This window comes from Ramlibacter agri (genome assembly GCF_012927085.1).
Lineage (GTDB): Bacteria > Pseudomonadota > Gammaproteobacteria > Burkholderiales > Burkholderiaceae_C > Ramlibacter > Ramlibacter agri.
In genome coordinates this window covers 677025-729147 of sequence record NZ_JABBFX010000002.1, presented here as the reverse complement: position 1 = coordinate 729147, position 52123 = coordinate 677025, and the positions used below count along the sequence as shown (strand labels likewise).

64 protein-coding genes and 1 tRNA gene (1 of these 65 running past the window's edge) are annotated in these 52123 nt (G+C 68.4%); 42 read left to right on the top strand and 23 right to left on the bottom strand.

Features of this window, described 5'->3' with window-relative positions:
• Positions 1-68 precede the first annotated feature (68 nt).
• The 18 genes from HHL11_RS21995 to HHL11_RS21910 all read left to right on the top strand — a co-directional run bounded on the left by HHL11_RS21995 (position 69) and on the right by HHL11_RS21910 (position 16135).
• A tRNA-Leu gene (locus HHL11_RS21995) sits at positions 69-153 on the top strand.
• A gap of 64 nt (positions 154-217) precedes the next feature.
• Complete coding sequence (locus tag HHL11_RS21990; protein WP_169420698.1) at positions 218-589, top strand: NADH-quinone oxidoreductase subunit A; 372 nt, start codon at positions 218-220, stop codon at positions 587-589.
• Positions 590-627: 38 nt separating this feature from the next.
• Positions 628-1107: a NuoB/complex I 20 kDa subunit family protein gene (locus HHL11_RS21985; RefSeq protein ID WP_169420697.1), complete on the top strand. Its 480-nt coding sequence runs from the start codon at positions 628-630 to the stop codon at positions 1105-1107.
• A complete protein-coding gene (locus tag HHL11_RS21980) occupies positions 1104-1712 on the top strand; it encodes an NADH-quinone oxidoreductase subunit C (protein WP_169420696.1) in 609 nt (202 codons plus the stop codon). Before HHL11_RS21985 ends, HHL11_RS21980 begins: the two co-directional genes overlap by 4 nt.
• Positions 1713-1849: 137 nt before the next feature.
• Positions 1850-3103 (top strand): NADH-quinone oxidoreductase subunit D, encoded by a 1254-nt coding sequence (locus tag HHL11_RS21975; protein WP_169420695.1) that lies wholly within the window; start codon positions 1850-1852, stop codon positions 3101-3103.
• Positions 3100-3582 carry an NADH-quinone oxidoreductase subunit NuoE gene (nuoE, locus tag HHL11_RS21970; RefSeq protein ID WP_169420694.1) on the top strand — a complete coding sequence of 161 codons (483 nt, stop codon included), beginning with the start codon at positions 3100-3102 and terminating at the stop codon, positions 3580-3582. The genes HHL11_RS21975 and nuoE overlap by 4 nt, the downstream gene beginning before the upstream one ends.
• A complete protein-coding gene (gene nuoF, locus HHL11_RS21965) occupies positions 3582-4913 on the top strand; it encodes an NADH-quinone oxidoreductase subunit NuoF (RefSeq protein WP_169420693.1) in 1332 nt (443 codons plus the stop codon). Before nuoE ends, nuoF begins: the two co-directional genes overlap by 1 nt.
• The gene (gene nuoG, locus HHL11_RS21960; protein ID WP_169420692.1) at positions 4910-7057 is read left to right on the top strand and encodes an NADH-quinone oxidoreductase subunit NuoG; all 2148 of its coding nucleotides are present in this window, start codon (positions 4910-4912) and stop codon (positions 7055-7057) included. Before nuoF ends, nuoG begins: the two co-directional genes overlap by 4 nt.
• A complete protein-coding gene (nuoH, locus tag HHL11_RS21955; protein WP_169420691.1) occupies positions 7054-8136 on the top strand; it encodes an NADH-quinone oxidoreductase subunit NuoH in 1083 nt (360 codons plus the stop codon). Before nuoG ends, nuoH begins: the two co-directional genes overlap by 4 nt.
• Positions 8137-8140: 4 nt before the next feature.
• Positions 8141-8656, top strand: a complete 516-nt coding sequence (nuoI, locus tag HHL11_RS21950) for an NADH-quinone oxidoreductase subunit NuoI (protein ID WP_169420690.1) — start codon at positions 8141-8143, stop codon at positions 8654-8656.
• Between the two features lie 14 nt (positions 8657-8670).
• A complete protein-coding gene (locus tag HHL11_RS21945) occupies positions 8671-9330 on the top strand; it encodes an NADH-quinone oxidoreductase subunit J (protein ID WP_169420689.1) in 660 nt (219 codons plus the stop codon).
• On the top strand, positions 9327-9635 hold the full coding sequence (gene nuoK, locus HHL11_RS21940; protein ID WP_169420688.1) for an NADH-quinone oxidoreductase subunit NuoK: 309 nt from the start codon (positions 9327-9329) through the stop codon (positions 9633-9635). The genes HHL11_RS21945 and nuoK overlap by 4 nt, the downstream gene beginning before the upstream one ends.
• 8 nt (positions 9636-9643) lie before the next feature.
• Positions 9644-11701 carry an NADH-quinone oxidoreductase subunit L gene (gene nuoL, locus HHL11_RS21935; protein ID WP_169420687.1) on the top strand — a complete coding sequence of 686 codons (2058 nt, stop codon included), beginning with the start codon at positions 9644-9646 and terminating at the stop codon, positions 11699-11701.
• Between the two features lie 16 nt (positions 11702-11717).
• The gene (locus HHL11_RS21930; RefSeq protein WP_169421218.1) at positions 11718-13193 is read left to right on the top strand and encodes an NADH-quinone oxidoreductase subunit M; all 1476 of its coding nucleotides are present in this window, start codon (positions 11718-11720) and stop codon (positions 13191-13193) included.
• Between the two features lie 16 nt (positions 13194-13209).
• Positions 13210-14697 carry an NADH-quinone oxidoreductase subunit NuoN gene (gene nuoN / locus HHL11_RS21925; protein WP_169420686.1) on the top strand — a complete coding sequence of 496 codons (1488 nt, stop codon included), beginning with the start codon at positions 13210-13212 and terminating at the stop codon, positions 14695-14697.
• 1 nt (position 14698) lies between these two features.
• The gene (locus tag HHL11_RS21920) at positions 14699-15001 is read left to right on the top strand and encodes a DUF2818 family protein (protein WP_169420685.1); all 303 of its coding nucleotides are present in this window, start codon (positions 14699-14701) and stop codon (positions 14999-15001) included.
• Between the two features lie 112 nt (positions 15002-15113).
• The gene (locus tag HHL11_RS21915) at positions 15114-15698 is read left to right on the top strand and encodes an NUDIX domain-containing protein (protein WP_169420684.1); all 585 of its coding nucleotides are present in this window, start codon (positions 15114-15116) and stop codon (positions 15696-15698) included.
• A complete protein-coding gene (locus HHL11_RS21910) occupies positions 15695-16135 on the top strand; it encodes a DUF1178 family protein (protein ID WP_169420683.1) in 441 nt (146 codons plus the stop codon). The genes HHL11_RS21915 and HHL11_RS21910 overlap by 4 nt, the downstream gene beginning before the upstream one ends.
• A gap of 128 nt (positions 16136-16263) precedes the next feature.
• Here the strand turns inward: HHL11_RS21910 and HHL11_RS21905 are convergent, their stop codons facing one another.
• Positions 16264-18036: an ABC transporter transmembrane domain-containing protein gene (locus tag HHL11_RS21905; RefSeq protein ID WP_169420682.1), complete on the bottom strand. Its 1773-nt coding sequence runs from the start codon at positions 18034-18036 to the stop codon at positions 16264-16266.
• 169 nt (positions 18037-18205) lie between these two features.
• Between HHL11_RS21905 and HHL11_RS21900 the strand changes: the two genes are divergently transcribed.
• From HHL11_RS21900 to HHL11_RS34865, 9 genes are read left to right on the top strand one after another with little or no spacing between them, the layout of a single operon-like run.
• Positions 18206-18775, top strand: a complete 570-nt coding sequence (locus HHL11_RS21900) for a hypothetical protein (protein ID WP_169420681.1) — start codon at positions 18206-18208, stop codon at positions 18773-18775.
• Positions 18776-18792: 17 nt separating this feature from the next.
• Positions 18793-19116, top strand: coding sequence for an Hpt domain-containing protein (locus HHL11_RS21895; protein ID WP_169420680.1), 324 nt, complete (start codon positions 18793-18795; stop codon positions 19114-19116).
• Positions 19117-19120: 4 nt separating this feature from the next.
• Positions 19121-20284, top strand: coding sequence for a LysR family transcriptional regulator (locus tag HHL11_RS21890; RefSeq protein WP_240980361.1), 1164 nt, complete (start codon positions 19121-19123; stop codon positions 20282-20284).
• Positions 20193-21356, top strand: a complete 1164-nt coding sequence (locus HHL11_RS21885) for a CaiB/BaiF CoA transferase family protein (protein ID WP_240980404.1) — start codon at positions 20193-20195, stop codon at positions 21354-21356. The genes HHL11_RS21890 and HHL11_RS21885 overlap by 92 nt, the downstream gene beginning before the upstream one ends.
• Positions 21353-22300: a hydroxymethylglutaryl-CoA lyase gene (locus HHL11_RS21880; protein WP_169420678.1), complete on the top strand. Its 948-nt coding sequence runs from the start codon at positions 21353-21355 to the stop codon at positions 22298-22300. Before HHL11_RS21885 ends, HHL11_RS21880 begins: the two co-directional genes overlap by 4 nt.
• Before the next feature lie 14 nt (positions 22301-22314).
• On the top strand, positions 22315-23274 hold the full coding sequence (locus tag HHL11_RS21875) for a Bug family tripartite tricarboxylate transporter substrate binding protein (RefSeq protein WP_169420677.1): 960 nt from the start codon (positions 22315-22317) through the stop codon (positions 23272-23274).
• 15 nt (positions 23275-23289) lie between these two features.
• A complete protein-coding gene (locus HHL11_RS34935) occupies positions 23290-23451 on the top strand; it encodes a hypothetical protein (protein ID WP_425355218.1) in 162 nt (53 codons plus the stop codon).
• 9 nt (positions 23452-23460) lie between these two features.
• Complete coding sequence (locus tag HHL11_RS34930) at positions 23461-23652, top strand: hypothetical protein (protein WP_425355217.1); 192 nt, start codon at positions 23461-23463, stop codon at positions 23650-23652.
• Between the two features lie 32 nt (positions 23653-23684).
• Complete coding sequence (locus tag HHL11_RS34865) at positions 23685-24035, top strand: hypothetical protein (RefSeq protein ID WP_342593257.1); 351 nt, start codon at positions 23685-23687, stop codon at positions 24033-24035.
• Here HHL11_RS34865 and HHL11_RS21860 read toward each other — a convergent pair.
• Positions 23963-24352, bottom strand: a complete 390-nt coding sequence (locus HHL11_RS21860) for a GNAT family N-acetyltransferase (protein WP_205964513.1) — start codon at positions 24350-24352, stop codon at positions 23963-23965. The genes HHL11_RS34865 and HHL11_RS21860 overlap by 73 nt on opposite strands.
• Positions 24353-24443: 91 nt before the next feature.
• Here HHL11_RS21860 and HHL11_RS21855 point away from each other — a divergent pair, with 91 nt between their 5' ends.
• Positions 24444-25883, top strand: coding sequence for an NAD-dependent succinate-semialdehyde dehydrogenase (locus tag HHL11_RS21855; protein ID WP_169420676.1), 1440 nt, complete (start codon positions 24444-24446; stop codon positions 25881-25883).
• Positions 25884-25998: 115 nt separating this feature from the next.
• On the opposite strand, the gene HHL11_RS21850 is transcribed toward HHL11_RS21855, so the two are convergent.
• Positions 25999-26208 (bottom strand): hypothetical protein, encoded by a 210-nt coding sequence (locus tag HHL11_RS21850; RefSeq protein WP_169420675.1) that lies wholly within the window; start codon positions 26206-26208, stop codon positions 25999-26001.
• A 163-nt stretch (positions 26209-26371) separates the two neighbouring features.
• Between HHL11_RS21850 and HHL11_RS21845 the strand changes: the two genes are divergently transcribed.
• Entirely contained in the window at positions 26372-27082 is a 711-nt protein-coding gene (locus tag HHL11_RS21845) for a Crp/Fnr family transcriptional regulator (RefSeq protein WP_169420674.1), read from the top strand.
• 28 nt (positions 27083-27110) lie between these two features.
• Here the strand turns inward: HHL11_RS21845 and HHL11_RS21840 are convergent, their stop codons facing one another.
• The 3 genes from HHL11_RS21840 to HHL11_RS21830 form a co-directional block, all read right to left on the bottom strand.
• The gene (locus HHL11_RS21840) at positions 27111-27545 is read right to left on the bottom strand and encodes a DUF1810 domain-containing protein (protein ID WP_169420673.1); all 435 of its coding nucleotides are present in this window, start codon (positions 27543-27545) and stop codon (positions 27111-27113) included.
• A gap of 30 nt (positions 27546-27575) precedes the next feature.
• Positions 27576-27779, bottom strand: coding sequence for a hypothetical protein (locus tag HHL11_RS21835; protein ID WP_169420672.1), 204 nt, complete (start codon positions 27777-27779; stop codon positions 27576-27578).
• Between the two features lie 92 nt (positions 27780-27871).
• Positions 27872-28609: an IclR family transcriptional regulator gene (locus tag HHL11_RS21830; RefSeq protein WP_169420671.1), complete on the bottom strand. Its 738-nt coding sequence runs from the start codon at positions 28607-28609 to the stop codon at positions 27872-27874.
• A gap of 97 nt (positions 28610-28706) precedes the next feature.
• Between HHL11_RS21830 and HHL11_RS21825 the strand changes: the two genes are divergently transcribed.
• The 4 genes from HHL11_RS21825 to HHL11_RS21810 are packed head-to-tail and all read left to right on the top strand — an operon-like array spanning position 28707 to position 32021.
• Positions 28707-29696 carry a Bug family tripartite tricarboxylate transporter substrate binding protein gene (locus HHL11_RS21825; protein WP_169420670.1) on the top strand — a complete coding sequence of 330 codons (990 nt, stop codon included), beginning with the start codon at positions 28707-28709 and terminating at the stop codon, positions 29694-29696.
• Positions 29693-30454, top strand: coding sequence for an SDR family NAD(P)-dependent oxidoreductase (locus tag HHL11_RS21820; RefSeq protein ID WP_169420669.1), 762 nt, complete (start codon positions 29693-29695; stop codon positions 30452-30454). Before HHL11_RS21825 ends, HHL11_RS21820 begins: the two co-directional genes overlap by 4 nt.
• 44 nt (positions 30455-30498) lie before the next feature.
• A complete protein-coding gene (locus tag HHL11_RS21815) occupies positions 30499-31284 on the top strand; it encodes a sugar phosphate isomerase/epimerase family protein (RefSeq protein ID WP_169420668.1) in 786 nt (261 codons plus the stop codon).
• Positions 31281-32021 carry an SDR family NAD(P)-dependent oxidoreductase gene (locus HHL11_RS21810; RefSeq protein ID WP_169420667.1) on the top strand — a complete coding sequence of 247 codons (741 nt, stop codon included), beginning with the start codon at positions 31281-31283 and terminating at the stop codon, positions 32019-32021. Before HHL11_RS21815 ends, HHL11_RS21810 begins: the two co-directional genes overlap by 4 nt.
• 58 nt (positions 32022-32079) lie before the next feature.
• Here HHL11_RS21810 and HHL11_RS21805 read toward each other — a convergent pair whose 3' ends face one another.
• The 6 genes from HHL11_RS21805 to HHL11_RS21780 all read right to left on the bottom strand — a co-directional run bounded on the left by HHL11_RS21805 (position 32080) and on the right by HHL11_RS21780 (position 34538).
• Positions 32080-32451 (bottom strand): cupin domain-containing protein, encoded by a 372-nt coding sequence (locus tag HHL11_RS21805; RefSeq protein WP_169420666.1) that lies wholly within the window; start codon positions 32449-32451, stop codon positions 32080-32082.
• 63 nt (positions 32452-32514) lie between these two features.
• Positions 32515-32925, bottom strand: a complete 411-nt coding sequence (locus HHL11_RS21800) for a VOC family protein (RefSeq protein ID WP_169420665.1) — start codon at positions 32923-32925, stop codon at positions 32515-32517.
• Positions 32922-33455: a GNAT family N-acetyltransferase gene (locus HHL11_RS21795; protein ID WP_169420664.1), complete on the bottom strand. Its 534-nt coding sequence runs from the start codon at positions 33453-33455 to the stop codon at positions 32922-32924. The genes HHL11_RS21800 and HHL11_RS21795 overlap by 4 nt, the downstream gene beginning before the upstream one ends.
• A gap of 40 nt (positions 33456-33495) precedes the next feature.
• On the bottom strand, positions 33496-33900 hold the full coding sequence (locus HHL11_RS21790; RefSeq protein ID WP_169420663.1) for a DUF3574 domain-containing protein: 405 nt from the start codon (positions 33898-33900) through the stop codon (positions 33496-33498).
• Positions 33897-34268, bottom strand: a complete 372-nt coding sequence (locus HHL11_RS21785; RefSeq protein WP_169420662.1) for a hypothetical protein — start codon at positions 34266-34268, stop codon at positions 33897-33899. The genes HHL11_RS21790 and HHL11_RS21785 overlap by 4 nt, the downstream gene beginning before the upstream one ends.
• 78 nt (positions 34269-34346) lie before the next feature.
• The gene (locus tag HHL11_RS21780) at positions 34347-34538 is read right to left on the bottom strand and encodes a hypothetical protein (protein WP_169420661.1); all 192 of its coding nucleotides are present in this window, start codon (positions 34536-34538) and stop codon (positions 34347-34349) included.
• Positions 34539-34605: 67 nt separating this feature from the next.
• On the opposite strand from HHL11_RS21780, the gene HHL11_RS21775 reads away from it, so the two are divergent.
• The gene (locus HHL11_RS21775) at positions 34606-35301 is read left to right on the top strand and encodes a DUF899 family protein (protein ID WP_169420660.1); all 696 of its coding nucleotides are present in this window, start codon (positions 34606-34608) and stop codon (positions 35299-35301) included.
• A gap of 3 nt (positions 35302-35304) precedes the next feature.
• Here HHL11_RS21775 and HHL11_RS21770 read toward each other — a convergent pair whose 3' ends face one another.
• Positions 35305-36351 (bottom strand): lipocalin-like domain-containing protein, encoded by a 1047-nt coding sequence (locus tag HHL11_RS21770; RefSeq protein ID WP_169420659.1) that lies wholly within the window; start codon positions 36349-36351, stop codon positions 35305-35307.
• Positions 36351-38867, bottom strand: coding sequence for an ABC transporter permease (locus HHL11_RS21765; RefSeq protein ID WP_169420658.1), 2517 nt, complete (start codon positions 38865-38867; stop codon positions 36351-36353). The genes HHL11_RS21770 and HHL11_RS21765 overlap by 1 nt, the downstream gene beginning before the upstream one ends.
• A gap of 24 nt (positions 38868-38891) precedes the next feature.
• Between HHL11_RS21765 and HHL11_RS21760 the strand changes: the two genes are divergently transcribed.
• Positions 38892-39629, top strand: a complete 738-nt coding sequence (locus HHL11_RS21760; RefSeq protein WP_169420657.1) for a GNAT family N-acetyltransferase — start codon at positions 38892-38894, stop codon at positions 39627-39629.
• On the opposite strand, the gene HHL11_RS21755 is transcribed toward HHL11_RS21760, so the two are convergent.
• Positions 39630-40109 carry a hemerythrin domain-containing protein gene (locus HHL11_RS21755; RefSeq protein ID WP_169420656.1) on the bottom strand — a complete coding sequence of 160 codons (480 nt, stop codon included), beginning with the start codon at positions 40107-40109 and terminating at the stop codon, positions 39630-39632.
• 218 nt (positions 40110-40327) lie between these two features.
• On the opposite strand from HHL11_RS21755, the gene HHL11_RS21750 reads away from it, so the two are divergent.
• Together HHL11_RS21750 and HHL11_RS21745 are read left to right on the top strand one after the other, a co-directional pair.
• Complete coding sequence (locus HHL11_RS21750; protein ID WP_169420655.1) at positions 40328-40588, top strand: hypothetical protein; 261 nt, start codon at positions 40328-40330, stop codon at positions 40586-40588.
• Positions 40589-40633: 45 nt separating this feature from the next.
• Positions 40634-41251 carry a DsbC family protein gene (locus HHL11_RS21745; protein ID WP_240980360.1) on the top strand — a complete coding sequence of 206 codons (618 nt, stop codon included), beginning with the start codon at positions 40634-40636 and terminating at the stop codon, positions 41249-41251.
• A 62-nt stretch (positions 41252-41313) separates the two neighbouring features.
• Here HHL11_RS21745 and HHL11_RS21740 read toward each other — a convergent pair whose 3' ends face one another.
• Positions 41314-41955 carry an ABC transporter ATP-binding protein gene (locus tag HHL11_RS21740; RefSeq protein ID WP_169420654.1) on the bottom strand — a complete coding sequence of 214 codons (642 nt, stop codon included), beginning with the start codon at positions 41953-41955 and terminating at the stop codon, positions 41314-41316.
• Entirely contained in the window at positions 41955-42896 is a 942-nt protein-coding gene (gene miaA / locus HHL11_RS21735; RefSeq protein WP_169420653.1) for a tRNA (adenosine(37)-N6)-dimethylallyltransferase MiaA, read from the bottom strand. Before miaA ends, HHL11_RS21740 begins: the two co-directional genes overlap by 1 nt.
• A 114-nt stretch (positions 42897-43010) precedes the next feature.
• On the opposite strand from miaA, the gene HHL11_RS21730 reads away from it, so the two are divergent.
• Positions 43011-43415, top strand: a complete 405-nt coding sequence (locus HHL11_RS21730; protein WP_169420652.1) for a response regulator — start codon at positions 43011-43013, stop codon at positions 43413-43415.
• A gap of 324 nt (positions 43416-43739) precedes the next feature.
• On the opposite strand, the gene HHL11_RS21725 is transcribed toward HHL11_RS21730, so the two are convergent.
• Together HHL11_RS21725 and mutL are read right to left on the bottom strand one after the other, a co-directional pair.
• Complete coding sequence (locus HHL11_RS21725; protein ID WP_169420651.1) at positions 43740-44582, bottom strand: alpha/beta hydrolase; 843 nt, start codon at positions 44580-44582, stop codon at positions 43740-43742.
• A 31-nt stretch (positions 44583-44613) separates the two neighbouring features.
• Positions 44614-46452 carry a DNA mismatch repair endonuclease MutL gene (gene mutL / locus HHL11_RS21720; protein ID WP_169420650.1) on the bottom strand — a complete coding sequence of 613 codons (1839 nt, stop codon included), beginning with the start codon at positions 46450-46452 and terminating at the stop codon, positions 44614-44616.
• 38 nt (positions 46453-46490) lie between these two features.
• Here mutL and HHL11_RS21715 point away from each other — a divergent pair, with 38 nt between their 5' ends.
• A complete protein-coding gene (locus tag HHL11_RS21715) occupies positions 46491-47801 on the top strand; it encodes an Hsp70 family protein (protein ID WP_169420649.1) in 1311 nt (436 codons plus the stop codon).
• A 9-nt stretch (positions 47802-47810) separates the two neighbouring features.
• Positions 47811-48458 carry a DedA family protein gene (locus tag HHL11_RS21710; RefSeq protein ID WP_169420648.1) on the top strand — a complete coding sequence of 216 codons (648 nt, stop codon included), beginning with the start codon at positions 47811-47813 and terminating at the stop codon, positions 48456-48458.
• 4 nt (positions 48459-48462) lie between these two features.
• Here HHL11_RS21710 and HHL11_RS21705 read toward each other — a convergent pair whose 3' ends face one another.
• Positions 48463-49359, bottom strand: a complete 897-nt coding sequence (locus HHL11_RS21705) for a dienelactone hydrolase family protein (RefSeq protein ID WP_169420647.1) — start codon at positions 49357-49359, stop codon at positions 48463-48465.
• Positions 49360-49448: 89 nt separating this feature from the next.
• Between HHL11_RS21705 and HHL11_RS21700 the strand changes: the two genes are divergently transcribed.
• Positions 49449-50741 (top strand): aromatic ring-hydroxylating dioxygenase subunit alpha, encoded by a 1293-nt coding sequence (locus HHL11_RS21700; RefSeq protein ID WP_169420646.1) that lies wholly within the window; start codon positions 49449-49451, stop codon positions 50739-50741.
• On the top strand, positions 50738-51214 hold the full coding sequence (locus HHL11_RS21695) for an aromatic-ring-hydroxylating dioxygenase subunit beta (RefSeq protein ID WP_169420645.1): 477 nt from the start codon (positions 50738-50740) through the stop codon (positions 51212-51214). Before HHL11_RS21700 ends, HHL11_RS21695 begins: the two co-directional genes overlap by 4 nt.
• On the opposite strand, the gene HHL11_RS21690 is transcribed toward HHL11_RS21695, so the two are convergent.
• The 3 genes from HHL11_RS21690 to HHL11_RS21680 all read right to left on the bottom strand — a co-directional run.
• Positions 51211-51417 (bottom strand): glycine zipper 2TM domain-containing protein, encoded by a 207-nt coding sequence (locus HHL11_RS21690; protein ID WP_169420644.1) that lies wholly within the window; start codon positions 51415-51417, stop codon positions 51211-51213. The two genes, HHL11_RS21695 and HHL11_RS21690, sit on opposite strands and share 4 nt — an antisense overlap.
• A 228-nt stretch (positions 51418-51645) precedes the next feature.
• Positions 51646-51852, bottom strand: coding sequence for a glycine zipper 2TM domain-containing protein (locus HHL11_RS21685; RefSeq protein ID WP_169420643.1), 207 nt, complete (start codon positions 51850-51852; stop codon positions 51646-51648).
• A gap of 131 nt (positions 51853-51983) precedes the next feature.
• Positions 51984-52123 carry the final stretch of an N-acetylmuramoyl-L-alanine amidase gene (locus tag HHL11_RS21680; protein WP_169420642.1) on the bottom strand. The gene runs 1213 nt beyond the window's last position, so only the last 140 of its 1353 coding nucleotides appear in the window; the start codon falls outside the window, past its right edge — the gene reads right to left on this strand; its stop codon occupies positions 51984-51986.

The window sequence follows — 52123 nt, the reverse complement described above, 5'->3', positions numbered from 1 at the left end:
GAATCGCACATGCCTCCAGCTCTTGGCGAGGCAAATTCCTCAAGCGATGAGGGGCGCAGTGCACGATTGCCGTCGTGGTGAAATTGGTAGACACGCTATCTTGAGGGGGTAGTGGCGAAAGCTGTGCGAGTTCGAGTCTCGCCGACGGCACCAAATACAACAGCCTGCCCGGCCAAGGTCAGGGCAGGCCTCCAAGATTCCAAGAGCCTCGCCCCAGATGAACCTCGACCAGTACCTTCCTGTCCTCCTGTTCATCCTCGTAGGGGTCGGAGTAGGCGTCGCGCCCCAAGCCATCGGCTGGACCATCTCGAACGTCATCGGCGTTCACAAGCCCGACGCGCAGAAGAACTCCCCCTACGAATGCGGCTTCGAGGCCTTCGAGGACGCGCGCATGAAGTTCGACGTGCGCTACTACCTCGTCGCCATCCTCTTCATCCTGTTCGACCTCGAGATCGCCTTCCTGTTTCCGTGGGCGGTCGCGCTGAAGGAAATCGGCGCGGTCGGCTTCTGGGCCATGATGATCTTCCTGGCCATCCTGGTGGTGGGCTTCATCTACGAGTGGAAGAAGGGCGCGCTCGACTGGGAGTGATCCCTCCCGGAGCCCTTCACTGATTTCGAAAGTTTCCGATGGCAAACCAAGGCATTCTTGAAAAAGGTGTCGTGACCACGACCGTGGACACGGTCATCAACTGGGCCAAGACCGGCTCGCTGTGGCCCATGACCTTCGGCCTCGCCTGCTGCGCGGTCGAAATGATGCACGCGGGCGCCGCCCGCTACGACATCGACCGCTTCGGCATGTTGTTCCGGCCCAGCCCGCGCCAGTCCGACCTGATGATCGTGGCCGGCACGCTGTGCAACAAGATGGCGCCGGCTCTGCGCAAGGTGTACGACCAGATGGCCGAACCGCGCTGGGTGCTCTCCATGGGCACCTGCGCCAACGGCGGCGGCTACTACCACTACAGCTACTCGGTGGTGCGCGGCTGCGACCGCATCGTGCCGGTGGACGTCTACGTGCCCGGCTGCCCGCCGACGGCCGAGGCGCTGCTGTACGGAATCATCCAGCTGCAGCAGAAGATCCGCCGCACCCAGACGATCGCCCGCGCATGATCATCGCCACCTCCCCCGAAAGCACCCGTGACGCAGTGGTCGCCGCCCTCGGCGACAAGGCCAAGCGCGTGGACCTCGCGCTGGGCGAAGTGACCGTCGTCGTCACGGCGCAGAACTACACGGAAGCCTGCCGCATCCTGCGTGACGGCGAAGGCTGCAAGTTCGAGCAGCTGCAGGACCTGTGCGGCGTCGACTACAGCGAATACCGCATGGGCGACTACGACGGCCTGCGCTACGCAGTCACGTCGCACCTGCTGTCCGTCAGCCTGAACCAGCGCGTGCGCATCCGCGTGTTCGCGCCCGACGACGACCTGCCCGTCGTGGACTCGATCACGCCCGTGTGGAACGCGGCCAGCTGGTTCGAGCGCGAAGCCTTCGACCTGTACGGCATCGTCTTCGAAGGCCACGACGACCTGCGCCGCCTGTTGACCGACTACGGCTTCATCGGCCACCCCTTCCGCAAGGACTTCCCGGTGTCGGGCCACGTCGAAATGCGCTACGACCCCGAGCGCGGCCGCGTGATCTACCAGCCGGTGACGATCGAGCCGCGCGAAATCGTGCCCCGCATCATCCGCGAGGACAAGTACGGGGAGGGGATGCAGTGAAAACGGGATCGGGAACGGACTTCCGGACGCAAAGGGCGCAAAGGAACTCAAAGGACGCAAAAAATCCTTTGATGTCCTTTGGCGTTCTTTGCGCAACTTTTGCGTCCTTTGCGTCCGGAAGTTCCGGCTGCTAGACCATGGCTGAAATCAAGAACTACACCCTCAACTTCGGCCCGCAGCACCCGGCAGCGCATGGCGTGCTGCGCCTGGTGCTGGAGCTGGACGGCGAAGTGATCCAGCGCGCCGACCCCCACATCGGCCTGCTGCACCGCGCCACCGAAAAGCTGGCCGAGACCCGCACCTACATCCAGAACCTGCCCTACATGGACCGCCTCGACTACGTGTCGATGATGTCCAACGAGCACGCGTACTGCCTGGCCGTCGAAAAGCTGCTGGGCGTCGAAGTGCCGATCCGCGCGCAGTACATCCGCGTCCTGTTCTCCGAGCTCACGCGCCTGCTCAACCACCTGATGTGGCTCGGCGCGCACGGCATGGACTGCGGCGCGATGAACATGCTGATCTACTGCTTCCGCGAGCGGGAAGACATCTTCGACATGTACGAAGCGGTCTCCGGCGCGCGCATGCACGCAGCCTACTTCCGTCCGGGCGGCGTCTACCGCGACCTGCCGGACACGATGCCGAAGTACACGGCGAACAAGATCCGCAACCAGCGCGAGATCGAGCGCATGAACGAAGACCGGCACGGTTCGCTGCTGGACTTCATCGACGCCTTCACCAAGCGCTTCCCGAAGTACGTCGACGAATACGAGACGCTGCTGACCGAGAACCGCATCTGGAAGCAGCGCACCGTGGGCATCGGCGTGGTCACGCCCGAGCGCGCGCTGAACCTGGGCTTCTCCGGCCCGATGCTGCGCGGTTCCGGCATCGTGTGGGACCTGCGCAAGCACCAGCCCTACGAGGTCTACGACCAGATGGACTTCGACATCCCCATCGGCAAGACGGGTGACTGCTACGACCGCTACCTGGTCCGCGTGCAGGAATTGCGCGAATCGAACAAGATCGTCCAGCAGTGCGTGGCCTGGCTGCGCGCGAACCCGGGCCCCGTCATCACCGACAACCACAAGGTGGCGCCGCCCTCGCGCGAAAGCATGAAGAGCAACATGGAGGAGCTGATCCACCACTTCAAGCTCTTCTCCGAAGGCATGCGCGTGCCGGAAGGCGAGTCATACGCGGCCGTCGAGCACCCGAAGGGCGAGTTCGGCATCTACATCGTGAGCGACGGCGCCAACAAGCCCTATCGCATGAAGATCCGTCCGCCGGGGTTCGCGCACCTCGCCGCGATGGACGAAATGTCCCGCGGGCACATGATCGCCGACGGCGTCGCGATCATCGGAACCATGGACATCGTGTTCGGAGAGATCGACCGATGATTTCGGAATCCACCAAGAATCGCTTCGCCAGGGAAGTGGCGAAGTACCCGGCGGACCAGAAGCAGTCCGCCGTCATGGCCTGCCTGGCGATCGTCCAGCAGGAGCAGGGCTTCGTCAGCAAGGAGTCCGAGCAGCAGATCGCCGATTACCTCGGCATGCCCGCCATCGCGGTGCACGAGGTGACGACCTTCTACAACATGTACAACCAGAAGCCGGTCGGCAAGTACAAGCTGAACGTCTGCACCAACCTGCCTTGCCAGCTGCGCGACGGCCAGAAGGCGCTGCAGCACCTGGAAAAGAAGCTGGGCATCGCCATGGGCGAGACCACGGCCGACGGCCTGTTCACGCTGCAGCAAAGCGAGTGCCTGGGCGCCTGCGCCGACTCGCCGGTGATGCTGGTGAACGACCGCACGATGTGCAGCTTCATGACCAGCGAAAAGCTCGACCAGCTGGTCGACGGGCTGAAGGGTGCCAAGTGATGAACGCTGAACAAGTTCTCGCGCAGTTCCAGGCGACGGGCGTCCAGACCTGCTTCCATGGCCGCCACATCAACCCGCAGATCTACGCGGGCCTGGACGGCACCAACTGGCGCCTGAAGGACTACGAGGCGCGCGACGGCTACCAGGCGTTGAAGAAAATCATCGCCGACGGCCTGACGCAGGACCAGGTGATCGCCACCGTCAAGGAAAGCGCGCTGCGCGGCCGCGGCGGCGCCGGCTTCCCCACGGGCCTGAAGTGGAGCTTCATGCCCCGCCAGTTCCCCGGCCAGAAGCACCTGGTGTGCAACTCGGACGAGGGCGAGCCGGGCACCTGCAAGGACCGCGACATCCTGCAGTTCAACCCGCACATCGTCATCGAGGGCATGATCATCGCGGCCTACGCGATGGGCATCTCCATCGGCTACAACTACATCCACGGCGAGATCTTCCAGACCTACGACCGCTTCGAGGAAGCGCTGGAAGAAGCCCGCGCGGCCGGCTACCTGGGTGACAAGATCCTGGGCAGCAACTTCAATTTCCAGCTGCACGCGTTCCACGGTTTCGGCGCCTACATCTGCGGCGAAGAAACGGCGCTGCTCGAGTCGCTGGAAGGCAAGAAGGGCCAGCCGCGCTTCAAGCCGCCGTTCCCGGCCAGCTTCGGCCTGTACGGCAAGCCCACCACGATCAACAACACCGAGACCTTCGCGGCGGTGCCCTGGATCATCCGCAACGGCGGCCAGGCCTACCTCGATTGCGGCAAGGCCAACAACGGCGGCACCAAGATCTTCTCGGTGTCCGGCGACGTGGAAATGCCCGGCAACTACGAAGTCCCCCTGGGCACGCCCTTCAGCAAGCTGCTGGAACTGTGCGGCGGCGTCCGCGGCGGCAAGAAGCTCAAGGCGGTGATCCCCGGCGGTTCGTCCGCCCCGGTGCTGCCCGCCGACATCATGATGAACTGCACGATGGACTACGACTCCATCGCCAAGGCCGGCTCCATGCTGGGCTCGGGCGCGGTCATCGTCATGGACGAAACGCGCGACATGGTGGAAAGCCTGCTGCGCCTGTCCTACTTCTACATGCACGAATCGTGCGGCCAGTGCACGCCCTGCCGTGAAGGCACGGGCTGGCTGTGGCGCGTGGTGGACCGCATCCACCACGGCGTCGGCAAGCCGTCCGACATCGACCTGCTGAACTCCGTCGCCGACAACATCCAGGGCCGCACCATCTGCGCGCTGGGCGATGCCGCCGCGATGCCGGTCCGGGCGATGATCAAGCACTTCCGCCACGAATTCGAGGCCAAGATCAAGAAGGCCGAGGCCGTCACACAATGATTGAGATCGAACTCGACGGACAGAAGGTCCAGGTGCCGGAAGGCAGCATGGTGATGCATGCTGCCGACAAGGCCGGTTCCTACATTCCGCACTTCTGCTACCACAAGAAGCTCTCCATCGCCGCCAACTGCCGCATGTGCCTGGTGGACGTGGAGAAGGCGCCCAAGCCGATGCCGGCCTGCGCCACCCCCGTCACCAACGGCATGATCGTCCGCACCAAGAGCGACAAGGCGATCAAGGCGCAGCAGTCGGTGATGGAGTTCCTGCTGATCAACCACCCGCTGGACTGCCCGATCTGCGACCAGGGCGGCGAATGCCAGTTGCAGGACCTGGCCGTGGGCTACGGCGGCTCCGCTTCCCGCTACCAGGAAGAGAAGCGCGTGGTCCTGCACAAGGACGTCGGCCCGCTGATCTCCATGGAGGAGATGAGCCGCTGCATCCATTGCACCCGCTGCGTGCGCTTCGGCCAGGAAGTGGCCGGCGTGATGGAGCTGGGCATGATCCACCGCGGCGAGCACAGCGAGATCACCACGGTGCTGGGCGACACGGTCGATTCCGAAGTGTCCGGCAACATGATCGACCTGTGCCCGGTCGGCGCGCTCACCAGCAAGCCGTTCCGCTACAGCGCGCGGCCCTGGGAACTCTCGCGCCGCAAGAGTGTGAGCCCGCACGATTCCGAAGGCGCCAACCTGATCGTCCAGGTCAAGAACAACAAGGTCCTGCGGGTCCTGCCGTTCGAGAACAACGACGTCAACGAATGCTGGCTGGCCGACCGCGACCGCTTCTCCTACGAAGCGCTGAACGGCAACGAGCGCCTGACCGCCCCCATGCTGAAGCAGGGCGGCGAGTGGAAGACGGTCGACTGGCAGACCGCGCTGGAATACGTGGCCAACGGCCTGAAGCAGGTCAAGCAGCAGCACGGCGCCAAGGCGATCGGCCTGCTGGCCAGCCCGCACAGCACGGTGGAAGAACTGTTCCTCGCCGCGCAGGTGCTGCGTGGCCTGGGCTCCGAGAACATCGACTACCGCCTGCGCAACGCAGAATTCACGACGAACGAAGGCGCGTCACAGGACGCACCTGCGGTGCGGTGGCTCGGTACGACCATCGCCTCGCTGTCGACGCTGCAAGGCGCGCTGGTGGTCGGCTCCAACCTGCGCAAGGACCACCCGCTGTTCGCGCTGCGCATGCGTTACGCCGTGCGCACCGGCGCCAAGCTCTCCGTCATCCACGACCGCGACGACGATTGGGCGATGAACATCGCCGGCAAGTCCATCGTTCCGGCCGGCCAATGGACGCAAGTGCTGGCCGACGTGGCCACCGCCATCGGCAACGAGAAGGGCAGCAAGGCTCCGCTGCAGGGCAACGCCACCGACGCCGCCAAGGCGATCGCCGCGACGCTGCTGTCCGGCGAGCGCAAGGCCATCCTGCTGGGCAACGCCGCCGCGCACCACCCCAGCGCTTCGTCGCTGCTGGCCCTGGCCAGCTGGATCGCCGACCAGATCGGCGCCACCGTGGGCTACCTCACCGAAGCCGCCAACACCGTTGGCGCGCAACTGGTGAAGGCGCTGCCGGGGCAGGGCGGCCTGAACGCCGGCCAGATGCTGGCGGGCGGCCTGAAGGCTGCGATCCTGTTGAACAACGAGCCGGAGTTCGACTCCGCCGCCGGCGCCAAGGGCGCCGCCGCCATCGGCCAGGCCGACATGGTGGTGACGCTCAGCCCGTTCAAGGCCAACATGGACATCAGCGACGTGCTGCTGCCCATCGCGCCGTGGACCGAGACGCCCGGCACCTTCGTCAACGCCGAAGGCCGCGTCCAGGGCTTCCACGCCGTGGTCAAGCCGCTGGCGGAAACCCGCCCGGGCTGGAAGGTGCTGCGCGTGCTGGCCAACCTGCTGGGCCTGCCAGGCTTCGAATACGAGTCTTCGCAGGACGTGCTGGAAGCGGCGCGCGGCAAGGCCGACGCCGGCCAGGACCTGGTGCAGGGCGGCCTGCTGTCCAACAAGACCAGCGCTGCCGCCTGGCTGGGCGACACCAACGCCCGCCCGGTCAGCGCCGCCATCTACCAGCTGGACTCCATCGTGCGCCGCGCGCCTTCGCTGCAGCTCACGGCCGACGCCCGCGTGGCGAACGAGGTGGCTGCATGATCGAAAGCATCTACGGCTTCGGCAACGGCCTGATCGCCGCGCCCTGGTGGACGGGGGCCGGCTGGCCCATCGTCTGGACGCTGATCAAGATCATCTGCGTCGTGCTGCCCCTGATGGGTTGCGTCGCGTACCTCACGCTGTGGGAACGCAAGGCGATCGGCTGGACGCAGATCCGCCCCGGCCCGAACCGCATTGGCCCCTTCGGCCTGCTGACGCCGATCGCGGACGCGCTCAAGCTGATGACCAAGGAGATCATCCTCCCGACGGTCGCCAACAAGGGCTTGTTCCTGCTGGGCCCGGTCATGACCATCATGCCGGCGCTGGCCGCCTGGGTGGTTATCCCCTTCGGTCCTGAAGTCGCGCTGTCCAACATTAACGCCGGCCTGCTGTTCATGATGGCCATCACCTCGCTCGAGGTGTACGGCGTCATCATCGCCGGCTGGGCGTCGAACTCGAAGTACGCCTTCCTGGGCGCGCTGCGCGCCTCGGCCCAGATGGTCAGCTACGAAATCGCCATGGGCTTCTGCTTCGTGGTGGTGCTGATGGTCGCCGGCAGCCTGAACATGACGGACATCGTCATGCAGCAGGGCCGCGGCATGTTCGCGGACAGGGGCATCGGCATCCTGTCCTGGAACTGGCTGCCGCTGCTGCCCATCTTCGTCGTGTACTTCGTCTCCGGCCTGGCCGAGACGAACCGCCACCCCTTCGACGTGGTGGAAGGCGAATCGGAAATCGTGGCCGGCCACATGATCGAGTACTCGGGCATGTCCTTCGCCATGTTCTTCCTGGCGGAGTACGCCAACATGTGGCTCGTCTCCATCCTGGCGGTCATCATGTTCCTGGGCGGCTGGCTGCCTCCCATCGACGCCCCGATCCTGAACCTGATCCCCGGCTGGATCTGGCTGGGCGCCAAGACCTTCGTCATGGTCACCATGTTCCTGTGGGTCCGGTCGACCTTCCCGCGCTACCGCTACGACCAGATCATGCGCCTGGGCTGGAAGATCTTCATTCCGGTCACGCTCGTGTGGCTCGTCGTCATCGGGGCGTGGATGCAAACGCCTTACAACATCTTCAAATAAAGCCATGGCAACCGATACCCTGGCCCGCCCCGGCTTCAACCTCGGGGACTTCCTCCGCAGCTTCATGCTGGTGGAGCTCTTCAAGGGACTGCGCGTCACGGGCAAGTACTTCTTTGCCCGCAAGATCACCGTGCAGTTCCCGGAAGAAAAGACGCCGCTCAGCCCGCGCTTCCGCGGCCTGCACGCGCTGCGCCGCTACGAGAACGGCGAAGAACGCTGCATCGCCTGCAAGCTGTGCGAGGCCGTGTGCCCCGCGCTGGCGATCACGATCGAGAGCGAGCAGCGCGCCGACGGCACCCGCCGCACGAACCGCTACGACATCGACCTGACCAAGTGCATCTTCTGCGGCTTCTGCGAAGAGAGCTGCCCGGTGGACTCGATCGTCGAGACGCACATCCTGGAATACCACGGCGAAAAGCGCGGCGACCTGTACTTCACCAAGGACATGCTGCTGGCCGTGGGCGACCGCTACGAAGCCGAGATCGCGGCCACCAAGGCGGCCGACGCCAAGTACCGGTAAGCGAGAAAAACAACATGGACGTTCGTACCGGACTCTTCTACCTGTTCTCGGTGGTGCTGCTGTTCGCGGCCTTCCGGGTGATCACGGCCCGCAACCCCGTGTATGCGGCGCTGTTCCTGGTGCTCACCTTCTTCCAGGCCGCCGGCGTGTGGATGCTGCTGAAGGCCGAGTTCCTCGCCATCTCGCTGGTGCTCGTGTACGTGGGCGCGGTGATGGTGCTGTTCCTGTTCGTGGTGATGATGCTGGACATCGACGTCGCCAAGCTGCGGGCCGGCTTCTGGAAGCATTTCCCGCTGGCCGCCACCATCGGCGCGCTGATCGCGCTGGAGATGGCCGCGGTGCTGATGGGCGGCTTCCGCCCCGCCGAAGAGCCGCGAGCGCTGCCCGGCGTCGCCGCCGCCGCGCAAGCCGGCATCCAGTACTCGAACACGCGCGAATTGGGCAAGCTGCTCTATACCGAATACCTGTTCCCGCTGGAAATCGCCGCCGTGCTGCTGCTGGTGGCCATCGTCGCCGCCATCGCGCTGACGCTGCGGGCCCGCAAGGACAGCAAGGCCATCGATCCCTCGCTGGCCGTGCGCGTGAAGGCGCGCGACCGCCTGCAGGTCGTCAAGGTGCCGCCGGCGGTGCGTCCGGCCCCGCAAGTGGAAGCTGCCCCGGAGGGCAAGGCATGATCATCACCCTCGGCCACTTCCTCACGCTGGGCGCGATCCTGTTCGCGCTGTCCGTGATCGGCATCTTCCTGAACCGCCGCAACCTCATCGTGCTGCTGATGTGCATCGAACTGATGCTGCTGGCGGTGAACACGAACTTCGTGGCGTTCTCCTACTACCTGGGCGACATGCACGGGCAGGTGTTCGTGTTCTTCATCCTGACCGTGGCCGCCGCCGAATCGGCGATCGGCCTGGCCATCCTCGTGCTGCTGTTCCGGAACAAAGAGAACATCAACGTCGAAGAACTGAACGCGCTGAAGGGCTAAGAACAACGATGGCTACCACCCTCAACGCAGCTACGCTGCTCGTCGTTCCGCTTGCGCCCCTCGTTGGCGCCGCGGTGGCGGGCATCTTCGGCACCACCTTCGGCGGCAACGTCGTCGGCCGCCGGGTCGCCCACAGCGCCACCATCCTCGGCGTCTTCATCGCCTTCGTCATCTCCGCGCTCACGCTCAAGAGCGTCGCGGTCGACGGCGCCCGCTTCAACCAGACGATCTACGAATGGATGAACGTCGGCGGCCTGAAGATGGAGATCGGCTTCCTCGTCGACGGCCTGACGGCGATGATGATGTGCGTCGTGACCTTCGTGTCTTTGATGGTGCACATCTACACCATCGGCTACATGGAGGAAGACGAAGGCTACAACCGCTTCTTCGGCTACATCTCGCTCTTCACCTTCTCCATGCTGATGCTGGTGATGAGCAACAACTTCCTGCAGCTGTTCTTCGGCTGGGAAGCGGTGGGCCTGGTCTCCTACCTGCTGATCGGCTTCTGGTACACCAAGCCCACGGCCATCTTCGCCAACCTGAAGGCCTTCCTGGTCAACCGCGTCGGCGACTTCGGCTTCATCCTGGGCATCGGCCTGATCTTCGCCTACGCCGGCACGCTGAACTACGCCGAGACCTTCGGCAAGGCCGAAGAGCTGGGCAAGCTGGCCTTCGGCTACGGCACCGACTGGCAGCTGATCACGGTGCTGTGCATCTGCCTGTTCATCGGCGCCATGGGCAAGAGCGCGCAGTTCCCGCTGCACGTGTGGCTGCCTGACTCGATGGAAGGCCCGACCCCCATCTCCGCGCTGATCCACGCCGCCACCATGGTGACGGCCGGCATCTTCATGGTGGCGCGCATGTCGCCGCTGTTCGAGCTGTCCGACACGGCGCTGAACTTCGTCATGGTGATCGGCGCGATCACGGCGCTGTTCATGGGCTTCCTGGGCATCATCCAGAACGACATCAAGCGCGTCGTCGCGTACTCCACGCTGTCCCAGCTGGGCTACATGACCGTGGCGCTGGGCGCCTCCGCCTACTCGGTGGCGGTGTTCCACCTGATGACGCACGCGTTCTTCAAGGCGCTGCTGTTCCTGGCCGCGGGCTCCGTCATCATCGGCATGCACCACAACCAGGATATCCGCTGGATGGGCGGCCTGCGCAAGTACATGCCGATCACCTGGATCACGTCCCTGATCGGTTCGCTGGCGCTGATCGGCACGCCGTTCTTCGCGGGCTTCTACTCCAAGGACTCGATCATCGAGGCGGTACACGCTTCGCACCTGCCCGGCGCCGGCTTTGCCTACTTCGCCGTGATGGCGGGCGTGTTCGTGACGGCCTTCTATTCGTTCCGCATGTACTTCCTGGTCTTCCACGGCGAGGAGCGCTACGACCAGGCGCCGGCCCACGAACACCACGCGGACGAGGAACCGGATCCGCACCACCACCACGATGACCACGCCAAGCCGCACGAGTCGCCCTGGGTCGTGACCGCGCCGCTGATCCTGCTGGCCTTCCCCTCGGTGGTGATCGGCTTCCTGACCATCGGCGGCATGCTGTACGGCGACTTCTTCAAGGACGCGATCTTCATCAACTTCGAGCACCACCCGGCGCTGGAAGAGATGGCCAAGGAATTCCACGGCCCCGTGGCCATGGCGCTGCACAGCATCACCTCGCCCGTTCTGTGGCTGGCGATTGCCGGCGTGGTGCTGTCCTGGTTCTTCTACATGAAGCGGCCGGACATTCCGGCTGCGATCAAGCAGCGTTGCCAGCCGATCTATACGCTGCTGGAAAACAAGTACTACCTGGACTGGATCAACGAAAACATCATCGCCCGCGCGGCGCGTGCCATCGGCACCGGCCTGTGGAAGGGTGGTGACCAGGGCGTGATCGAAGGCGTGTTCGTCAACGGCAGCGCCCGCGCCGTGGCGTGGTTCGCCGGCGTCGTGCGCTGGGTGCAATCCGGCTACATCTATCACTACGCCTTCGCCATGCTGCTGGGCGTGATCGTGCTGATGTCGTACTTCGTCAGCTGGCCCATGGTCTCCGAGTGGCTGAAGAAGTAAGGAAACAAGAATGAAGATGGGACTCCTCAGCCTCGCCATCTGGATGCCGATCGTGTTCGGCGGCATCCTGCTGGCCCTTGGCCGCGACGACCAGGCGCGCACCGTGCGCTGGATCGCGCTGATCGGCGCGCTCGCCAGTTTCCTGGTGACGCTGCCCCTGTACGGCCAGTTCGACGTGAGCACCGCGTCCATGCAGTTCGTCGAGAACGTGCCGTGGATCGAGCGCTTCAACGTCAACTACCACCTGGGCCTGGACGGCATCTCGTTCTGGTTCGTGCTGCTCACCGCCTTCATCACGCTGGTCGTGGTGATCGCCGGCTGGGAAGTGATCACCGAGCGCGTCAACCAGTACTACGGCGCCTTCCTGATCCTGTCGGGCCTGATGATCGGCGTGTTCTGCGCGCTCGATGGCGTGCTGTTCTACACCTTCTTCGAAGCCACGCTGATCCCGATGTACCTGATCATCGGCATCTGGGGCGGCCCGAACAAGATCTACGCGGCCTTCAAGTTCTTCCTGTACACGCTGCTCGGCTCGCTGCTGATGCTGGTGGCGCTGGTCTACCTGTACACCAAGTCCGGCGGCAGCTTCGACATCCTCACCTGGCACAAGCTGCCGCTGTCCTCGCTGGAGCAGACGCTGCTGTTCTTCGGCTTCTTCGCGGCCTTCGCGGTGAAGGTGCCGATGTGGCCGGTGCACACCTGGCTGCCCGACGTGCACGTGGAAGCGCCCACCGGCGGCTCCGCCGTGCTGGCCGCCATCATGCTGAAGCTGGGCGCCTACGGTTTCCTGCGCTTTTCGATGCCGATCGCCCCGGACGCCTCGCGTGAATGGGCCTGGCTGATCATCGCGCTGTCGCTGATCGCCGTGATCTACGTGGGCCTGGTCGCCATGGTGCAGCAGGACATGAAGAAGCTGGTCGCTTATTCGTCCGTCGCGCACATGGGCTTCGTCACGCTCGGCTTCTTCATCTTCCAGCACGTCGGCATCGCCGGCGGCCTGGTGCAGATGATCGCCCACGGCTTCGTCTCCGGCGCCATGTTCCTGTGCATCGGCGTGCTGTACGACCGCGTGCACTCGCGCAACATCGCCGACTACGGCGGGGTGGTGAACACCATGCCCACCTTCGCGGCCTTCGCCGTGCTGTTCGCCATGGCCAACTGCGGCCTGCCTGCCACCGCCGGCTTCGTCGGCGAGTGGATGGTGATCCTGGCGACCGTCAAGGTGAACTTCTGGCTGGGCCTCGCGGCCGCCACCGCGCTGATCTTCGGCGCCGCCTACACCCTGTGGATGGTCAAGCGCGTTTACTTCGGCCCCGTGGCCAACGAACACGTGAAGGCCCTCACCGACATCAACGCCCGCGAGTTCCTGATGCTGGGCCTGCTGGCCCTGGCGACGCTCTACATGGGCGTCTACCCGAAGCCCTTCACCGACGTCATGGACGCCTCGGTGGGCGCCTTCGTGAAGCAGGTCTCGGCCTCCAAGCTGCAGTGAGCGGGAAGACACGAACATGATCGACTCCTTGAGCTTTAGCGCGGTCGCGCCCGAGATCGTCCTGCTGGTGATGGCTTGCGTCGTCGCCCTGGTGGACCTGGGCGTGACGAGCCGCCTGCGCACCGCCACTTACGCCCTCACCATGCTGTCCCTGGCCGTCGTGGCCTGGCTGACGGCCCAGGCCGGCGCCGCCGGCGACACCGTCTATGCCTTCAACCGCATGGTGGTCGTCGACAGCATGGCCAACTGGCTGAAGTTCTTTGCGACCCTCTCCATGATGGTCTGCATGGTCTACGGCCGCCCGTACGCCGGCGTGCGCGACATGCTGCGCGGCGGCGAGATGTTCACGCTCTCGATGTTCGCGCTGCTGGGCATCTTCGTGATGATCTCGGGCAACAACTTCCTGGTCATCTACCTGGGCCTGGAACTGCTGACGCTCTCCAGCTATGCGCTGGTGGCGCTGCGCCGCGACCACACGGTGGCGACCGAAGCGGCCATGAAGTACTTCGTGCTGGGCGCGATGGCTTCGGGCTTCCTGCTGTACGGCCTGTCCATGATCTACGGCGCCACTGGCTCGCTGGACATCGGCACCGTCTTCAAGGTGGTGAGCACCGGCCAGGTCAAGCACCAGGTGCTGGTGTTCGGCCTCGTGTTCATCGTCGCCGGCCTCGCCTTCAAGCTGGGCGCCGCGCCCTTCCACATGTGGATCCCGGACGTCTACCAGGGCGCCCCGACCGCGATCACGCTGATCATCGGCTCGGCTCCCGAACTGGCGGCCTTCGCCATCGCGATCCGCCTGCTGGTGGAAGGCCTGCTGCCGCTGGCCTTCGACTGGCAGCAGATGCTGGTGGTGCTGGCCGTGTGCTCGCTGTTCATCGGCAACCTGGCAGCCATCGCGCAGACCAACCTGAAGCGGATGCTGGCGTATTCCACGATCGGCCAGATGGGCTTCGTGATCCTGGGCCTGCTCTCGGGCGTGGTGAACGGCAGCCCCGCCGCCGCCGCCAATGCCTACAGCTCGGCGATGTTCTACATCGTCACCTACGTGCTGACCACGCTGGCGAGCTTCGGCGTCATCCTGCTGCTGTCGCGCGAAGGCTTCGAGAGCGAGGAGATCTCCGACCTGGCCGGCCTCAACCAGCGCAGCCCGCTGTACGCCGCGATCATGGCGATCTGCCTGTTCTCGCTGGCCGGAGTGCCGCCGATGGTGGGCTTCTACGCCAAGCTGGCGGTGCTGCAGGCGCTGCTGGTCTCCGGCAGCAGCTTCAACATCGGGCTGGCCGTGTTCGCGGTGATGATGTCGCTGGTGGCCGCCTACTACTACATCCGCGTCGTCAAGGTCATGTACTTCGATGCGCCGATCACGGCCACCACCGTCGCGGCGCCCGCCGACGTGCGCGTGGTGCTGACGATCAATGGCGCGCTGGTGCTGATCCTGGGCATCCTGCCGGGCGGCCTGATGTCGCTGTGCGCGCAGGCCATCCTCAAGGCATTGACGACCTGAAGTGACGCAGACCGCATCCGTCTGGCTCGTGCTGGTGCTGGCGTTCTGCGCCGCCAACCTGCCATTCCTCAGCCAGCGGGTGCTGGGCGTGGTTCCGCTCGCGGGCGGCAAGAACCTCGCCCTGCGCCTGGGCGAGCTGGTGCTGCTGTACTTCGTGGTCGGCGGCATCGGCCTCGCGCTGGAGCAGCACGCCGGCCAGATCTCGCCGCAAGGCTGGGAGTTCTACGCGGTCACGGGCGCGCTATTCCTCACCTTCGCCGCTCCGGGCTTCGTCTGGCGTTACCTGTTCAAACCCAGGCATTGAATTGGCCCACCCCCGATGCGCCTTCGGCGCTTCCCCCTCAAGGGGCGCCACCAGCGGCCCGGCAAAGCCGGTTCCGCGGTGACGCTTGAAGGGCCCGGCACGGAGACTTGACATGAGTGATTCGCACCTGCGGGAAGAAGCGTTGTCGCGCGAGGAACTGCTGAAGGGCCGCTTCCTGCACGTCGTGCGCGACACCGTGCGCCTGCCCGACGGCCATCAGTCCACGCGCGAGTTCGTGCTGCACCCGGGCGCGGTCGCCGTCATCCCGCTGCTGGAAGACGGCCGCATCGTGCTGGAGCGCCAGTACCGGCACCCGACCAGGCAGGTGATCATCGAGATCCCCGCCGGCAAGCTGGACCCGGGCGAGGGCGCGCTGGCCTGCGGGCAGCGCGAGCTGCTGGAGGAAACCGGCTACGTGGCGCGCGAGTGGGCCTACGCCTTCACGCTGTATCCCACGGTGGCCTATTCGGACGAGGCCATCCACATCTGGTTCGCTCGCGGCCTGACCTTGCAGGGCGCGCAGCTGGATCACGGCGAGTTCCTGGACGTCTTCACGGCCACCCCCGAGGAGCTCCTGGGCTGGTGCCGCGACGGCACGGTCAAGGATTCCAAGACGCTGGCAGCGGCGCTGTGGGTTCAGAATGTGCTGGCGGGGACTTGGAAACTCGACTGGCAGACGCCATCTGCAGGGGCATGAAGGTCCTGAATCTCCAATGCAGCCACGGCCATGGCTTCGAAGGCTGGTTCGCCTCGGAAGACGACTTCCAGGACCAGCTGGGGCGCGGCCTGGTCGAATGCCCGATGTGCGGTGACGCGCACGTCGCCAAGCTGCCCAGCGCGCCGCGCCTGAACCTGGGCGCCGCCGAGCCCGCGCCGCCCAAGCAGCCGGTGATGAACACGCCCGACCCCAAGATGCAGGCGGCGTGGCTGCAGATGGTGAAGCACGTCATGGCCAACACCGAGGACGTGGGCGAGAAATTCGCCGAGGAAGCGCGCAAGATCCACTACGGCGAAACCGAGGAGCGCAGCATCCGCGGCCAGGCTTCGCGCGAGGAAACCGAGTCCTTGCTGGAAGAGGGCATCTCGGTGCTGCCGCTGCCGGTTCCGAAGGGCTTGAAAGGTCCGTTGCAGTAGGGGTTCAAGGGCGGACTTCCGGACGCAAAGGACGCAAAGATTTCGCAAAGGACGCAAAAGGAATTCAGGATGTCCTTTTTGCGTCCTTTGCGTGTTTTTGCGTCCTTGGCGCTCGGAAGTCCGCCTTCTCAAGTCATGAACTGCAGCGCCGCCAGCCGCGCGTAGACCCCCTGCGCCGCCAGCAGGGCCTCATGCGTCCCTGCCTCCACGATCTTCCCGTGATCGAGCACGATGATGCGGTGGGCCTTCTGCACCGTCGCCAGGCGGTGCGCGATCACCAGCGTCGTGCGGCCCTGCATCGCGCTTTCCAGCGCGGCCTGCACCATGCGCTCGCTCTCGGCGTCGAGCGCGCTGGTGGCCTCGTCCAGCAGCAGCAGGGGCGGGTTCTTCAGCATCGCCCGCGCGATCGCGATGCGTTGCCGCTGCCCGCCTGACAGGCGCACGCCGCGCTCGCCCAGGAAGGTGTCGTAGCCTTCCGGCAGGGCGGCGATGAAATCGTGCGCGAAGGCGCCGCGTGCGGCCGCTTCCACCTCCGCATCGCTCGCGCCGGGGCGGCCATAGCGGATGTTCTCGCGCGCCGAAGCGGAGAAGATCACCGCCTCCTGCGGCACCAGCGCGATGCGATCCCGCAGGTCCTGCAAGCCGAGGTCGCGGATCGGCGTGCCGTCGACGACGATGCGGCCTTCCTGCGGATCGTAGAAGCGCAGCAGCAACTGGAACACCGTGCTCTTGCCCGCGCCGCTGGGGCCGACCAGGGCCACCGTTTCACCCGGGCGCACGTCCAGGTCGAACCGATCCAGCGCCGGCGTGGCCGGCCGCGAGGGATAGAAGAAGCGGATGCCGTCGAACTCGACCCGGCTGCCGGCGCCCAGCCGCGGAGCGGCCACGGGCACCGCCGGCGAAGCCACCGGCGAGCGGCTTGCCAGCAGCTCCATCAGGCGCTCGGTGGCGCCGGCGGCGCGCAGCAGGTCGCCATAGACCTCGCCGAGGATGGCGATCGCGCCGGCGAAGATGCCGACGTACAGCACGGCCTGCCCCAGCTGGCCGGCGGTGAGCTCGCCGCGCAGCACGGCCTGCGTGCCTTCGTACAGGCCCCACAGCATCAGCGCCGCGTTGGCGATGATGACGAAGGCCACCAGCGCGGCGCGGGCCTTGGTGCGGCGGATGCCGGTGCGGAACGCGTTCTCGGTGGCGCCGGAAAAACGCTGCGCCTCGCGCGTTTCGGCCGCATAGCTCTGCACGACGGGGATGGCGTTCAGCACTTCCGCGGCGATGGCGCTCGAGTCGGCCACGCGGTCCTGGCTGGCGCGCGACAGCCGCCGCACGCGCCGGCCGAACCACATCGCGGGCAGCACCACCAGCAGCACCACGCCGAGCACCTGCACCATCACGTACGGGTGGGTCACCACCAGCATCACGAGCGCGCCGACGCCCATCACCAGGTTGCGCAGGCCCAGCGAGAACGAGGAGCCGATCACCGTCTGCACCACCGTCGTGTCGGTGGTCAGGCGCGACAGCACTTCGCCGGTCTGCGTGCTCTCGAAGAACTCGGGGCTTTGTTCCAGGACGTGCGCATAGACGGCGTTGCGCAGGTCGGCGGTGACACGCTCGCCCAGCCAGCTCACCTGGTAGAAGCGCGCCGCGGACGACAGGCCCAGCGCCACGGCCACGCCGAACAGCAGCAGGAAGTGCTCGCGCAAGGCCAGCACGCGATCACCGGGCGCGGCGGACAGGCCCAGGTCGATCATGCCGCGCAGCGCCAGCGGGAACAGCAGCATTGCCGTCGCCGCGGTCAGCAGGAACAGGCACGCCAGCGCAATGCGGACGCGGTAGGGACGCAGGAAGGGCAACAGCCCGGAAAGCGATTGGGCGGACTTCGCGGGCGCGGATGGGCTCTGCATGGGGCGCAGTGTAGTGACCTTGCCACCCCGGGCCGGGCGGGCTGCCGGGCTGGCCGGGGCGCCCGCGCGGCTGTCGCCGGCGGATTACGGACGCATTTCACGCGAGGTCTTAAGTTTTGCTGACGTGGATTAAGGCAAATGCCTCCACAGGCCTTACGATTGGCTACCCATGGCCTCCGCTCCGAAGACTCCCCGACCCAAGCCCGAATTCGACCTGCACGCGGCGCTCGGCGAGAAACTCCCGGCGCCCGAGGTGATCGAGCACAGCAGCGACTCGGTGTGGGCGCTCTGGTCCGAGGTGAACAAGCAGCACGAGAACCGCTTCGCCGACACGGCGCCGGCCTCGACGCTGCACCGCAGCAGCGAAGACCCGGGCTGGGCCCAGACCCAGCCGATGACGGTGCCGGTCACGCTGAAGAAGCGCGCGGCGGAGGCCCAGCCGCTGTTCACGCTCGACGCCGCCATGCTGGTGGCTCGCAAGAACAACCGCGTCTGCCCGCGGCAGGAGCGCTGGCAGGAAATGCACGCGCTGCTGCCCGCGCGCAAGACGGTGCGCGGCGAGCAGCCGCCGCCCACCCCGCCGGTCGGCCCGGCCTGGGCCATCACCGCGCCGCTGACCAAGCGCCTGCTGTTCCGCGAGCACGTGGAGTGGGCCGAAAGCCAGGGCGTGCTGGAAAACGTCATGCGCTTCATGCAGCAGATGCCGGAGACGGACTGGCTGCACATGGGCGAGGACTGAGCCAGCACAATGGCGGCATGAGCGACGCCGCCGATTTCCAGAAGGCCCTCCAGCAATTCCGCGACGACTACGCCCGCCAGGTGCCCGAACGCCTGGCCGAGGCGCGGGCGTTCCTGCGGCAATGCCTGGCGGCGCCGCAGGACGAAGAGCCGCTGCGCGGCCTGCACGGCATCGTCCACAAGATCGCCGGCTCGGCGGGGACCTTCGGGCTGAAGGACTTGAGCGTGGCCGCGCGGACCCTGGAGGAGCGGCTGGACGCCATGCTGCTGCAGCCGGCCCGCACGCGGGACGATTTCGCGCCCTTGCAGGACGAACTGGCCGGCCTGGACCGCCTTCTTTGATTCCATGCCCGGCCGCGTCCCCTACAACCTGGCCCGCTTCGATCTCGTCTCCATCCGCCTGGTGGTGGACTGCGTGGAGCACGGCAGCCTGAGCGCCGCCGCGCGCGAGGCGCACCTCGCGCTCGCCGCCGCCAGCCGCCGCATCCGCGAGCTGGAAGATGCCATCGGCGAGCCGCTGTTCCAGCGCCATGGCCGCGGCGTGCTGCCCACGGCAGCCGGGCGCGTATTCGCCCGCCATGCCATCGCGCTGCTGCAGTCGCTGGAGCAGATGGGCAGCGAGCTCGCGGACCTGCGCCAGGGCATCGCGCAGCACGTTCGCCTGTGCGCCAGCTCCGCCGCCATCACCCAGTTCCTGCCGCCGCTGCTGGCGCGCTATGCGAAGCAGGCGCAGCAGGTGCGGGTGGAGCTGGAGGAGCAGGTCTCGGACGGCGTGGTCGCCGCCTTGCGCGAAGGGCGTGCCGATGTCGGCGTGTTCGTCGAGGGCGCCGAAACCGAGGGCCTGGACTGCCGCATGTTCCGGCGCGACGAGCTGGTGCTGGTGATTCCGCCCAGGCACCGCCTGGCCGGGCGCGGCGCCATGCCGCTGGCGGACGCGCTGGACGAGGACTGGGTCACGCTCACCGACGGCGCGGCGCTCCTGAACCGCCTGCAGCGCACGGCGCTCGCCAGCGGCCTGACGCTCAAGGTGCGCATGCAGGTGCGCAGCTTCGACGCGGTCTGCCACCTGGTGGCCTCGGGTCTCGGCATCACCATCCTGCCGAAGGCGGCGGTGATGCCCATGGTGGACGCCATGGGCCTGCGCTGGCGGCCGCTGGCCGACGCCTGGGCCGCGCGCCGGCTGCGGGTGGCCACCAGCAGCCGACGCCTGGGCCGCGCGCCGGCTGCTGGTGGCCACCCGCAGCGGCCCGGTAGATCCGGCCGCCGCGGCGCTGGTGGAGTTCCTGGCCGAGCCTTCGCAGGATGCGAAGACTCGTCCCCGAAAACGGCAATAGACGCCCGCGTGGCGCAGGACCACACTGCGCCCCATGGAGACGAACACCCCCGCCGGCCCCCTGACCGGCCTCAAGGTCCTGGAGATGGGCCAGCTGATCGCCGGGCCCTTCGCCGCGAAGACCCTGGCCGACTTCGGCGCCGACGTCGTCAAGATCGAGCCGCCCGGCGCCGGTGATCCGCTGCGCAACTGGCGCCTGCTGAAGAACGGCACCTCGGTGTGGTGGCAGGTGCAGTCGCGCAACAAGCGCTCTGTAGCCCTCGACCTGAAGAACCCCGCAGCCCAGGAGATCGTGCGCAAGCTGGCCACCGAGGCCGACGTGCTGATCGAGAATTTCCGCCCCGGCGCGCTGGAAGGCTGGGGTCTGGGCCCGGACAAGCTGCAGGAACTGAACCCGCGCCTGATCGTTCTGCGCATCAGCGGCTACGGCCAGACCGGCCCCTACAAGGACCGCCCCGGCTTCGGCGTGGTGGGCGAGGCCATGGGCGGCCTGCGCCACCTCACCGCGGAGCCGGGCCGGGTGCCGGTGCGCGTCGGCGTGAGCATCGGCGACACCCTGGCTGCGCTGCATGGCGTCATCGGCATCCTGCTGGCGCTGCAGGAGCGGCAGCGCAGCGGCCAGGGGCAAGTGGTCGACGTCGCCCTGTACGAGGCGGTATTCAACTGCATGGAAAGCCTGGTGCCCGAATACAGCGCCTTCGGCGCGGTGCGCGGCCCCGGCGGCAGCGCGCTGCCCGGCATCGCGCCCAGCAACGCCTACCTGTGCAGCGACGGCGGCTACGCGCTGATCGCCGGCAACGGCGACAGCATCTACAAGCGCCTGATGGCCGCCATAGCCCGCGAGGACCTGGGCAGCGATCCAACGCTGGCCGACAACGCCGGCCGCGTGAAGCGGGTCGAAGAGATCGACGCTGCCATCGGCGCGTGGACGAAGGCGCGCACGGTGGACGAAGTGCTGCAGGCGCTGGACACCGCCGCCGTGCCGGCCGGCCGCATCTACACGGTGGCCGACATCGTGGCCGATCCGCACTATGCCGCGCGCGGCATGCTGCAGCAGGTGCGCCTGGACGACGGCGAACTGCTCACGGTGCCCGGCGTCGTGCCAAAGCTTTCCCGCACGCCCGGCGGCCATCGCCGCAACGCGCCGCGCATCGGCCAGGACACCGAGGCCGTGATGCGCGAGCTGGGCCTCACCGAAGAACAGATCGCCGGCCTCAAGCAGCGCGGCGTGGTCAAGGGCGAACAATGAGCAAGACAAGGATCTTCTTCAACGAAGTCGCCACGCGCGACGGCTTCCAGATCGAGCCGGAGTTCATCCCCACCGGCACCAAGGTGGCGCTGGTCGACGCGCTCTCCGGCTGCGGCTACGCGAAGATCGAGGTCACCTCGTTCACGTCGCCCAAGGCGATCCCGATGCTGCGCGACGCCGAGGAGGTGATGGGCCGCATCCGCCGCGCACCGGGCGTGGAGTACACGGTGCTGGTGCCCAATGTGCGCGGCGCCGAGCGGGCGCTGGAATCGAAGGCGGACGAACTGAACCTCGTCATGTCCACCTCGGAGACGCACAACCTCGCCAACCTGCGCATGCCGCGCGACAAGAGCTTTGCTTCGCTCTCGGAAGTGGTCCGCGTGGTCGCCGGCCGCACGCCCATCAACGTGTCGCTGTCCTGCGCCTTCGGCTGCCCCATGGAAGGCGACGTGCCGCAGCACGAAGTGCTGGCCTGGGGCCAACGCTTCGCTGACCTGGGCGTGCGCGGCCTCACCATCTGCGACACCACCGGCATGGCGCAGCCGGCGCAGGTGGCGCGCCTGTGCGACGAAGCGCAGCGCCGTTTCCCCGGCCTGCAATTGACCCTGCATTTCCACAATACGCGCGGCATGGGCCTGGCCAACGTGCTGGCCGCCGTGCAGAGCGGCATCGTCCGCTTCGACGGTTCGCTGGGCGGCCTGGGCGGCTGCCCTTACGCGCCGGGCGCGAGCGGCAACATCGCCAGCGAGGACGCCATCCACATGCTGGACGCCATGGGCTACGACACCGGCATGGACATGGACCGGCTGCTGCGCGTCGCGCGCGAGCTGCCCGCCATCGTCGGCCACGAAGTGCCCGGCCAGGTGGCCAAGGCCGGCCCCATCACGCAACTGCATCCCGTGCCCGCCGCCGTCACCGAGCTGCGCGCCGCGCTTTCCCTTTGAACCACGAGAACACGATGAAAATCAACCGGAGACAATTCACTGTCGGCGCCGCCAGCCTGCTGGCGCTGCCCGCGTTCGCGCAGAACGGCAAGACCGTCACGCTGATCGTGCCGTCCGCGCCCGGCGGCACCACCGACATCTCGGCCCGCATGCTGGCCGAGCCGCTGGGCAAGCTGCTGCAGGTGCCGGTGGTGGTGGACAACCGCGCCGGCGGCAACGGCAACATCGCCGGCCAGCTGGTGTCGCGCGCGGCCGGCGACGGCACCACGCTGCTGGTGCAGTACTCTGGCTACCAGTGCATCACGCCGCTGGTGCAGCCCGTCAACGGCTTCGACCCGGCCAAGGACCTCAAGCCGATCGGCCACCTGATCGACGCGCCGCAGGTGCTGGTGGTGCGGCAGAACTTCCCCGCGAACAACTTCAAGGAGTTCCTCGCCTACGTGAAGGCGAACCCGGGCAAGGTGAACTACGCCTCCAGCGGCAACGGCGCGCTGCAGCACGTGACCACCGAGCTGCTGAAGGACCTGACCAAGACCTACATGACCCACATCCCGTACCGGGGCACGGGTCCCGCGCTTACCGACCTGCTTGCTGGCACGGTGGACCTCACCATCACCACGCCGCCGCCGCTGCTGGCGCACATCAAGGCCGGCAAGCTGAAGGCGCTGATGGTGACCGGCAAGACGCGCCTCGACGCGCTGCCCGACGTGCCCACGGCCACCGAGCTGGGCGTGCCGCTGGTGGCTTCGTCCTGGTTTGCCGTCTATGGCCCGAACAGCATGTCGCCCGAATTGCAGAACCGCCTGTCCGCGACCGTGCGGCAAGTGGTGGAGATGCCGGAGTTCAAGCGCCGCGCCGAGGAGCAGGGCGCCAAGGCGATCCCGATGACGCCGGCCGAACTGGCCGCGCTGGGCACGAAAGAGCGCGCCACCTGGGATCGCATCGTCAAGGTGGCCGGCATCAAGGCCGACTGAACCAGGGAGAGCGCCATGCCTCGCCGTCCGTTCCTGCGCTTCGCGGCCCTCGCGGCAGCCCTGGGAAGCAGCCTGGCCTTCGCGCAAGGCAACTTCCCGGCCAAGCCGGTCACGCTGGTGGTGCCCAACCCGCCCGGCGGGCTGGTGGACACCAGCGCGCGGCTGCTGGGCGACTAGCTGCAGAAGGTGCTGGGGCAAACGGTGGTCGTGGACAACCGCGGCGGCGGCAGCGGCAACGTGGCCTATGGCCTCGTCGCGCGCGCGCCGGCCGGCACGCCGCCGGAAGTCGTGAACAAGTTGACGACGGCGATCAAGCAGGCGCTGGACACACCCGAGGCCCATGCCCGCGCCGACGCCGCCGGGATCACGGCCGACTGAAGCCGTCGCCGTTGGGAAGACGGGCCTAGGACATGTCCTATGCCCGTGCGGAGAAACCGGCACGGCGCGTCATGCCGGCCGAACCACGGAAGCGGCCTCCTCTTATGGGCCGGAATGGGCTTCTCGCCGATAGTGAAAGCAAGGCAGAACCGACCCACATCCCCGAGGAGAAGGACATGCTCGCAACCGCTTCCAACGAATATCGCCTGTGCTTCCGTTCGCTGTTCGACAGCGGCCGCGGCTACGCGTTTCCCTGCGATTCCGCAGGGCACGTTGACCTCGACTGCATGAGCGAACGCGCGCGCAACAACTATTTCTTCGCGCGCGCCATGGTCGGGCGGGAACTCTCCACGCCGGCCGTGGAACTGTCCGCGCTGCACTGAAGGACGATGCGGTAACGCCGCAGCCGGCCGGGCTGGAAAGCCGCCGGCTTGTCCATCTCCCCCAGCAGCACGCCGCCATTGGCCAGGATGACTTTCTGCGAGGCGAGGTTGCCCGCATCCGCCGTGATCTCGATCCACGGCAGGCCCTGGGCCCGGGCCCGCGGCAGCAACTGCGCCAAGGCCTGCGTCGCATGGCCCAGCCGCTGCTTCCAGGGCACCACCGCGTAGCCCACGTGGCCCAGGCAGTACCAGGGCAGGGCGGCCGTCCCGGGCTGCCAGCGCAGGTTGATGCTGTCGCAGAATCCCCCGTCCCACATCCACAGGCGGAAGCATGAGCTCCATGGCCCCCATTCTGGCGGGCTTGCGGGCGCGGCGTATCATCCGCGTTCCCCTCACAAGGCACCCGGCATGAGCTACCCCAACACCCAACTCTTCATCAACGGCCAGTGGCAGGACGCCGCCGATGGCCGCAGCCTGGCTGTGTTCAACCCGGCCACGGGCCAGGAAATCGGCCGCGTGGCCCACGCGTCCAAGGTCGACCTGGACAAGGCGCTGGAAGCCGCCCAGAAGGGCTTCGAGACCTGGCGCGACATGACCGCGGCCGACCGCAGCAAGATCATGCGCAAGGCCGCCGGCCTGATGCGCGAGCGTGCCGGCGAGATCGCGCCGCTGCTGACGCAGGAGCAGGGCAAGCCGCTGGCCGAAGCCAAGGGTGAAGCGCTGGCCGCCGCCGACATCATCGAGTGGTTCGCCGAGGAAGGCTTCCGCGTCTACGGCCGCATCGTGCCCTCGCGCGGCAACCTGGCCGTGCGCCAGATGGTGCTGAAGGATCCCGTGGGCCCCGTCGCCGCCTTCACGCCCTGGAACTTCCCGATCAACCAGGTGGTGCGCAAGGTCGGTGCCGCGCTGGCCGCCGGCTGCTCCATGCTGGTGAAGGCGCCGGAAGAAACCCCGGCCGGCCCCGCAGCGCTGATCAAGGCGTTTGCCGATGCGGGCATCCCGCCCGGTGTGCTGGGCCTGGTCTACGGCAACCCCGCCGAGATCTCCAGCTACCTGATCCCGCACCCGGTGATCCGCAAGATCACGTTCACGGGCTCGACGCCCGTGGGCAAGCAGCTGGCCGCGATGGCTGGCCAGCACATGAAGCGCGTGACGATGGAACTGGGCGGCCACGCCCCGGTGATCGTCTGCGAGGACGCCGACATCGCGCTGGCCGTCAAGGCCGCCGGCGCCGCCAAGTTCCGCAACGCCGGCCAGGTCTGCATCTCGCCGACCCGCTTCCTGGTGCACGAGAGCGTGAAGCAGGAGTTCGCCCAGACGCTGGCCAAGTACGCCGAAGGCCTGAAGGTCGGCGACGGCCTGGCCGAAGGCACGCAGATGGGACCGCTGGCCAACCCGCGCCGCGTGACGGCGATGGCCGAGTTCCAGGCCGATGCCGAGAAGCATGGCGCGCAGGTGCTCACCGGCGGCAAGCGCATCGGCGACTCCGGCAACTTCTGGCAGCCCACCGTGTTGGTGGACGTGCCGCTGCAGGCCAAGCTGTTCAACGACGAGCCCTTCGGGCCGGTGGCCGGCATCCGCGGCTTCACCGACCTGAACGAGGCGATCAAGGAAGCCAACCGCCTGTCCTTCGGCCTGGCCGGGTACGCTTTCACGAAGTCTCTGAAGAACGCCGACCTGCTGGCGCGCCGCGTCGAAGTCGGCATGCTGTGGATGAACATGCCGGCCATGCCCAGCGCCGAGATGCCTTTCGGCGGCATCAAGGATTCGGGCTACGGTTCGGAAGGCGGCCCGGAGGCGGTGGACGCCTACCTGAACGCCCGAGCGGTCGCGATCGCGAACGTCTGAGCGTTCCGCCCACCTCGACAAGGAACCCGGCGCTGCCGGGTTTTTTCTTGCTCGCCCGCCGGGGGGACGCCGGACCCCGGAGGCGAGGCCTATCATCGTCTCCGGCCAACCGGTCTCAGAACTGGGCGCAGAGCTCGTCCTTGCGCGCGTCCGGCTTTTCCGCCACGATCATGCGGAAAATCTCCTGGCCGAGCGGCGGCACTGCTACTGCATCGGCCACTGGCGCGAGCCCGTCGGACAGGTCGGTGCTGTGGAAGTCGCAGCCGGCCAGGGCCAGCAGGAGGACTGCGGCGGCGACCAGCGAGAGCGGGTTCGGACGAAGCATTTGGGTCTCTCCTTGGATGGACGCCCGGTCGGAACCGGGTGAGGTGATGTTGGGAGCCGCAGCCGGCTGGCGATGTGCGTAAACGCACCGGCGCGTGCAGGGTGACCTCGCGGCGTGTGGCATTTGTCGCGCCACGCGCCATTTCGCGAGCTGGAGAGATGCCATGGTTGCCTCGGTGCAGATGTCCACGCTGGGCCTGGCCCGCGCACCGCTGCTGGCGGACCTGTCGCAGGACCGCCTGAACGACCTCGCCGGGCGCTGTACCTGGCGCCGCTTCGAGCCGGGCCAGGCGATCGTGTCGCGCAATGCCACCGGCGGCGAAGTCCACCTGATCGTCGACGGCCGCGTGCGCATCCACGTCTATGCGGCCGACGGCCGCGAGGTGCTGTTCACGCACGTGCAGGAAGGCGGCATCGTCGGCGACTTCGCCGCGGTCGATGGCGGCCCGCGCACGACCGATGCGCATGCGAGCAGCCGCGTCCTCAGCGCTTCGTTGCGCGCCCCCGATTTCCGCACCTTGCTGCGCGAAGAGCCGCGGGTGGAAGAGCGCTACGTGCGCTACCTGCTGGGGCTGGTGCGCTCGCTGACCGACCGCGTGATCGAGCTGAGCACGCTGGGCGTGCAGAACCGCATCCGCTCGGAAGTGCTGCGGCTGGCGCGCGGAACTTCGAATGGCTCCAACAGCGCACAGATCATGCCGGCGCCGCGGCATGCGGACCTCGCCGCGCAGGTGGGCACGACGCGCGAGCAGGTCACGCGCGAGTTGTCTTCACTGGCGCGGCAAGGGCTGCTGGAAAAGGACGGCAGCGGGATGCTGGTGACGGACCTGCGGCGACTGGAGGAGTTGGCGTGTGGAAGCGGTGGGCGCGCGTGACCCGGCGCGCGTCACGACATGGCGCGAATCACACAGCGCCCAGGAGTTCCAGCGTCTTCGGATCCTGTTCGCCCGCGTAGAACTTCTCCAGGCACTCCGAAAACACCTTCTCCTGCGGCGCGGCCAGGCCGAACAGCGTGGCGCAGGAGCGGAACTTGAGGTCGTCGGGCGAGCCCAGGATGTCGTGCGCGCTGCGCCCCGGCACCTGCAGCATCAGCTCGCAGCATTCCACCAGCCGCGGCCCCAGCACCGGATGCGCCAGGTAGGCCTGCGCTTCTTCCAGGGAGCCCAGGCCGTAGAACTGCGCGGTGCTGCTCATGCCCAGGCCCTTCAGCTGCGGAAACACGAACCACATCCAGTGGCTGCGCTTGCGCCCGTGCGCCAGTTCGTCGCGGACGTCGGCGATGGCGCTGTCCTGCGCCGCGACGAAGCGCTGCAGGTCGAGGGGGTCGGCGGCTTGCATGGCGCCCCATCATCCCGCAAACGCGGGGCATCAGGGGGCTTCGCGCTCGACGGCCGGGGCGGCCAGCTCGCGCCCGACCATCGCGCGGGCGTAGAAGTAGTTGTTGCGCGCCTGCTCGCTGAGGTCGTCCAGCCGCACGCGCCCGTTGGAGTCGCAGGGGAAGGCGTAGCCGCGCCCGGGCTCGAACAACGAGCGAAAACACAACCGGAACACGCCGGACAAGGACTGCGTCATGGACAAGCTCCTGTCGTACCTCTGCCTCCACAACGCGGCAGCTGGTACGCAGGAGGACCGCCGCTGTGCCATGAAGACCGTGTCGTGGGCGATCAGATGTCCGCCAGCCGAGCCCCGAGTTCCAGCAACTGCTGCGCGGCCTGCTCGATGGCCGGCAGGCTCTCGAAGGCCGTCTTCATCGCGGTGCAGCTGACTACGTAGTAGCTGCCGCGGCGACTCGAGCGGAAGGGCACGGCGATGGACAGCAGGCCCGGGTAGAACACTTCGTCGTTGATGACGAAGCCGCTGCTGCGGAACTGGCGGATCGCGCCGGCGAGATGGCGGTCGGCCAGCTGCGCATGGGTCGGATCGCTGGCGCGCAGCTGCTTCAGCGCGGCGTCCCGTTGATCGTCAGAAAGCAGGGAGAGGTAGGCCCAGCCCGACGCGCTGTTGCCGATGGGGACCATCACGCCCCCCTTCATGTTGTAGTTGAGGATGGCGCCCGCCGCTTCGCACCGTTGCAGGAACAGCATGGACGCCCCCTCGGGCGTGGACAAGCCGGCCGTCCCCTTCAGCGAATCGGACAGCGACTGCAGGTCGGGGGCGGCCAGCGCCGCGATGTTCATCGTGTTGAGCGCGGCGTAGCCCAGGTTCAGCACCTCCAGTCCCGGGCGGTACTTGCCGTCCTGCTCCGTCACCAGGTAGCCCTGTGATTCCAGCGCCTTGCATACGCGCCAGGCGGTGGGCTGCGGCATGCCCGTCATCCGCGCGATCTCGCTGGCGCTCAGCGTGCGGCGCTCCTGCGTGAAACAGCGCAGGACGTCCAGGCCCTTCAGAAGTGCATTGCTCATGGTCGATCCGTCTTTGTTGACAGCTTAGCGGCATGGTCATTACACTCAATGAATAGCGTATTCATTAGATGAATATATCACTCCAGGAGACCCGCAGATGACGACCCCGATCCCGCGCCGCACCTTCCTCCAGGGGCTGGGCGCCAGCCTGGCCTTGCCCTATTTGGGCAATGCCAGCGCGCAAGACCTCCTGCCCATGGCACGCATCACCATCGGTTTCGCCGCCGGTGGCATGACCGACACGATGGCACGCCGGCTGGCCGACAAGCTGACCGGCACCTATGCCAAGACGGTGCTCGTGGACAATCGCGCCGGCGCGGGCGGGCAGATCGCGGCGTCCGTCGTCAAGCCGGCGCCCAAGGACGGCAGCGTGCTGCTGATCACGCCGGGCGCGGTGCTGACCATCTTTCCCCACGTCTACAAGAAGCTGCCGTACAACGCCTTGACCGATTTCGAGGCGGTGTCGCTGACGACCGTCGTCGATTCTGGCTGGGCGGTGGGTCCAGCCGTGCCGGACAACGTAACCAACGTCGCCCAATACCTCGAGTGGTGCCGCAGCCATCCGCTGGGCGGCAGCTTCGCGACGCCGGGCGCCGGGTCCACCTCGCACTTCTGCGGCGAGCTCCTCGGCCGCGCGAACCACGTCGATCTGCGCCACACGCCTTACCGCGGCGCGCAGCCCGCCATCCAGGACATGCTGGGCGGCCAGGTGCCGGCGGTCTGCACCGCGGTGGGCGACTTCCTGCCCTACCTGGGCAGCGGCAAGTGCCGGGTCCTCGCGACTTCGGGCCCGACCCGCACCAAGTTCACCCCGCAGGTTCCGACCTTTGCGGAGCAGGGCTTCAAGGACGCGACGGTCGTGGAATGGTTCGGCGCCTTCGCACCGGCCGGCACGCCGCCGGAGGTGATCGCGCGCGCGAACAAGGCCCTGGTCGCTGCCCTGGCGGCGCCGGACTATGTGGAAGCGATGGGCAAGGTCGGCCAGCCCGTCGTGAGTTCGTCCGCCGCGGACTTGAACAAGCGCATGCACGAGGACAACGCGTTCTGGGGCAAGGTCGTGCGCGACACCAACTTCAGCATCGAATGATCGACCTGCAGACGGCATTGCGCCTGGAGGGCCGCACGGCCCTCGTCACCGGGGGAGCGCGCGGCATCGGCCGCGGCATCAGCAAGCTGCTCGCGGCCGCCGGCGCCAGCGTCGTCGTGGCCGACGCGGACCGCGACGGCGCGAGCGAGACGGTGGCGGAGATCAAGGACCTCGCGGGCACGGCGCGCTCCGAGGAGCTCGACGTGGCCAGCGCGGCTTCCATCGCGCGGCTGCGCGAGCGCATGGACGGTCCCGTTTCCGTCCTCGTCAACAACGCCGGCATCAGTGGCCAGCTGCCCCTGGACGATCCTGAGGTGGAAGCGCTGTGGGACCGGCACATGGCCGTGAATCTCGACGGGCCGTTCCGGATGGCACGCGCGTTCGCGCCGGCACTGCGACAGACGCGCGGCTGCATCGTGAACATCGCCTCCGCCGCGTCCTTCCATGCCGTGACCGGGAGCTTCTCGTATGTCAGTTCCAAGGGCGGAGTGCGTTCGCTCACGCAGGTGCTCGCGAAAGAGCTTGCGCGCGATGGCGTGCGGGTCAATGCGGTTGCCCCGGGGGGCATCGACACGGCGATGATGGCGCGCCGCAAGCACGATGCCGAGTGGATGGGCATGTTCGGCCAGCGCACGGCCATGGGACGCCTCGGCACGCCGGAGGAAGTGGCGTGTGCCGTGCTCTTCCTGGTCTCGCCGCTGTCGGCGTATATCACGGGCACCGTGTTGCCGGTCGACGGGGGATTCCTGGCGGGATGAAAACAGAACAACTTCCGCGCCACGTACTCGGCTGCAGCACGGCCATGTTCTCGGGGGACCTGGCCGTGCGGCTGCAAGCGATCCGCGCCGCCGGCTTCTCCCAGGTGGAGCTGACGGCCGGCGACCTGTTCGCCAGCCTGCGAGGCGTCGAATACACGCTCGACCTGCTCGCGCAATCCGGGCTCCGGGTCTGCGCCTACAACCTGGTGCGCGACTACGAAGGCTGCGCGGATTCCGAACTGGTCCGCCGCACCGAAGTCGCTGACCAGTTGCTGGCGCAGGCCGCCTGGCTGGGCGCGCCGCTGCTGGTGGCCTGCTCCAACACCTCGCCCGATGCGTCGTCCGACCGTCGCCGGCAAGTCGATGACCTGCGCCGGCTCGGCGACCTGGCCCAGGCCCGCGGCCTGCGCATCGCGTACGAAGCGCTGTGCTGGGGCACGCACATCCGGGATTACCGGCGCGCCTGGGAACTGGTCGAACTTGCGGACCATCCCGCCGTGGGCCTGCTGCTCGACTCCTCGCACATCGGTGCCCTGGGCCTGCCCATGGCCGGCGTGCGCGAGCTCGATGCGCGCCGCGTCTTCCATGTGCAGTTGGCCGACCTGCCACAGGCTCGCCTCTCCACTACGGACCTCAGCCGCTACTACCGTTTGCTGCCCGGGCAGGGCGCACTGGACATGGACGGCTTCATGGAGGCGCTCGGCTTCATCGGCTATGCGGGAGCGCTCTCGCTCGAGGTTCTCAGCGACCACTACCGGATGCTGCCGCAGGCCGAAGGCGCGCGCCAGGGCTTCGATGCGGTCTGTAGCTTGTTGAAGGGGCGGCCATGAAGCCGCAGGAGGGCCGGGTGGCCATCGTCACCGGCGCAGCGGGCGGCATCGGCCTTGCGATCGTGGACCAGTTGCTGGCCGACGGCGCAACGGTGCTCGCCTGGGACCCGGAAGCCACGAAGCTGGCCGGGCATCCGGAGGCTGCCACCGGCCGGCTGCTGCCCCGCAGCGTCGACGTGACCGACTCGGCGGCCGTGGAGCGCGAGCTGGTGCGGGCCGACGCGATGGAGGGCGGCCTCGCGATCCTGGTCAACAACGCAGGCATCGCGGGGGCGACCCGTCCGGCCTCGGAGTACCAGCGCTCCGAGTGGGACCGCGTCATCGCGCTGAACCTCACTTCGGTGTTTGAGATCTGCCGCCGCGCCGCACCGGCGATGGCCGCGCGGGGCTACGGGCGCGTGGTCAATATTTCGTCTGTCGGGGGACTGCGCGGGATCGCGGATGCCGCGGCGTACAGCGCTTCGAAAGCCGGCTTGATCGGGCTGACGCAGAGCCTCGCGAAGGAATATATCCGCAGCGGCATCACCTTCAATTGCGTCGCTCCCGCGCTGATCGAGACGCCGCTGCTGGCGCAGATGACGCCGCAGTTCGCCGAAGCGATGCGTTCGCGCATTCCGATGGGCCGTGCCGGCGCTCCGCAGGAGGTGGCGGCCATGGTCGGCTGGATCGCCAGTCCGGCCTGCAGCTTCACGACCGGCGCGGTGTTCGACGTATCGGGCGGCCGGTTGTCGCAGTGAGCCGTCTTGCCTTGCGGGCATGGATTGCGGGTCAAGCCCGCAATGACAAGGGGCAGGATCAGATCCGCTGGTTCCCCGCACCGCCGCGATTCCCCGCATCGCCCTTGCGCAGCAGCAAGGTCACCAGCACGGCGCAATCGGTTCGTGCGCGCAGCGAGTGATCCTGGCCGGCCGGCAGCACGACGATGTTGCCGGCGTCGAGCTGGCGCACGCCGCTTCCCATCACCACCTCCACCGTGCCTTCCAGGCAGTGCAGGGTGCATTCGTCGTCGACGTGGTGGCGCGGCATGTCCTGGTGCGCCTTCATCACCACGTGCAGCAGCTGCATGCGCTCGGTCTTGATGAGGCTGGTGCTCACCGCGCCATGCAGCTTCTCGCCGAGCGGGGAGACGTTGATGATGTCCAGCAGTTTGGCATGGGGCAGTGCCATGGATTCACCTCGTTGTCTTGACGGCATCTTGCGGCCGGCGCCAGGCCGCCGCTGTAGGACGAGCTAGCTTCCTTCCGGCGGGCCCTTGAGCTCCACCGTGTTGCCTTCGGGATCGTTCAAATACAGCGAAGGGCCGTAGCCCTCCGCGCCATAGCGCCGCTCCACGGGCCCGGCGGTGGCGCCCACGCTCGCCAGCTGCGCGCGGATCGCGGCCTCGTCGAAGGGCTCCACGCGGAAGCAGAAGTGGTCCAGGTTGCGGCCCTCCGCGCCCGGTGGCGCGCCGCCGGCTCGGCCCAGCACGCCGTCGACCGGCACCAGGTCCAGGATGGAACGGCCGGCGCGCAGCTGGACCAGGCCGATCCCGTCCTGCCGCATTTCCACCGTGCAGCCCAGGCCTTCGCAATAGAAGCGCAACATCGGCTCCAGAGCGCGGATGCGCAGCACCAGGTGGTCGATCTCGCGGATGTGGATCACAGCGCCAGTTCCATGAAGACGGCGCTGCCGCGGTACGCGTCCAGTGCGTCGGCGGCCTGGTAATCGCGCATGCTGTTGTCGCCGTAGGGAGCGATGTCACGGAAGCCGGCGGAGCGGTACAGCCCGTGCGCCGCGCCCAGCGCCTTCAGGCTTTCCAGCCGCACGCGTGCATGGCCCAGCGCCCGCGCATCTTCCAGCAGGCGCTGCAGCAGCAGGCGGCCGGCGCCCGCGCCGCGCAGTTGCGGCTGCACGTACATGCGCTGCAGTTCGCCTACACCCGGCGCCAGCTGCTTCAGGCAGCCGATGCCCACCGGCGCGCCATCCGCCTGCACCAGGTAGAAGCGTCCGGTGGGCGGATAGAACTTGCCGGGGTCTTCGAGGTCGGACTGCAGCATCGCGTCCACGTCGAAGGCCAGGCCGTATTCGGACTGCGCGACGCCGGCCACCCAGTGCAGGTACTCGGCCACGAGCGGACGCGCGGCCTCGCCTTCGGCCGGCGAGGCGAGCGGGCGCAAGGTGATGGCGGGCATGGTCGGGCCCAGCTTAAGGGAGCCCCGCGGTGCGCGCAACTCAGTGCAGGGACATGCAGGCGGGCGTGCGCACGCGCAGCACCGCCTCCTGCTGGAAGCGGCCTTTGTATGCGTCCATCAAGGCCAGCACTTCGCGCTCGAGCTCGGGCGTGGGGCGGTGCACCAGCACCAGCACCCAGGACTTTTCATGCACGACCAGGCTGCCGGAGCGCCACTGGCCCGACGCAGGCCACGCCGTCAGCCCTTCGGGGAAGCGCGGCGTCACCTCGTCGGCCAGGAAGCCTTGCCATTGCGCGTCGGTCACGCGGCCGTCCGGTTTTTTCGAGCCGAAGTACAAGTGCTCTTCCACTTCGGCTTGTTCGGTGCCGCTGCAGCGCAGAGGCTCGGGAGCCGCGCAGCCCGCGAGCAGCGCGAGCAGGGCAGCGGCGAACAGGTACGACCTCATCTAGACCTTCCATGAACGAGCCAGGCCACCAGGGCGCACAGCACGGCAATCGTCACCAGCGAACTGGCCGCCATGGCCAGCGCGGAAGGCGGCGCCGGCGCGACGGTCATGCCGGCGATGGTGAACGCGAGCGTGGCCATGACGAGCAGCGCGAGCATGACTGCGCGGCTGCGCGGCAAACCGCTGCCGCGCAGGAACAGCCACAGCCCCGCCAACGCGATTGCTGCCTCGACCGCGAGCGCGAATGGCATGGCATTCCACAAGCTTAGGCCTATTGCGGGCGAGCCGGTTCCCGCCAGCGGCAGCTCCGGGCGATGCACCAGCGCGTCGAGCAGCCAATGCGAGAACACGGCCGCGGCCAGCAGCAACGCGGCCTTCCGCTGGCCGCGCCACGCTGCCAGCGCGGCGAGGGCCGACCACAGCAGGCTGGCCAGCAGCCCGTGCGATCACGGGAAGTGGAACTCGGGCTGGTGCCTCTGCGCGAAGTCGGCCGGGATCGTCACGGCTTCCCAGCCCAGGAGCACGAAGAGCCACAGCAGCACGTCGAGCAGCAGGGCCGCAAGGACGAACCAGGCGACGTTGACGCGCCGCTCCATGCGGCCCAGGGCCAGCGCGGCGCCGACATGGCCGGCGAACATGCGCCCAGCATACGCCGCACGCGCGCGCCACGAGGCGCAGAATGCAGCGGACTGCCCAGGAGCCTTCATGCCGCAGACCCTCACGCCCGCCACCGAACTCGCGCTCAAGGCGAGCCGGCCTTACCCGAACGACAGCGCGGAGTACCGCGCCGCGCGCGAAGCGCTGCTGGCCGAGGAGGTGGAACTGCGCCGGCACATCGAGAAGGTGGCCGCGATGCGGCGCGCGCTGCCGCCCGGCGGCGTCGCCGGCAACTACCGCTTCCTCGACGAGGACGGCCGCAACCTCGGCCTGGCCGACCTGTTCGGCGCGCACGACGCGCTGGTGAGCTACTTCTGGATGTACGGGCCGCAGCGGCCGCGGCCTTGCCCCATGTGCACGGCCTTCCTCGGCGCCATGGACATTCCGGTGCGCGACCTGTCGCAGCGCGTTTCCTTTGCCGTCTTCGGCCGCTCGCCGGTGTCGCGGCAGCTGGCTTTCGCGCGCGAGCGCGGCTGGCGCAACCTGCGCTTCTACCAGACCGTGGGCGATGACTTCGCGCGCGACTACCGCGGCCTGGCGCCGGATGGCAGCGAGTGGCCCGCACTGGACGTGTGGGTGAAGGACGGCGCCCAGGTGCGCCACTTCTGGGGCTCGGAACTGGGCGGCATGCAGGACCCGGGCCAGGACCCGCGCGGCGCGCCGGACCCCACGCCCTTGTGGAACATCCTCGACCTCACGCCGGCCGGGCGCGGAACGGATTGGTATCCGAAGCTGGAGTATTGACGTTCACAAACGCAACGGGCTCGCGTACCCCGTCATCTCAAGGTATCCCGCCCCGACCTTCCTGCCATTGCTGTCGAACAACTCCGACAGGCCTTCCCAATAGATCGCGCCGGTGGACCCGCGGCTATCGAGTTCCTGGTTGTCGATGACGGCCCGCACCGCGTAGAAATCCGCCGGCGTGCGCACCGTCCACTCCACCGGATAGCTCGCCCGCGAGCTGGGGCTGGCCCAGCGCCGTCCCGGCTTGAACTCCGTTTCGCCCGGCTTGGCGATGAAGAGGCGGCCGTCGGCGCTGCGGAAGGACCCGCCGTCCCACAGCGTCGATCCATCCTTGCGCCGCAGGCGGAACGCGGTGAGCGCGCTGCCATCGTCCAGGTTCATGCCGATCCAGTCCCAGCCCACCGCATCGGGGTGCATCAGCGCCTCGCTCCATTCGTGGTCCAGCCAGGCCTTGCCTGCGACCTCGAAGGCTTTTCCTTGCAAGGAGAGCCGGCCGGCGACCGCCAGCTGCGGCAGGCTGTAGTAGTAGCTCGCCTGCTCCGGGTCCGGCCCCTTGCGCGAGAGGCCGCCGCGGCCTTGCAGCAACACGGGCTGCGTCGGCGTGCAGCGCAGGTCCAGCGCGAAGTCGCGCGCCGGCACGCGGGCCTGCCAGGTCTCGCCTGCGCGCGCGAGCGACCAGTCCTGCAGCACCAGGTGCGCATCGGCTTCGTCGGCCCCGGCGATGCCAAAGCCTGCGCGCGCGATGCGGCCGTCGTGCCACAGCTTGCGGCCCTGCACGTCGGTCACCGCGGCATGCGCGAACACCAGCTGCCTGGCGGCGAAGCGCGACTGCATCTGCTGCGTCTCGTCCACGCGCGAGCGGAAGAAGGTCACCTGGAAGCCGAAGCGCCGCTCGCCGGCGCGCAGCTCGCCGGTGATGTACCACCACTCGGTGCGCAGGTCCGGATGCGCGCCGTGGTCGCGCGGGAAGGCGAGCTTGCGCTCGGTCAGCACGGCCGGCCCGGCGAAAGCGAAGGCGGGCAGGGCGAACAGCAGGGGACGGCGGCGCATCACCAATCCTCCTTCACCGCCAACACCGCATCCCGTCCCGCGGCGGCGCGTCCCGCGAGCCACGCAGTCACGGTGCCCGAGACAACAACAGCGGCGCACAGCGCGAGCAAGCGCCCCCAAGGCAGCAGCAGGTCCATCGTCCAATGGAAGCTCTGCGGGTTGACGACATACACCAGCACCACGGCCACGCCGAGCCCGAGCGCGAGGCCGGCCAGTGCGCCGATGAAGGTCCAGGCTGCGCCCTCGCCGGCGACCACCGCCAGGATCTGCCGCCGGGTGAGCCCCAGGTGCGCGAGCAGCCCGAACTCCTTGCGCCGCGCCAGCACCTGCGCGCTGAAGCTGGCCGCCACGCCGAACAGGCCGATCGCAATGGCCACCGCCTGCAGCCAGTAGGTGACGGCGAAGCTGCGGTCGAAGATGCGCAGCGACACGGCGCGCACCTCCGCGGCCGACGCGAGCTCCACCAGGTCCGGGTCGCCGGCGGTGCGCCGCACCAGCGCGCGCAAGCGCTCCTGCACGTCGGCCAGCGCCGCGCCGGGTGCGAGCCACGCCTGCACGTCGTTGATGCGCGTATCGCCGGTGAGGCGCTGGTAGTCGCGCTGGTCGATGATGATGGCGCCGGTCTGCCGCACGTAGTCGCGCCAGACGCCGGCGACGAAGAAGGGGCCGCCGCCCAGCGCCGGCTGCAGCACTTGCAGTTGCTCGCCGCGCCGCGCGCCATACAGGTCCACCATCGCCTCGCTCACGTACACGGGCACCTGGCCGGGCGGCGCGGGCAGCACGCCGCCCACCAGCGGCAGGTTGCGCGCTTGCGGCGCCACCTCGCGAGCGAGCAGCGTCACGGGCGGCCGCGACGGATCCAGCGGCAGGTTGCGGGCGCGCTGCGTCGCGACGCGCGCTACGCCCGGTATGGCCGCGATCTGCGCCACCAGCGGCGGGCTGAGGAACACCGTGTCACCGGCGGCGGCGCTGATGGCGGTGCGCAGGTACAGGTCGGCCGGCAGCAGCACGTCCAGCCAGTCGGCCACCGATTGCCGGAAGCTGCCCACCATCACCGTCAGGGCCACCGACAGGCTCAGCGCCGCGACGACGCCGCTCACGGCGACGGCAGCGCTCTCGCGCACGCGCCGCGCCCGCTCCACGGCCAGCAGCGGCAGCAGGCGCTGCGCCACGTGAGGCGCGATGCGGTCGTACAGCGCGCCGACCGCGGGCGGCAGCACGCCGACCCCGCCCACCAGCAGCAGGCCGACCGACACGTAGGCCGCGAGCGGGATGCCTGCAATCGGCGGCAGCAGTGCGAGCGCCACGGAGGCGAGCAGGGCGGCCAGCGCCAGCCAGTGGCGCCGTCCGCGCGGCAAGGCCGTGCCCAGGCCCTTCAAGGTCTGCGCAAGTGGCAGCCGCGCGGCCTGGCGCGCCGGCAGCCAGCCGCCTGCCATTGCCGCGGCGATGCCCAGGCCGCCATAGGTCAGTGCCGCAACGGTGCTCCATTGCAATTGCGGGCGCACGCCGGGGAAGTAGCCGCCGCCCAGGTCGCCACCCAGCAGGCGCAGCGCCGTTTCCGCCAGTGCGGCGCCAAGCGCGATGCCCAGCACGCTGCCCAGCGCGCCAAGCACGGCCGATTCGGCCAGGACCAGACCCAGCCGCTGGCGCGCGGTGAGCCCCAGCACGCCGAGCAGCGCGAGCTGCTGTGAGCGCCGCGCGACGCTGAGCGCCAGCACCGAGAACACCAGGAAGGCCCCGGTGAAGAGCGCCACCAGCGCCAGCACCGTGAGGTTGACGCGGTAGGCGCGCGACAGCGCGTCGACCCGTTGGCCCGCATCGCGCGGCTCGGAGTGCTGCACGCCGGCCGGCAGCTGCGCGTGCCGCAGCCAGTCCGTGGGGGCGACGCCGGCACGCAGCCGCACGTCGATGCGCGTGAGTTCGCCGCGGCGGCCGAACAGGTCCTGCGCCGCGGCGATGTCCATCACCAGCAGCGGCCCGCCGCCCGCGCCGGCCCGGCCCGCCACCTGCAGCTTGTGCCACTGCAGGCCCGCCTGCACCTGCACCCGGCCCGGCGGCAGCATGGCGCGGGCGGCGGCGTTGGGGAACACGGTGTCGGGTGCCAGCACGGCGAGGCGGTCGCCGCCTTCGCTGACGATCGGCACCAGTCCCGGCGCGACCGCGCCCACCACCAGCGCGTCGACGCCCAGCACGCGCACGCCGCGGCGCTCGCCGTCGGCGGCCAGGGCCAGCGTCTGCAGTTCGAGCACGGGGCTGGCGGCGGCCACCTGCGGATCGGTGGCGACGCGGGCGTAGAGGTTCTCGTCCAGCGCGCCGGCGCTGGCGCGCAGCTCCAGGTCCGGCTGGCCGCCGACCGAGCGTGCGGCGCTGGCGAATTCGTCCAGCGCCGAGGCGTTGATCAACTGCACGGAGAAGGCCAGGGCCACGCCCAGCATCACGGCCAGCACCGCGGTGGCGCTGCGCCAGGGATGGTGGCGCACCTCGGGCCAGGAATAGGTGGCGAGCAGGGCCAGCATGCCTGCATTGTGCAGAATGGGGCCATGCTGGACATCGAAGCGATCGAAAGGGCCACGCTGGCGGCCGTGCCGCCGCAGCGGCTGGAGGAGTGCCAGGGCTGGCTGGTGCCGCTGGACGACGGGACGGTCGGGCGCGCGCACAGCGCGGCGCCGACGGCGCATGGCGCGCCCGGTGCGGGGAGCATCGAGGCGGTCGAGGCCTTGTATGCGGACGCGGGCTTGAAGACCGTATTCCGGGTGCCGATGGTGGCAGCGGTCGAAACGGAGCTGGAAAGGCGAGGCTATGTGGCGGCGAAGCCGACGCTGGTGCAATGGATGGCGCTCGGGGATCCTCACCCTGGCCCTCTCCCGCTGGCGGGAGAGGGGGAACTGAGGCTGGCACCCTCAGCGGACGCCAGCTGGGAAGGCGTGTTCCTCGGCGAAGGCTTCGACCCGGTCGATGGCGCGAGCCGGCTCGGCATCCTGCGGCGCGCGCAGGGTTCGCTCTATGCGAGCGTGCGCGTCGGCGGGGAGACGGTGGCCGTGGGCTGTGGCTCCTTCAGCCACGGCTGGGGCAGCGTGCATGGCATGCGGACCTTGCCCGCGCATCGCGGCCGCGGGCATGCCACGCGCATCATCCGCGCGATCACCGACGCGGCGCGCGAGCGCGGACTGGCGCGCGTGTTCCTGCAGGTGGAGCAGGGCAACGCCGGGGCGCGCGCGCTGTACGCGCGCCTGGGTTTCCAGGACGGCTGGACCTACCGGTACTGGAAGAAGGCGTAGTTACGCCGTCTCGCCCATCAGCTCCTCCTTGCGCTGCTCGAGTTCGTCGCGCATGGACACCAGGTCCAGCTTGCGGGCCGAGCGCGCCTTCGGGAAGAGCTCGTTGCGCTCTTCCTTCACGTGGTGGTCGATGTATTCGCCGAGCACCGTGACCTTGGCGTCGAACATCTCGTCCGCGGCGTCCGCGCCTTCGATCTGCGCGATCAGGTCCTTGGCCGACTGGTGCTCCACCGTGGCCTCGGCCAGCAGGTCGGCGTCCTTCAGCACGGCGCGCAGGGCCGGGTAGAAGATCTCTTCCTCCATCTGCGTGTGCACCGTCAGTTCCTGGCAGATCTGGCGGGCCAGGTCCATCTTCTTCTGCGCGGCGTTGCGGGCGCGCGAGTGGGTGAGTTCCTCGTACTGCTTGAAGAGCTTCTTGACGGCGCGGTGGTCGGCGTCGAGCAGGTCGCAGGCGTCCTTCTGGCCTCGTGCGTTGGGCATCGTTCGTTCTCCCTGGATGAAGTGGCCATGATGGCCAGCGCACGCGCCATGCCTTGTAGGAGGCCGGCGACGGCTGCTTCGCCCCTGCGCCTACGCACCAGCGGAGCCGTGCCCACGGACAGCTGCCGTTGATCCGGCAACGACGCGTGCGCGCTCCTGACGCGTTCGCCGCGTGGCCCCGCTTAGCCTGTCCGTCCCGAGATCGGAAGGAGGCCTGAATGAGCCAAGAGCAAACGCAGCCGAAACTGGATGAGGCGCTCGAGAAGACCGAGCAGGTGCAGCGCGACCTGGAAGTCGCCGCCGCGGAACTGGGGCTGGCGCACGGCGCGCTGCAGCGCCACCTGCCGCCCCGCTGCCGCAAGGGCGACGTGGTGTGGGCGATCGACCAGAACGCCGCACTGGAGCGCAAGGTGCAGCAGGCGGCCGAGGAACTGGAGCAGGTCAACGAGCTGCTGGAGGAGGCGAGGCGCGCCGCCTAGAATCGAGGGCGTTTTCCGCACATCGGCGCCGAAAGGGCGCCCTCCATGATGAAACGCCGTTTCCTCCTGACCTCCCTCGCCGCATCCGCGGCGCTGCTGGCCGCCTGCAAGGACAGCACGCCGCCGGGCGGCGCTGCCGGTCCGGCCACCGCGCCGGCCCCGGCCGCGGCCGCCGGTTCCACGCCCGTCACCATCGAAGCGATCCAGGCCGAAGGCAAGGGCTTCAGCGTCGGCTCCGAGATGGCCGCGCGCACCGTCTACGTGTTCTTCGACGCCCAGTGCCCGCACTGCGCGGCGCTGTGGGAGTCGGCGCGGCCGCTGAAGTCGCAGGCCCGCTTCGTCTGGATGCCCGTGGGCGTGTTGAACGAGAAGAGCACGCTGGAAGGCGCCGCCATCCTCGCCGCCCCCGACCCGGTGGCGGCGATGGACCAGCACGAGGCCTCCATGCACGCCGGCACCGGCGGCATTGCCGCCGGCACCGGCCAGGACGCGCAGAAGGACGCCATCAAGAAGAACACCGAACTCATGACCAAGTTCGGCTTCGGCAGCGTGCCGACCATCGTCGCCAAGCATGCGACGACGGGCGAGGTGGTGACGGTGGAAGGGGCGCTGCCGACGGCGGCGCTGGCGGCGAAGCTGGGCTTGCAGGCGCCGGCGTCCTGAGCGGGCGACAAGCTGGGGTGCGCTGGCGCGCAACCCAGCCTACATGCCCGGTCGATTCACCTTCAGGCGATGCCGTCGCTGCGCAGATGCAGCACCCGGTCCGCCTGACCCGCCGCCGCCTCCGAATGCGTCACCAGCACCAGCGCCGCCCCGGTGGCGCGGGCCTGGTCGCGCAGCACCTGCAGCACGCGGCTGGCGGTGCCTGGGTCGAGGTTGCCGGTCGGCTCGTCGGCCAGCAGCAGCTTCGGCCCGTGCACCAGCGCTCGCGCAATGGCCACGCGCTGCAATTGGCCGCCGCTCAATTGCTGCGGCAGCCGCGCCCCGAGGCCGCCCAGGCCCACGGCCTCCAGCATGGTTTCCACCCGCGCCGGATCCGGCCTCTGCAACAGCAACAACGGTAACGCCACGTTCTGCGCCACGTCCAGGTGCGGCAGCACGTGGAAGGCCTGGAACACGAAACCCAGCCTGGCGCGCCGCAGCAGCGCGCGGCCGTCGTCGTCCAGCGCCGCCAGCTCCTGGCCATCGACGCGGATGCTGCCTTCCTGCCAGTCGTCCAGCCCCGCCATGCAATTGAGCAGCGTCGACTTGCCCACGCCGGATTCGCCGACGATGGCGACGAACTCGCCGGCCGCGACGGCCAGCGAGACGTCGCGGAACACGCCCACCTCGCCATAGCGCTTGGCCAGGCCTTGCACTTCGAGCATCACGCGTCCACTCCGGCGGCCTGCAGCACGCGCTGCAGCGCATCGGGGGCATCGCAGTCGATCACCTGGCGCTGCGGCATCGCGCGCAGCCAGGTGAGCTGGCGCTTGGCGAGCTGGCGCGTGGCGGCGGTGCCGCGCTCGCGGATCGACTCCATCGGAACCAGCCCGTCGAACGCTTCCCAGGCCTGGCGGTAGCCCACGCAGCGGATGCTGGGCAAGCCAAGGTGCAAGTCGGGCCGCGTGCGCAGGGCCCGCACTTCGTCGAGGAAGCCGGCTGCCAGCATGGCGTCGAAACGCTGCTCGATGCGCGCATGCAGCCAGCCGCGGTCCCGCGGCTCCAGCGAGAGGAACAGGTCCGGGCGGAAGGCGTCCTGCGCGCCGCGCCGGCGCGTGTGCAAGTGCGACAGCGGCTCGCCGGTGAGGCGGAACACCTCCAGCGCGCGCTGGACGCGCTGCGCGTCGTTGGGCGCCAGCCGCGCGGCAGTCACCGGGTCCACCTGCGCGAGCTGCGCGTGCATCGCGGGCCAGCCGTGCGCCGCGGCTTCGGCCTCGATCGCCTGGCGCAGTTCGGGGTCCGCCGTGGGCAAGGCATCCAGCCCTTCGAACAAGGCCTTGAAATAAAGCATGGTGCCGCCCACCAGCAGCGCGCGGCGGCCGCGCGCCTGGATGTCCGCCACCAGGCGCAGCGCATCCCGCGCGAATTCGGCGGCGCTGTAGGCCTGCGCAGGGTCGAGGATGTCGACCAGGTGGTGCGGCACGCGCGCGCGCTCCTCGCGCGTGGGCTTGGCGGTGCCGATGTCCATGCCGCGGTACACCAGGGCCGAATCGACGCTGACGATCTCCGCGTCCAGCGCTTCGGCCAGCGCCAGCGCCGCGGCCGTCTTGCCGGACGCGGTGGGGCCGGCGAGGGCCACGGTCGCAGGCAGGGAAATTCGGGACATCCGCGCGAGGTTAGCAGAGCAACTGCCGGGCTTCGCGCGGCAGAGGCAGCATGCATTTGGTTTCAGCGGCGCCCTCGGCCTTCACGGGCCCTTCACAATGTACGCAGGAGCTGAATGAAACGGGAGACGGCGTTGGAGTTGCGGGTGTTCCTGGTGGAAGACATCGTGCGGATGCGCGGGTTGCTGGGGGACCTGTTCACGTCGATGGGGGGCTTCCGTATCGTCGCGCACTCGACCACCGAGGCGGAAGCGAATCTCTGGCTGGAAGACAACCGCGGCCAATGGGACCTGGCGATCGTCGACCTGGTGCTGGACCAGGGCGCGGGGATGAACGTCATCCGCCGCTGCAAGGCGGACCCGAACGGCGGGCGCATCGTGGTCTTCAGCAGCTATGCGAGTCCCGGCGTGCGCCAGCACTGCCTGGACCTGGGCGCCGACGCCGTCTTCGACAAGAGCGAGACCGAGGGCTTCATCGCCTGGCTCAGCGACCTGGGCGCGCGCGAAAACTCCGGCCCCTGAGCTGTCGGACAAACCGCACAGCGCGCTGTCCGGGTGCCTGACAGCCGCGTTTCCTAAAGTTTGCCATCCTTGCCGCCATGAATGCATCGAGATCTGGCAGCGGACCAGGCGACGGACAGGCGGGGTCCTGGACATCGGAAACGCTGCCTATGGCCGTTCGCAGGGAGTTGTTGGAACGCGAACTGAAAAAGCTGGGCTTCCGCAAGGCGGACGCTGGGCGCGTTGCGCCCGCCGGCGACGTTGGCGGCAGCCATCAACAGCAGGGGCAGACGTCCCACCCGCGGGCCGAGGACCCGGTGCAGCACGGGGACTGAGCCCCGCTCTTCACTGCAGGCGGAACAGCTGCGCGAGCGCTTCGCGGTATTGCGCCTGGCCCATGGCCATGGTGTTGTAGTGCGATCCGCCTTCAACCAGCACGAACTGCTTCTTGCCGCTGGCCGCGTCGTACAGCCGCCGGCCCAGTTCGCTGTGGATCAGGTTGTCCTCGGAGCCGTGCACCACCAGCAGCGGCGCGTGGATGCGGTCCACCTTGTGGATGGACTCGAAGCGCTGCGTGATCAACGGCCCCACCGGCAGCCAGCTCCATTTCATCGTGCTCGCCACGTCGGGGATCGACGTGAAGGTGCCTTCGACGATCACGCCTTGTTCGTCGTCCACCTTGGAGGCGAGGTCGATCGCGATGGCGCCGCCCAGCGAGTGGCCGAAGACGTAGCGCGCCCGCGCCGGGTAGTGCGCGGCCAGCCAGCTCCACGCGGCACGGGCGTCTTCGCAGGCGGAGTCCTCCGAAGGCAGGCCGGCGCTGCTCTTGCCGAAGCCACGGTAGTCGATGGCCAACACCGAGAAACCCAGTTGCTGCATGCGGCGGATGCGCGGCGCCGAACCGGCGACGTTCCAGCGCGCGCCATGCAGGTACAGCAGCACCGGGCCGGTGTCCGGGTTGTGGTCGGCGGGCAGCCACAGGGCATTGAGTTTCGCCGGGCCCTTGGTGACCTGCGAGTCGAACGGGATCCAGACCTCCTGCATGTCGCGCGCCAGTTCGGCGCTGCTGCCCCAGCTGCGGTTGCCGGGCTGGAAGATCCATTCGCGCTGGCGCTCGTCGAGGGTGGCGCAGCCGACGGTGAGCAGGGCGGCCAGGGTGGCGGTCGCGAACAGGTAGCGGCGCTTCATCAGACTGCTGAGTCCTGCGCGCGCCGGAAGTTCAGCGCCCGCGCAGGAACAGGGCGTCCAGCTCGCGCAGCGTCAGCTGCCGCCAGGTGGGCCGGCCGTGGTTGCACTGGTCGGAGCGCTCGGTCTCCTCCATCTGCCGCAGCAGCGCGTTCATCTCTTCCGAGGTCAGCCGGCGGTTGGCGCGCACGGCGCCGTGGCAGGCCATGGTGGCCAACAGCTCGTTGCGGGCGCGTTCCACGACGCTGCTGGCGTCGTGCTGGCCCAGTTCGGCGAGCACGCTGCGCGCCAGTTCCACGGCATCGCCCTGGGCCAGGGCCGCGGGGACGGCGCGCACGGCCAGCGTCTTGGGCGAGAAGGGCGTGATCTCCAGGCCCAGCACTTGCAAGGTGTCCTGGTTCGCTTCGGCCGTGGCCACTTCGGCCGGCGTGGCAGCGAAGGTGGCGGGAATCAGCAGCGGCTGGCTGCGGATGGACTGGGCGTCCATCTGCGTCTTGAGGCGCTCGTAGACGATGCGCTCGTGGGCGGCATGCATGTCGACGACGACCAGGCCCTGCGTGTTCTCGGCGAGGATGTAGATGCCTTGCAGCTGCGCGATGGCGCGGCCGAGGGGCCAGTCGCCCTCCGGCAAGGGCGTGGCGGGAAGACCGTCGCCAAGGGATTGCCGCGGTTCGGAGGCAGCGGGAAGGGGCGCCGCGTCAGCCTCGATTTCCTCGCGCGACCATAAGGCCCCGAGATCGTTGACGACATGGCCGGCCACCGGCTGCGCGAACGGAATCGTCGGTTGCCGCCACATCGGCATGGCAGCGGGCGCGGCGGGCGAGGGCGCCAGCTCCGCTTGCACCGGGCGCGTGGCCGCCAGCGCCGCGCGCGGAGCCGACAAGGCCCCTTCCACCGCATGGCGCACGGCCTGGTGCACCTCGCGGCTGTCGCGGAAGCGCACTTCGATCTTGGTCGGGTGCACGTTCACGTCGACCCGCGTCGGGTCGATCTCCACGTACAGCGCGTACACCGGCTGGCGGTTGCCGTGCAGCAGGTCCTCGTAGGCGCTGCGGGCCGCATGCGTGATGACCTTGTCACGCACGTAGCGGCCGTTGACGTAGGCGAACTGCCAGTCGGCGCGCGAGCGGGCGGCATCCGGGATGCCGGCGCGGCCGCGGATGCGCAGCGGGCCGATCGCGTGTTCCACCGCCACGCTCTGCTCGAGGAAATCCTCGCCCAGAACGTCGGCCAGGCGTTGCTCGCGCGTGCCGGCGCGCCACTGTTCCACCAGCTTGCCTTCGTGCCAGACGGTGAAACCGACGTCGGGCCGCGCCAGCGCGTGGCGCCGCACCGCCTCCAGGCAGTGCGCCATCTCGGTGGCGTCGGTTTTCAGGAACTTGCGCCGCGCCGGCGTGCTGAAGAACAGTTCCTTCACTTCCACCGTGGTGCCGGCGGAGCGCGCCGCCGGCCGCAGTTCGCCGCTGCTGGCATCCAGCAGGAAGGCCGTGGCCGCGCCCTGTTCGCGCGACAGCAGGCTCATTTCGGAGACGGAGGCGATGGCGGCCAGCGCCTCGCCGCGGAAACCCATGGTGGCGACCGATTCCAGGTCGGCCAGCGAGCCGATCTTGCTGGTGGCGTGGCGCTTCAGGGCCAGCGGCAGTTCCTCGCGGGCGATGCCGCCGCCGTCGTCCTCGACGCAGATGAGCCGCACGCCGCCAGCCAGCAGGCGCACCGTGACCTGGCTGGCGCCGGCGTCCAGCGCGTTGTCCACCAGTTCGCGCACCACCGAAGCGGGGCGCTCCACCACTTCGCCGGCGGCGATCTGGCTCACCAGTTCATCGGGCAGTTCCCGGATCGGGCGGCGAGGGGGCGGGGACAGGACGGCACTCATCTCGGCTGCATTCTAGGCGGCTACAATCCGCGCCCCCCATGAACGTCCCCGCCACCTTCTGTGCCATCGATTTCGGCACGTCCAATTCCGCGATCGCGGTGCCCGGCCGCAACGGCCGCATGGCCCTGGTCGACGTCGAGAACGGCCAGACGACCATGCCCACGGCCGTCTTCTACCAGGTCGAGGGCCGCTCCGCCCACGAGCCGCCGCTGAGCCTCTACGGCCGCGCGGCGCTGGCGGCCTACATCGAGGGCCACGAAGGCCGGTTGATGCGCTCGATGAAGAGCGTGCTGGGCTCCTCGCTGGTGGACCGGCAGACCGAGGTCGGCGGCGGCCACGCCGTGAAATACCTGGACGTGGTGGGCGGCTACCTGCAGCACCTGAAGACGCTGGCCGAGCGCAGCGCCGGCGCGCCGCTGCGCGAAGCCGTGCTGGGCCGCCCGGTCTACTTCGTCGACGACGAACCGCAGCGCGACCAGCAGGCGCAGGACGCGCTGGAGGCGGCGGCGCGAGCCGTCGGCTTTACCGAAGTCAGCTTCCAGTTCGAGCCGATCGCCGCCGCGCTGGACTACGAAATCACGACCGACCGGGAAGAGCTGGTGCTGGTGGCCGACATCGGCGGCGGTACCTCGGACTTCTCGCTGGTGCGCGTGGGCCCGCAGCGGCGCGAGCGGCTGGACCGGCGCGAGGACATCCTGGCCAACCACGGCGTGCACGTCGCCGGCACCGATTTCGACCGCCAGGTCGAACTGGCGACCATCCTGCCCACCTGCGGCTACCGCGGCCTGGGGCCGGCCCGGCCGGGCGCGGCGCCGCGCGAAGTGCCCAGCCGCGTGTATTTCGACCTGGCTACGTGGCACCTGATCAACACCGTCTACAGCGCCCCGCGGGTGCACGAGCTGCGCCAGATGCGCTCGTTCTACGGCGACCCCTTCCAGCACGCCCGCCTGATGACGGTGGTGGAAGAGCACCTGGGCCACGCGCTGCTGGCGCAGGCCGAGGCGGCCAAGATCGCCGTGGCCGAAGGCGGCTCGACGGCCATCGACCTGGGCCTGCTGGAGCGCGGGCTGGCCGCCAGCCTGGACGAGACCCGGGCCGTGGACGCGCTGGAAGCCGAGTTGCAGCGCATCGTCACTGCCTTGCGCGAGACGCTGCAGGCTGCCGGCATCGGGCCCGAGCAGGTGGACGTCCTTTACCTGACCGGCGGTTCCACCGGCTTCGCGCCACTGGTGCAGCGCCTGGAAGCCGCTGTGCCGGGCGCCCGCGCCATCCACGGCGACCGCCAGGCCAGCGTGGCGCAGGGACTCGGCCTGCATGCGCAGCGGCTGCATGGTGCCGTGCAGGGATAATCGCCGGCCATGGAATACATCGGCTACCTCGTCGACTTCATCCTCCACGTCGACCGCTACCTGCAGGACTTCGTCACGACCTACGGCACCTGGGTCTATGCGCTGCTGTTCCTGATCATCTTCGTGGAAACCGGCGTGGTGGTGTTCCCCTTCCTGCCGGGGGATTCGCTGCTGTTCGTGGTGGGCGCGCTGTGTGGCGTGGGGCTCATGAGCTATCCGTTGTCGGTGGCGCTGCTGATCGCCGCGGCGGTGCTGGGCAACCAGAGCAACTACACGATCGGGCGCTTCTTCGGGCCGCGCGTGTTCCAGTGGGAGGACTCGCGCTTCTTCAACAAGCGCGCCTTCGAGCAGGCGCATGCGTTCTACGAGAAGTACGGCGGCATCACCATCGTGCTGGCGCGCTTCATGCCCTTCCTGCGCACCTTCGCGCCCTTCGTGGCCGGCGTGGCGCAGATGACGCGGCGCAAGTTCTCCTTCTACGACGTCACCGGCGGCGTGCTGTGGGTAGGCGGCGTCATCACGGCCGGCTACTTCTTCGGCAGCATCCCCTGGGTGAAGGCGAACCTCGAGAAGATCATCTGGGCGATGATCTTCATCCCCGGGCTGATCGTGCTGTTCGGGGCGTGGAAGGCGCGGCGCAAGGCCGCGGCAGCCTGAACGCCTAGTGTGGCAGCTGCCGCGCGAGGAACTCGAACACCCGCTTGCGCGAATCCTCGGTGACCGCCTTGTCGTAGTGGTACGTGATGCGCGTGCCGCGGAAGTCGGTCTTGCTGAAGCCGTCCAGCGCGGAGCAGTCCCAGCAATGGGTGACGCCGGGGTACTTGTGCCATTCGACCGGTGCGCCCTTGTCGCGCAATGCCGGCAGGGTGTCGTCGCAATAGGAGGACGACGCCTCCAGGTCCTCCTCGGCCATCAGGTACAGCAGCGGCCGGTCGGTGTCGAAGAAGACATAGCGGTACGGCCAGTCCACGCCCTTGAACGTGCCCGCCGGCCACAGGCAGGTGCCGTAGAGCCCCGCGGTGGCGGCGAAGCGCGGCGCATCAGAGGCAAGCGCCTCCTTGATGCCGGGACTGGCCAGCAGCGCCGCGCTGAAGGCGCCCTGCGAGAAGCCGAGCACCGCCATCCGCTTCGCATCGACGATGGGCAGCCGTGCCAGCTGCCCCGCGGCGTCGTAGAGGTCCTTCACCAGGCGGCCGGTGGGAATCGGCACGGGCGGGATGCAGTTGTTGCGGTTGCCGCGCATGCTGTCGATCACCAGCACCACGTAGCCTTCCTTCAGGCCGGCCTGGGCCCAGTACGTCGCCTCCGGATCGCGGATGCCACCGCAGGAATGCGCGATCACGAGGGCTGGGAAGGGGCCGTCGCCGGCCGGCCTGAAGAGGCCGTTGTGGAAGTCGGAGAAGAGGCCGAGCTCCTTGGCCTCGGTGGGCAGGCGCAGTGGCTGCAGCGACTGCGCGCCCTGGACCAGGCCGGTGAGTTGCCGCGGATCGGCGGGCTGGGCCCGGGCGCCAGCGGCGAGGGCGAGCAGCAGCAGGAAGACGATTCGTCGGAGTGCCATGGGACCTCCCGGAGCGACATCCTAGCCAGTGCCGGCGACGCGGTATTCCACCCGATGGTGTAGCGCGGCGCAACGGCGATACTCGCGCCATGAACGCGCCCGAATCCTTCTCGCGCTGGAGCGGGGCCGGCTCCAGCCGGGTGCCCTTCTGGGCCTACACCGACCCGCAGCTCTATAGCCAGGAGCTGCAGAAGATCTTCTACGGCCCGCACTGGTGCTACGTGGGCCTGGAAGTGGAGGTGCCGAACCCCGGCGACTTCCGCCTGACTTACGTCGGCGAGCGCCAGGTGATCATGGTGCGCGACCGCTTCGGCGACCAAGGCATCCGTGTGGTGGAGAACCGCTGTGCCCACCGCGGCGTGCGCTTCTGCCAGCAGCCGCACGGCAACGCACGCAGCTGGACCTGTCCCTACCATCAGTGGACCTACAAGCTCGATGGCGAGCTGGCCGGCCTGCCCTTCAAGAACGGCGTGAAGGAGGGCGACCAGGTCAACGGCGGCATGCCGCCGGACTTCGACGTCAAGCAGCATGGCCTGACGCGACTGCGCGTCGCGGTGCTGCACGGGCTGGTGTTCGCCACCTTCAGCGACAGCGTCGAGCCGCTGGAGCAGTACCTGGGTCCGCAGATCCTGCCCTGGCTGGACCGCATCTTCGGCGGCCGCCAGCTGCAGCTGCTGGGGTACAACCGCCAGCGCATCCCGGGCAACTGGAAGCTGATGATGGAGAACATCAAGGACCCGTACCACCCGGGCCTGCTCCACACCTGGTTCGTCACCTTCGGCCTGTGGCGCGCCGACCAGAAGAGCCGCATGGTGATGGACGAACACGGGCGGCATGCCGTGATGGTCTCGCGCCGCAACGACGGCGGCGAGAACAAGGCGGTGACGCAGGGCGTGACCAGCTTCAAGGCCAACATGAGCCTGGAGGACCCGCGCATCCTGGACGTGGTGCCCGAGCCCTGGTGGAAGGTGCCGGATCCGTCGAACCCCGGCACGGAGATCATGCCGTCGGTGACGATGATCACGCTGTTCCCCAGCCTCATCATCCAGCAGCAGGTGAACTCGCTGTCCACGCGCCACATCGTGCCGCGCGGCGAAGGCGAGTTCGACTTCGTGTGGACGCATTTCGGCTTCACCGACGACAGCGAGGAAATGCAGCGCCGCCGCCTGCGCCAGGCCAACCTGTTCGGGCCGGCCGGCTTCGTCAGCGCCGACGACGGCGAGGTGATCCAGTTCAGCCAGGACGGCTTCCGCCAGTGGGGCGAGGACGGCGAAACGCTGTGCGAGCTGGGTGGCACCGGCACCGGGGGCACCGAACACATGGTCACGGAGACCTTGATCCGCAGCATGTACGCCTATTGGCGCAAGGTGATGGGCGTATGAGGGAAGACCTGTTGCTGCAGCTGGAGGTCGACCAGCTCAACGCGCGCTATGCCGCGGTGCTGGACGAACGCCGCTTCGACGAATGGCCTGGTTTCTTCCTGCCCGAAGGCCGCTACAAGGTGCAGGCGCGCGAGAACTTCGACCGCGGCTTGCCGCTGGCGCTGATCGCGATGGAAAGCCAGGGGATGATGAAGGACCGGGTGTACGGCATCACGCAGACCATCTACCACGGGCCTTACTACACGCGCCACGTGGTTAGCCCGGCGCAAGTGCTGGGCCAGGAGGACGGGCGCATCCGCGCCCAGGCCCACTATGCGGTGTTCCGCACCCGGCCGGGCGATGCCAGCGAGGTGTACAACGTGGGCCGGTACATCGACGAAATGGAACGCACGCCGGCTGGCCTGAAGCTGGCCAGCCGGCTGTGCGTGTACGACAGCGAGATGGTGCTCAACTCGCTGATCTACCCGATTTAGCGCTTGGCGGCTTCGTGGCCGATCAGCGCGCCGGCGCCGGCGCCCAGGATCGTGCCGGTGGTGCCACCGAGTGCGTTGCCGGCCAGGCCGCCGACCACCGCGCCGCCCGCCGTGTAGGCGGTCGAACGGTCCATCGAGGCGCAGCCGCCCAGGCCCATCAGCGAAGCGGCCAGCAGCGCCGCGGAAATGATCTTCGTCTTCATGGAAACACCTTCCTTCAGAATTTTCCCGCCGCGAGAGGCGCGGCTAACCTTGTGCACTGACGACTTTAGGAAACGGAGCGGTGCGCAACTGTAGGAAGCGCTTGACGGCCCCTGTCGTCACGGGCAAGGGATGCATGCAGGCGCAGGCGGCAGGCTGAGGCACGCTGCGGCGCGCAAAGAAAAAGGGCCGGACTTGCGTCCGGCCCTTGCGCTGGCGCTGAGCCAGGCTTAGTGCTTGGCCACCTGGTTGCCGATCACCGCGCCGGCGCCGGCGCCGATGACGGTGGCAGCCGTGCCGCCGACGGCGCTGCCGACCAGGCCGCCGACGACGGCGCCGCCCACGGTGCCGACGGTCTGGCGGTCCATCGAGGCGCAGCCGCCCAGGCCCAGCAGGGAAGCGGCGAGGACAGCCGCGGAGATGATCTTCGTCTTCATATATTCACCTTCCTTCGAATCGTTTGCGACAGCCGCGGGAGGCGCGGCAACCTGTGGCTGTGACTCTAGGAAAAGGCGCTCTGCGGGAATGTAGGAGCCCGGCGCTCGCGCCTGTCGGTTTGTCTTGCAAACTAGAGCGGACGATTGCGCGCCAGCGGCGGGTTGCGCGAGAAGTAGCGCTCGATGCCCTTGATCAAGGCATCGGCCAGCTGCTCCTGGTAGCCGGAACTGCGCAGCTTCGTTTCTTCCTCGGGGTTGCTGATGAAGGCCG

What these genes read in the sequence shown, in the direction of transcription:
- HHL11_RS21990 (WP_169420698.1), top strand. Translation starts at nt 218, where the DNA reads ATGAACCTCGACCAGTACCTTCCTGTCCTCCTGTTCATCCTCGTAGGG.
- HHL11_RS21985 (WP_169420697.1), top strand. Translation starts at nt 628, where the DNA reads ATGGCAAACCAAGGCATTCTTGAAAAAGGTGTCGTGACCACGACCGTG.
- HHL11_RS21980 (WP_169420696.1), top strand. Translation starts at nt 1,104, where the DNA reads ATGATCATCGCCACCTCCCCCGAAAGCACCCGTGACGCAGTGGTCGCC.
- HHL11_RS21975 (WP_169420695.1), top strand. Translation starts at nt 1,850, where the DNA reads ATGGCTGAAATCAAGAACTACACCCTCAACTTCGGCCCGCAGCACCCG.
- nuoE (WP_169420694.1), top strand. Translation starts at nt 3,100, where the DNA reads ATGATTTCGGAATCCACCAAGAATCGCTTCGCCAGGGAAGTGGCGAAG.
- nuoF (WP_169420693.1), top strand. Translation starts at nt 3,582, where the DNA reads ATGAACGCTGAACAAGTTCTCGCGCAGTTCCAGGCGACGGGCGTCCAG.
- nuoG (WP_169420692.1), top strand. Translation starts at nt 4,910, where the DNA reads ATGATTGAGATCGAACTCGACGGACAGAAGGTCCAGGTGCCGGAAGGC.
- nuoH (WP_169420691.1), top strand. Translation starts at nt 7,054, where the DNA reads ATGATCGAAAGCATCTACGGCTTCGGCAACGGCCTGATCGCCGCGCCC.
- nuoI (WP_169420690.1), top strand. Translation starts at nt 8,141, where the DNA reads ATGGCAACCGATACCCTGGCCCGCCCCGGCTTCAACCTCGGGGACTTC.
- HHL11_RS21945 (WP_169420689.1), top strand. Translation starts at nt 8,671, where the DNA reads ATGGACGTTCGTACCGGACTCTTCTACCTGTTCTCGGTGGTGCTGCTG.
- nuoK (WP_169420688.1), top strand. Translation starts at nt 9,327, where the DNA reads ATGATCATCACCCTCGGCCACTTCCTCACGCTGGGCGCGATCCTGTTC.
- nuoL (WP_169420687.1), top strand. Translation starts at nt 9,644, where the DNA reads ATGGCTACCACCCTCAACGCAGCTACGCTGCTCGTCGTTCCGCTTGCG.
- HHL11_RS21930 (WP_169421218.1), top strand. Translation starts at nt 11,718, where the DNA reads ATGGGACTCCTCAGCCTCGCCATCTGGATGCCGATCGTGTTCGGCGGC.
- nuoN (WP_169420686.1), top strand. Translation starts at nt 13,210, where the DNA reads ATGATCGACTCCTTGAGCTTTAGCGCGGTCGCGCCCGAGATCGTCCTG.
- HHL11_RS21915 (WP_169420684.1), top strand. Translation starts at nt 15,114, where the DNA reads ATGAGTGATTCGCACCTGCGGGAAGAAGCGTTGTCGCGCGAGGAACTG.
- HHL11_RS21910 (WP_169420683.1), top strand. Translation starts at nt 15,695, where the DNA reads ATGAAGGTCCTGAATCTCCAATGCAGCCACGGCCATGGCTTCGAAGGC.
- HHL11_RS21905 (WP_169420682.1), bottom strand. Translation starts at nt 18,036, where the DNA reads ATGCAGAGCCCATCCGCGCCCGCGAAGTCCGCCCAATCGCTTTCCGGG.
- HHL11_RS21900 (WP_169420681.1), top strand. Translation starts at nt 18,206, where the DNA reads ATGGCCTCCGCTCCGAAGACTCCCCGACCCAAGCCCGAATTCGACCTG.
- HHL11_RS21895 (WP_169420680.1), top strand. Translation starts at nt 18,793, where the DNA reads ATGAGCGACGCCGCCGATTTCCAGAAGGCCCTCCAGCAATTCCGCGAC.
- HHL11_RS21890 (WP_240980361.1), top strand. Translation starts at nt 19,121, where the DNA reads ATGCCCGGCCGCGTCCCCTACAACCTGGCCCGCTTCGATCTCGTCTCC.
- HHL11_RS21885 (WP_240980404.1), top strand. Translation starts at nt 20,193, where the DNA reads ATGGGCCAGCTGATCGCCGGGCCCTTCGCCGCGAAGACCCTGGCCGAC.
- HHL11_RS21880 (WP_169420678.1), top strand. Translation starts at nt 21,353, where the DNA reads ATGAGCAAGACAAGGATCTTCTTCAACGAAGTCGCCACGCGCGACGGC.
- HHL11_RS21875 (WP_169420677.1), top strand. Translation starts at nt 22,315, where the DNA reads ATGAAAATCAACCGGAGACAATTCACTGTCGGCGCCGCCAGCCTGCTG.
- HHL11_RS34935 (WP_425355218.1), top strand. Translation starts at nt 23,290, where the DNA reads ATGCCTCGCCGTCCGTTCCTGCGCTTCGCGGCCCTCGCGGCAGCCCTG.
- HHL11_RS34865 (WP_342593257.1), top strand. Translation starts at nt 23,685, where the DNA reads ATGTCCTATGCCCGTGCGGAGAAACCGGCACGGCGCGTCATGCCGGCC.
- HHL11_RS21860 (WP_205964513.1), bottom strand. Translation starts at nt 24,352, where the DNA reads ATGTGGGACGGGGGATTCTGCGACAGCATCAACCTGCGCTGGCAGCCC.
- HHL11_RS21855 (WP_169420676.1), top strand. Translation starts at nt 24,444, where the DNA reads ATGAGCTACCCCAACACCCAACTCTTCATCAACGGCCAGTGGCAGGAC.
- HHL11_RS21850 (WP_169420675.1), bottom strand. Translation starts at nt 26,208, where the DNA reads ATGCTTCGTCCGAACCCGCTCTCGCTGGTCGCCGCCGCAGTCCTCCTG.
- HHL11_RS21845 (WP_169420674.1), top strand. Translation starts at nt 26,372, where the DNA reads ATGGTTGCCTCGGTGCAGATGTCCACGCTGGGCCTGGCCCGCGCACCG.
- HHL11_RS21840 (WP_169420673.1), bottom strand. Translation starts at nt 27,545, where the DNA reads ATGCAAGCCGCCGACCCCCTCGACCTGCAGCGCTTCGTCGCGGCGCAG.
- HHL11_RS21835 (WP_169420672.1), bottom strand. Translation starts at nt 27,779, where the DNA reads ATGACGCAGTCCTTGTCCGGCGTGTTCCGGTTGTGTTTTCGCTCGTTG.
- HHL11_RS21830 (WP_169420671.1), bottom strand. Translation starts at nt 28,609, where the DNA reads ATGAGCAATGCACTTCTGAAGGGCCTGGACGTCCTGCGCTGTTTCACG.
- HHL11_RS21825 (WP_169420670.1), top strand. Translation starts at nt 28,707, where the DNA reads ATGACGACCCCGATCCCGCGCCGCACCTTCCTCCAGGGGCTGGGCGCC.
- HHL11_RS21820 (WP_169420669.1), top strand. Translation starts at nt 29,693, where the DNA reads ATGATCGACCTGCAGACGGCATTGCGCCTGGAGGGCCGCACGGCCCTC.
- HHL11_RS21815 (WP_169420668.1), top strand. Translation starts at nt 30,499, where the DNA reads ATGTTCTCGGGGGACCTGGCCGTGCGGCTGCAAGCGATCCGCGCCGCC.
- HHL11_RS21810 (WP_169420667.1), top strand. Translation starts at nt 31,281, where the DNA reads ATGAAGCCGCAGGAGGGCCGGGTGGCCATCGTCACCGGCGCAGCGGGC.
- HHL11_RS21805 (WP_169420666.1), bottom strand. Translation starts at nt 32,451, where the DNA reads ATGGCACTGCCCCATGCCAAACTGCTGGACATCATCAACGTCTCCCCG.
- HHL11_RS21795 (WP_169420664.1), bottom strand. Translation starts at nt 33,455, where the DNA reads ATGCCCGCCATCACCTTGCGCCCGCTCGCCTCGCCGGCCGAAGGCGAG.
- HHL11_RS21790 (WP_169420663.1), bottom strand. Translation starts at nt 33,900, where the DNA reads ATGAGGTCGTACCTGTTCGCCGCTGCCCTGCTCGCGCTGCTCGCGGGC.
- HHL11_RS21780 (WP_169420661.1), bottom strand. Translation starts at nt 34,538, where the DNA reads ATGTTCGCCGGCCATGTCGGCGCCGCGCTGGCCCTGGGCCGCATGGAG.
- HHL11_RS21775 (WP_169420660.1), top strand. Translation starts at nt 34,606, where the DNA reads ATGCCGCAGACCCTCACGCCCGCCACCGAACTCGCGCTCAAGGCGAGC.
- HHL11_RS21770 (WP_169420659.1), bottom strand. Translation starts at nt 36,351, where the DNA reads ATGCGCCGCCGTCCCCTGCTGTTCGCCCTGCCCGCCTTCGCTTTCGCC.
- HHL11_RS21765 (WP_169420658.1), bottom strand. Translation starts at nt 38,867, where the DNA reads ATGCTGGCCCTGCTCGCCACCTATTCCTGGCCCGAGGTGCGCCACCAT.
- HHL11_RS21760 (WP_169420657.1), top strand. Translation starts at nt 38,892, where the DNA reads ATGCTGGACATCGAAGCGATCGAAAGGGCCACGCTGGCGGCCGTGCCG.
- HHL11_RS21755 (WP_169420656.1), bottom strand. Translation starts at nt 40,109, where the DNA reads ATGCCCAACGCACGAGGCCAGAAGGACGCCTGCGACCTGCTCGACGCC.
- HHL11_RS21750 (WP_169420655.1), top strand. Translation starts at nt 40,328, where the DNA reads ATGAGCCAAGAGCAAACGCAGCCGAAACTGGATGAGGCGCTCGAGAAG.
- HHL11_RS21745 (WP_240980360.1), top strand. Translation starts at nt 40,634, where the DNA reads ATGATGAAACGCCGTTTCCTCCTGACCTCCCTCGCCGCATCCGCGGCG.
- HHL11_RS21740 (WP_169420654.1), bottom strand. Translation starts at nt 41,955, where the DNA reads ATGCTCGAAGTGCAAGGCCTGGCCAAGCGCTATGGCGAGGTGGGCGTG.
- miaA (WP_169420653.1), bottom strand. Translation starts at nt 42,896, where the DNA reads ATGTCCCGAATTTCCCTGCCTGCGACCGTGGCCCTCGCCGGCCCCACC.
- HHL11_RS21730 (WP_169420652.1), top strand. Translation starts at nt 43,011, where the DNA reads ATGAAACGGGAGACGGCGTTGGAGTTGCGGGTGTTCCTGGTGGAAGAC.
- HHL11_RS21725 (WP_169420651.1), bottom strand. Translation starts at nt 44,582, where the DNA reads ATGAAGCGCCGCTACCTGTTCGCGACCGCCACCCTGGCCGCCCTGCTC.
- mutL (WP_169420650.1), bottom strand. Translation starts at nt 46,452, where the DNA reads ATGAGTGCCGTCCTGTCCCCGCCCCCTCGCCGCCCGATCCGGGAACTG.
- HHL11_RS21715 (WP_169420649.1), top strand. Translation starts at nt 46,491, where the DNA reads ATGAACGTCCCCGCCACCTTCTGTGCCATCGATTTCGGCACGTCCAAT.
- HHL11_RS21710 (WP_169420648.1), top strand. Translation starts at nt 47,811, where the DNA reads ATGGAATACATCGGCTACCTCGTCGACTTCATCCTCCACGTCGACCGC.
- HHL11_RS21705 (WP_169420647.1), bottom strand. Translation starts at nt 49,359, where the DNA reads ATGGCACTCCGACGAATCGTCTTCCTGCTGCTGCTCGCCCTCGCCGCT.
- HHL11_RS21700 (WP_169420646.1), top strand. Translation starts at nt 49,449, where the DNA reads ATGAACGCGCCCGAATCCTTCTCGCGCTGGAGCGGGGCCGGCTCCAGC.
- HHL11_RS21695 (WP_169420645.1), top strand. Translation starts at nt 50,738, where the DNA reads ATGAGGGAAGACCTGTTGCTGCAGCTGGAGGTCGACCAGCTCAACGCG.
- HHL11_RS21690 (WP_169420644.1), bottom strand. Translation starts at nt 51,417, where the DNA reads ATGAAGACGAAGATCATTTCCGCGGCGCTGCTGGCCGCTTCGCTGATG.
- HHL11_RS21685 (WP_169420643.1), bottom strand. Translation starts at nt 51,852, where the DNA reads ATGAAGACGAAGATCATCTCCGCGGCTGTCCTCGCCGCTTCCCTGCTG.